The organism is Pedobacter nototheniae (assembly GCF_004335085.1).
GTDB lineage: Bacteria > Bacteroidota > Bacteroidia > Sphingobacteriales > Sphingobacteriaceae > Pedobacter > Pedobacter nototheniae.
In genome coordinates, this window is record NZ_RQRS01000022.1 from 1 (window position 1) to 57,671 (window position 57,671).

The window sequence follows — 57,671 nt, forward strand, 5'->3', positions numbered from 1 at the left end:
GCATTGCGGTCGTCGGTACGATCGAAAGAATCAGACACTAAAATACTAAATCCATTGCTTCTTTTTTCTTGATTCATTTTAAGGTTTTTTTAAACCAAAATGTGTCAAGTTTTTTTAGGAGAGGACATTTTAGATAATTGTTTCTTTAAGTTTTTTACTCCTTGTAAACTGTTGTTTCAAATCGTTATATACATTTTCGGTACCGGGAATGTTAGATCTGTTTGCTCCTTTAACCGAATTATAAAATACAAGTGCAGCTTCATAAGCTTCGCCACCAGCAACCATCATACTGTCTTCAACGGATCTTAAAAGATGGCTTATTTGTTGATAAACGGTATATAAATCAGCTGCGAGTTTATAATCTTTCTCTGCCTCAACCACATTTAAATAGGAGGGTACAAGACTAGGGTTTTGCTGCGAATAACCAATTGCTTTACCAACAAAGGCGAGGTTTCTATCGCCCATTTTTAACATAGCCGTTCGTTCATCAGCCGTAAGGTTAAAAATTAATACATTAGTTAGTGTTGCCTCTATTGCTTGCAACTGGGTTTGGATTGTCGCCATTTGTTCGGCTGTAATTTCTGCCGAGATTCTACTGTTTGCACTCATGATTGATAATTTATTTAGATGAAAAAATACTCAAACTAAGCGCTTTGGTTTTATCTTGATTACTCACCAGGCAAATGAAAATTATCATAGCACTAGGTTAGTAAAGAAGATTAAACACTATAAATAACAAACGGGATGATTGTAATTATTGCTCCAAAAAGGAATTTACTGAAGGGTAATGCTTTTGGATAGGATATTTATAATTGCTAATGTGCAATTGATTAAAGTGAAGGTAATGAAATTAGTAAGGATAATAGATGAATTACAAAATATAATCTGCTTTGCTGCTTAAACTCGAATATATAGACAGTAACGTAAATGGATTCGAAGCTATTTTGGTTACTGTAAAATTAAAAACTTCATGAAATCTTCATCTTTGAGTACCATTTTTGATCACCCTTTCTCTATAAAATAACGTGCATTAATTGCGGTGTTAAGAGCGTATTTTCTTATTGTTTAAAATTCATTTTCTTATTGTTAATATATAGTTAAACTTAATTTACTGTTAATGTTTAATTAACATTAGGGCTGTTTTTTTGTGACAAATTAAAATCACAAAAGATGAAATTACGTTTACTATCCCTACTGGGTGTTTTTATGTTGTTTGTAACCATGGTGCAAGCGCAGGTTACTACATCAGGTATCAACGGGAAAATAAAGGATGATAAAGGAATTATTCCTGGTGCTACAATTGCAATTGTACACATCCCAACAGGTACAGTTTCAAAAGGATCTTCTAATGAGGCAGGAATTTACCGCATTGGAAATTTAAATCCTGGCGGGCCTTATAAAATTACGGTAACCTATGTAGGTTACAATCCAATTGTTAAAGAAAATGTATACTTAGCACTTGGAGCAGATCAAAAAATCGATATTGATTTAAAAGAACAAGGCAATCAACTTGCTGAAGTTAGTGTTAGGGGGCAAAAAGGGCCAACTAAATCTGGTGCAGGCACAAGCATTAATGAAACGCAGATTAAAAACTTGCCAACTATGAACCGTAGCTTACAGGATGTTACTCGTGTAACGCCACAAGGAAGCAAGGATAATACCTTTGGTGGTACAAACTTTAGGTACAATAACGTAACTATTGATGGTGCCATTAATAATGATGCAATTGGTTTTAGCCCATCTTTAGGTGGTCAAAGTGGTAGCTCGGGTATGCCGGGAAGTAGCACACGTACCAATCCAGTATCTTTAGATGCCATACAGGATGTTACAGTATTATTAGCACCATATGATGTTAAAATTGGTAACTTTTTAGGTGGTAGTATTAATGCAGTAACACGTGGTGGTACAAATGATGTAACAGGTTCTGTTTATGGTTATGGCCGTAATGCAGCTTTAATAGGTAGAAATAAAATTGGAGATAACTCAAAAGAACCTTCTGCTTTCCACGATTATCAAACAGGTTTCCGCGTAGGTTTCCCTATCATTAAAGATAAATTATTCTTCTTTACTAACGAGGAAATTACTAGAAGACAAGATCCTGTAATTTTAGGTGCAGGCTCTCCAGATGGTATAATCACTTTAGCGCAGGCGCAGGCAATATCCGATCGTATGAAAACTGCCTACGGTTTGGATGCTGGCGCTTATGGAGATTACAACATTTATTCGCAATCAAATAAATTTTTTAACCGTTTAGATTGGAATATTAATGAAAACAATCAGTTAACGATTAGAAACAATACCATTATATCTAAAGCAACAAACTTAGAAAGAGATCAATCTAACTTTAGATTTGGTAGCATAGATTTTAAACAAAATAATAACCAAAGTTCAACCGTTGCCGATTTAAAAACAAGATTTAATAATTCTGCAACCAACAACTTAATCTTAGGATACTCTACCGTTCACGATTTCCGTGATCCTCTTTCTAACCCAGCCATTCCACAAATTGAAATTGGTTCAAATGGTGGTACCATCTTTTTAGGTACAGATAGAGAAGCGAGTATTTTTAATATGAAACAAAATACTTTCGAATTAACAGATAACTATTCTTTTAGCAAGGGCATACACAATTTTACTGTTGGTACGCACAACGAGTTTTACAAAATTAACTATGGTTTTGTAAACGCATGGAACGGAAGGATAGCTTATGATACTGTTGATGACTTTTTAGCTAACAAACCAAAAAGAGTTCGTACAAGTTTTGATTATGCAGATAACAGTCGCGATAACATTTTGGCTAACCCTACAGCAAAATTTAATGTTAACCTATATAGTGTTTACGGCCAAGATGAGATGCGCCTAAGCGATAAGTTTAAACTTACTTTAGGTTTGCGTTTTGATATGGCGGATTTGCCTAATATGCCTACCTTGAGTACAAAAACGACTAACTCTCCGGTTGATCCAAATTATGGTACAACATATACTTATACTCAGCCATCGGCAATTAATAACAAGTTTTTAAATAAAGTTCAAATTTCACCAAGATTAGGTTTCAATTTTGATGCCCTTGGCGATCAAAGCTTAATTGTACGTGGTGGTAGTGGTTTATTTACCAGTCGTGTTCCATTTGCATGGTTAGGCTATGCTTATTACAACAATGGTGTAAACTATGGTTCTTACGATTTAAAACCAGCAACGGGTAATAAAGTAGTAACGCAAGTACCAGGTACCGATCCAATTAAAGATGCTTTAGGTGGAAACGGAGAAGCAGGTTATGCAGCTAAACAAGGTGTAAATATTAACGATGCTAATGGTGCAACACAGGTAGATTTAGTTGATAATAACTTTAAAATGCCTAAAGCATGGAGAAGTAACTTAGCCTTTGATTTTAGAACACAAGACAACTGGAAATTTACTTTAGAAGGTATTTATAGTAAGGTTATTAAAGATGTTGCTTTCCAACAAATTAACTATGTAGATAATCCAACATATATGGTTTATGATACGCAGCACCAACAACCAATTTATTCGGGCTCTAAAATTAATTCGAAATATACAAATGCTTACCTTTTATCAAATACAGATCAAGGTTATAAATATTCATTAACTGGGCAAGTAAGCAAATCATTACCGTTTGGATTAGATTTTATGGTTGCATATACTTACGGTCAATCTAAAGATATTGCTAACGGGATTCGTAACTCTATGGAATCTAACTGGCAGTTAAATCAAGCTTTAAGTCCTAATAACCCAGGTTTAGCTTATTCTAACTTCGATGTTCGTAACCGTATTGTTTCTACTTTAAACTATAAATTAGATTGGGCTAAAAACGGTAGATATGTAAGTAACTTCTCAATCTTCTTCAGTGCACAATCAGGAGCGCCTTACTCATTAGGTTTTGTAAACGGAACAATCAACAACACTGGTCAAACAGTAAGTTTAGTTTATATTCCAGCAGCAGGCGAAACATCTAAATTCTTCTCTGCAGCAAACCAGGCACAAGCCGCGGCATTTGATGCATACGTAGATGCTGATAAATATTTAAGCACCCGTAGAGGACAGTTTACTGAGCGTAATGGTGCACGTACACCATGGAATGTACAGGCAGATTTCCGCTTCTCGCAAGATATTCAAGTAGCAAAAGGTAAACACCCGCATGTTTTAACCTTAACTTATGATATTGTTAACTTAACCAACTTGCTTAATAAAGATTGGGGAATCCAATATTTCTCTCCAAATACATTTAACTCAATGGCTAACGTTGGTTTAAAAGTAGCAACTGCTGGTACACCAACATCTTACCCAGTTTATACTTTTGCGCAGAAAGATGTAACTTCTTATTCTAGAGATTTCTTTGCATCTCGTTACCAAATGCAATTAGGTTTAAGATATAGCTTCTAAATATTAATATTAAAAAGCTTAATAAAAAGCCCCCAGGTCTTAAATGATCTGGGGGCTTCTTTATGATTGGTTTTAAATGTAATTAAGCTTTTAGCTTTGCAGCACGTTTAGTCTTAGTTTCTTTTGCGATAGGTTCTGCAGCTTTAATTTCTTCTTCTGCAATTATTGGCGCTTTTTCAGTAGGTTTTACTTCTGTGGCTTTGGCTTTTTTAGAAAGCTTTTTAGCCAGTTGTTTGGCAAAGTTTTCTATAAGTTTCTTGCTTTTCTTTGCTTCTCCGTATTGGCTCACCACTTCCTCAAAAGCGGTAATTAATTTTGATGATAATTCTTTCTTCAGCTTTTTGTTTACGGAACGATTCTGGGCGTTTGATTTCTTCTTTTTCATTTACCTCAAAGATATATGATCGCAAAATTAAATTTATATTATCTTTTTGTTAAGTAATTAGGAAACGCTTAACACAAAACTGCTTTTTTGTTAATCACCATTTTGAAAAGTTGTTAGTTTACTTTCGCCGTTTTTTTGCCAAGCGCATACAAGCTGGTTCTCAGGTAGGTTAACAAAGATTGGTTACAAACTGAAGGAATATCTTTCGGTAAAATGGGCTTACCGATTTTAATTTTAAGTACGTGCCCTTCTTTATTAAACAATTCTGAAATAAGTTTGGCCGTTTGCAATGATGGATGTATTAATCTAAGCAAGCTGAAAAGAAAACCATTATTACCGAAAAAATAAACAGGTAAAATAGGGACATCAGCCTTGGATATAATTTTGCCAACTACAGGGTGCCATTCTCTATCAGTAATTTGAAGCTTTTTAAACTTATAGGATGAAACTTCTCCGGCGGGGAAAATAGCTACAGGTGTACCTTCCTTTAAAGTTTTAAAAGTTGTTTTTAAACCACTAATACTGGAGGCATCTTGAACGTTTTCGAAAGGGTTTACAGGAATGATGCATTCGCTTAGATTTGGGATTTTCTTTAGTAAAAAATTACCCATAAACATGGTGTCGGGCCGTTTCTTCGTTAAAGTACTTAAAAGAGCTAAAGATTCTATAGCGCCGTAAGGATGATTGGCAATTGAAATAAATGCGCCAGTTTCGGGAATATTAGCCAAGTCTTCATCATCAATTTCTATGATAACGCCTAAAGTATTTAAAAGATAATTTGCAAATGCTGCACCTTCCAAATGATTGGCATCACTCACAATGCGGTTAAGTGCATTAATTTTCATCATTTTCATGAGCATGCTGGCCAACCCAGGAAAAGGTAATTTGCAAATTCCCGTTGCTTTGGAAAAATCTGCTTCAGATATAATTGTCATATGGGGTTTTTACATTCCAGTACCATCTTTTTTAATTTTATACTGAAATAAATAAGCAATATATAAGGAGGGAAAGCTTATTAAAGAATAGCTAAACAAAGCTCATACAGAGTAGCTAAAGATAATATAATAATGTTAACTGCGAAGCATTTTAATAAAGCTAAATGGCGGTATTTAAATAATTAATAAATAACTTATAGGTAACAGATACTTAACATATCGACTATACTTTTGCAGTATAAATATTTGGTTAGTATTTATAAAGTTTAGGTTAGTTGATAATAAAAAACCCGGATGGATGTCCGGGTTTTTTTATTTAAAAATAATTAGAAATTCTTACCAAGTTTCTCCAGCATTTCTGGTGGGATGTTATGCGTATCTACTACTAAGAAGCCATCCAAACAATCCGAAAATTTAGGATCGATATTAAAAGAAATAATTTTTGCGTTTAAATTCATGTATTGTCTAAGCAACACAGGCACTTTAATGTGCGAGTTTTCAATATCACCAATCAAGCTATCTAAATCTTTAAATGAGTCGCTACTATCCACCAAAGTATCGGTAGATATTGGTAGTAAATCAGCTTTAAACTTGTTTTTCGGTTTTACATATTTAGCCATCTCATAATCGAAATGGTTTTTAGTAATATAATCTACAATTAAAGCCTTACTAAATTTAGAAAAATTGTTGCTAATACTTACCGGGCCAAACATGTAACGGTATTGAGGGTTATCAATCAGGTATTTTAAAATTCCTTTCCACAGTAAAAATAACGGAAGTGGTTTGCCCTGATATTCTTTCCTAATCCACGATCTACCTAACTCAATACCTTGTTTTAGCATTGGATAAAACTGATCTTTCATTTTAAACAACTCAGAAAGATAGAAACCACGGCTACCCATGCTCTCCAAAATCTCATCGCCCTTACCAATTCTGTAAGCACCAACAATATTTTCCAAATCCCTATCCCAAATAAATAAGTGATTATAATAAATGTCGTAGTTATCTAAATCTATTTTTTTATTGGTTCCTTCGCCAACCTCCCTAAAGGTAATTTCGCGTAAACGACCAATTTCTCTTAATATATTTGGTATTTTTAGTGTTGGAACAATATAAACTTCGTAGTTCTTTTCTGTCCATACTTTAAAATCCTCTAGTGTATCAACTTCAGTTTTAATTAAGTTTCTGGAAGTTTCTTCGATTATTTCAGCAGGTTTCTTCTTAATCTTAAATAATTTTAACGGATTAAAAAGTTTCTTTTCCGTATCTAAACCAACACCTAAAGCATAAGTACGGGCTCTTAAAAAGTCCATTAACTTATTACTGCTGTTCATGTGCGATATTTCTGAAACGGCAATGGGTTTACCCACTCTTACTTTAATAGTGCGCCCATGTTTATTTAAAAACTCTGATGGTAATTTTGCAGTTCGTAAAGTAGGATGTATAAAGCTTAAAATATTAAAGAAAACGCCGTTATTGCCATGAAAATAAATTGGTACAACAGGTACTTTAGCTTTAGCAATAAGCTTTCCTACCACAGGATGCCACATTCTATCCGTTACCTGTTGGGCATCAAGTTTAAATGTAGAAACCTCGCCAGCCGGAAAAATTCCAATAGGAGTACCATTTCTTAATAAGTCAAAAGTTGTTTTTAAACCACTAATGCTTGATGAGTGCTGTACATTTTCAAAAGGATTAACAGCCACGAAAAATTCATCAAGGTTTGGTATTTTCTTCAAAATAAAATTAACCATTACCTTTGCATCAGGCCTTACAGTACATAAAAGCTTAACTAAAGCCAAGCCTTCAACACCGCCATATGGATGATTTGCAATAGCAATAAAAGGACCCGTTTTAGGAATGCTATTTAAATCATCTTCATCAAAATCAATAGAAACACCAATGGTTTCCAGTATTTTATCTACAAACTCTAAACCTTTAAAATGCTGGTTTTGAGAAAATACATCATTAATATCATTCAGCTTCATGATTTCCATAATCAAGCCAGCCAATCCCGGAACACCCAGTTTATCTATCTTCGTCGCCTTCGCAAATTCTGAGGTAGTAATGATCTTCATATAAAAATTGTTAGGTTGTTGCATTTTGCAAAGCATCTCAGTTTTGCAATCCCAAAAATAAGATTTATATTTAAATATAAATGTCATAACATATAACTATGAGAACTTGGCTCAATAAACACTTCGGTTTTAGTAAGGGCGAGTTCAACGGACTTATTTTGCTGATTGCAATCATTATCACTTTAAAGTTTATACCTTATATATATGATCACTTAAAGCCTATTGAAACTGATAACCCCAATCTTTTATCGGAAATTCAAAAAATAGAAACCACTAATGAGGAGCGTTTCTACTATACCAAGAATAATATAGAAGATGCCGGCGATAAAAAGGCAGGAAAACTTTTTAATTTCGATCCTAATCAAATAGATGTTTCGGGCTGGCAGGAGTTAGGTTTATCGTTAAAGCAGGCGCAATCCATTGTTAACTACAGAAACAAAGGTGGTAAGTTTTATAAGGTAGAAGATTTGAAGAAAATGTATACCATATCTCCTCAAATGTATGAGCGGTTGCTGCCTTTTGTACAATTAGAAAAGCAAGCAGACGCTTATCCTAAAAATAATTTCCAGTTTGAGAAAAAGGAATATATTAAAAAAGCACTAATTATTGTAGATATCAATTCAGCTGATTCTGCCCAATTGGATCAAATAAAGGGTGTTGGACCAGCTTTTGCTTTACGCATTTTAAAATATCGCAATCGTTTGGGCGGTTTTTATAAAAAAGAACAATTAATGGAAGTGTATGGTGTGGATTCTGTTAAGTACACCGAAATAAAAAATCAAGTTTCTATTGGTGATGCCAATCTTAAAACTATAAATATCAATACCGCTGTTTTTAATGATCTAAAAGACAATCCATACCTAAGCTATAAACAAATTAATGCCATTATACAGTATCGTAAACAACATGGCAAGTATCTCGGCCTTGCCGATTTAAATAAAGTTGGCATTTTAACACCTCTAATTATAGAAAAGATTAGCAGATATATAACATTCTAAAACATGATGTTATCAATATTGCGATAATCAAAATGATGTGTGCTTTTCGGCTGTATATTCAGTTTTTGTGAAATAAGAAATATGCAAGGGCGAAATATAATTTCAAAATTCCATTGGTTTTCCGGTTTGCATGGGTCGTGATTGAAAAAATGATAAAAAAATTAGAAAAACTTTTCCTGCTTATTTACAGCCTTTAAAAATCGGGTATAAACTAATTGAACCAAATACCATTTCATTCTACAAAGAGGTGTTTTTTTAACTATAAGTAACTATCAAATAAATGTTTATAATTGCCGAAAAACCAGTATAAAATATAAATATTAATGAGCGTTAGTTTTAACTTTTCAGAAACAGAAACCCAACAAAGCGTTAGGGCTATGGTTCGTGATTTTGCAGAAAAAAATATCCGTCCAAATATCATGGAATGGGATGAATCACAACATTTCCCTGTAGAATTGTTTAAACAATTAGGCGATTTAGGCTTAATGGGTGTTTTAGTGCCTGAAAATTATGGTGGCTCAGGTTTGGGTTACCAGGAATATGTTGATGTTATTGTAGAAATTGCCAGAGTTTGTGGTTCAATTGGTTTATCAGTTGCAGCGCATAACTCACTTTGTACAGGACATATTCTTGCTTTTGGTAATGAAGAACAAAAACAAAGATGGTTGCCTAAACTAGCAACTGCAGAGTGGATTGGTGCTTGGGGCTTAACAGAAGCTAATACAGGTTCTGATGCTTTACGTATGATGACTACTGCTGTTGAAGATGGCGATGATTATATTTTAAATGGTGCAAAAAACTGGATTACCCACGGTAAAACTGGCGATGTTGCCGTTGTAATGGTACGTACCGGAGAAAGTGGTAGCTCTAAAGGTATTTCTGCTATTGTTGTAGAAAGAGGAACACCTGGTTTTTCTGCAGGAAAAAAGGAAAATAAATTAGGTATGCGTGCTTCAGAAACTACAGAAATGATTTTTGACAATTGCCGTGTGCCCAAAGCAAATATTTTAGGTAATGTTGGCGAAGGTTTTAAACAAGCAATGAAGGTTTTGGATGGCGGTCGTATTTCTATTGCAGCTTTATCCTTAGGTATTGCTAAAGGTGCTTTTGATGCTGCGGTTGATTATTCTAAACAACGCCACCAATTTGGGCAACCGATTTCGAGCTTCCAAGCCATTAGTTTTAAATTGGCAGATATGGCTACTGAAATTGAAGCCTCAGAATTATTAATCCGTCAGGCAGCAGATTTGAAGAATAGGCATTTGCCAATGACAAAGGAATCGGCTATGGCTAAATACTTTGCTTCAGAAGTTGCGGTAAGAGTATCAACAGAAGCGGTACAAATTTTTGGTGGCTACGGTTATACCAAAGATTTTCCAGTAGAGAAATTTTATCGCGATAGTAAATTATGCACAATAGGAGAGGGTACATCTGAAATACAAAAAATTGTAATTGCCAGAGAAATCCTTGCCTAAAAATATAAGGCCAATAACAATAGCCTAATAATACTAACAACCAAATATATTATGAGCAATCCGGAAGGCGAAACACCTTTCGGATTTTTTTTGTCGATTTTTTAAACCAAGACCAGTTAGGAGTTGTTTATTGATAACTAATAAATAACGATATGGCAAAATACTCAGAAAAGGCAGGAGAAAAAGTAGAAGAAACCATGCACGAAATGAAAGAAGGTAAGCTTAAAAGTGGTTCTGGTAAAAAAGTAACCTCAAAAAAACAAGCTGTTGCAATCGGTTTATCAGAGGCTAGAAAAGAAGGCGCAAAAGTGCCGAAGAAAAAGTAAAAGTTTAGAGAATTTTGAATAGTAAGTACTTATGAGATATAATTAAGCCATTCAAAATTCTCTAATTTGAAAATGTAATTTATTGCGGAATATCTTTTGACGATACAATGCTATCTACAACATAAACGCTGAAGCCTCTCCAAGGCAATGTGTTTTTATATTCTTTATAGTGCAGTTCATAAAACTTACCGCTATTTGCCATCATTTTATCAGCAATTTCTTTATTGGCAATAGAGAATTCAAATTCATTGTTTTGCAATGTTCCAGTTTGGCGAGATTTAACCCCACTTTGGATTAGTTTACCTTCATAAGTTTTAAACATATAGCCTTTCTTTACTACATAGTTTAATTCGCCCGCTTTTACACCTTCGCCAAAAACGAAGAAATAACGATAATAAGCTAAACCACTTAATATTAGTACGGCAATAACAATAATAATGGTGATTATTTTTTTTCCTGGTGTCATATGTTTTTCTTTTGATAAACTAAGTTATGTTTTTAGAATCAATAACTAACATACATTAACTGATAATGTTTTTTATAAAATTTACTAAAAAATCTTTCTCATTTTCAATAATTTACTTACATTTGCATCCCCGATAAGAAGGGACAATTTAAAAAACACGAGAGGAGGTATTTCAGCGTTATGATCATTATCAACATTAAAGACGGCGAATCATTAGATAAAGCCCTAAAACGTTTCAAGAAAAAGTTTGAAAAAACAGGAGTATTGAGAGAATTACGTAGTCGCCAAGCATACGAGAAAAAATCCGTTGCTCGCCGTACAGAAATTAAACATGCTGTTTACATTCAGAACATGAATCAAGACACAACTGTATAGTTGTTGACTATATAAATTATTAAATGCCTTCAGGATTTTTCCTGAAGGCATTTTTTTTGTCATAAAAATCAGTAGAATTTCATTCTATCAAAACTATTTGTAACTTCATATCAATGCCAATCTAAACAAAATTGAATGTTGCTTAACAGTTTTTTAACCTATTTATTGCACGAGAAACGTTATTCTCAACATACAATTGTTTCTTATCAAACAGATATCGATCAATTTGAAGCCTTTATAAATAAAACCTTTGAGTTAGGCTTCCTCGAAATCAAACATACGCACGTTAGAAGTTTTATGGTCGAGTTAATGGATCAACAAACTTCAGAGTCATCTATAAATAGGAAAATATCTGCATTACGTAGTTTCTATAAGTTTTTATTAAGAGAAGGTAAGGCTACCCAAAATCCTATGCTCTTAATTAAAGGGCCAAAGGTTGCCAAGCGTTTACCCGTTTTTGTTGAGGATCATAAATTGAACCACTTACTCGATTCAGATCTTTATTTTGATGATAGCTTTGGCGGTGTTCGCGATCATTTGGTAATTGAACTGCTTTTTGGAACAGGTATTCGTTTAACCGAACTATTGCAATTAAAGGATACAGATATAGATATATATAATAGTACCATTAAAGTTTTAGGTAAAAGGAATAAGGAAAGAATTATACCAATAAATAAACAGCTTATCAATCAGCTAAATACATATATTGACTTAAAAAAGTTGCAAAACTTTAATAACAAATTGCTTAACTTAATCGTTACCAATACAGGAACAGCGGCTTATCCGAAATTAATATACCGTATTGTTAAAACGTACCTAAACCATATCACTACAAATGATAAAAAAAGTCCTCATGTATTACGCCACAGTTATGCCACCAGCCTGCTTAATGCGGGGGCAGATCTTAATGCGATCAAAGAGCTTTTAGGCCATGCAAGTTTAGCAGCCACCCAGGTTTATACACACAACTCAATTGAAAGATTAAAAACAATTTATAAACAAGCCCATCCAAAGGCATAAAAAAAGGAGGAAAAATGAAAATCGGAGTTCAGTCAATCCATTTCAACGCAGATAGTAAGTTGTTAGATTTTATACAGAAGAAAGCAAATAAACTTGACCAGTTTTTTGATCAGATCATAAGCGGAGAAGTGTATTTAAAATTGGAGAATGTAGATAACGAAGCCAATAAGATTAGCGAAATTAAGTTAATTGTGCCCGGTGGAACACTATTCGCTAAAGAACAATGTAAATCATTTGAAGAAGCCACAGACCTGGCAATTGAATCTTTAAGAAAACAAATAACGAAGCACAAAGATAAAACACGTGCAAAATTAAGTGAACATAAAGCAATATTAAGCGAAAGCGAAGTATCAGATTTCTAAATTATATTTAAATATTAGAGAAAAACCGACCGGTTACCGGTCGGTTTTTTTTATTTCTAAACTTTTTTTCGAATATTTTTGGAAGAAAATAATTAGAAATCGGAGGAAATTTCATCGAATAATTAAAAACTGGAACTTATTTTCACTTATTTTTTTTCACCTTTAATAAAAATAAGTGTGCTTAAAGCTTCTGATTTTAATGTTTTGAAAAAAAACTAAAAAAAATATTAAAAATAATGCTCTCAAAAAATGGTTCAGAAATATCTGATTATTAAGCGAGTATTTTTTGAAATAAAATAATCTGGAGGGGAGTGATAAAATTCCTTTCATTTTTTTTCAAATTTATTTTGAATAGAAATATAAGTGTGTATATTTGCATTCCCTTTCGGAAACGGCGTTAAGCAAAGAAGAAAAGGATAAGTTCTGTGAAAAGATAAAAATTTAAAAAAACACGTTAATGGTATAAAAAAAGAAGTTTTTTCGTATCATTGCAGCAAATTTAAAAGCCTCCTTAGCTCAGCTGGTAGAGCAACTGACTTGTAATCAGTAGGTCATTGGTTCGATTCCGATAGGAGGCTCTTTATTTTAAAGTGTTAACATTTTAAAATAAGTTGGGGAGATACCAGAGCGGCCAAATGGGACAGACTGTAACTCTGTTGTCGTAAGACTTCGAAGGTTCGAATCCTTCTCTCCCCACACTTTAAATGATAGAATGATCAAATGATTTGGTGATTGAATTTATTCTCTCATTTACTCCATTCCTCAATCATTCATTTAGAAAGCGGAAGTAGCTCAGTTGGTAGAGCGATAGCCTTCCAAGCTATAGGTCGCGAGTTCGAACCTCGTCTTCCGCTCTAAAATTAAAGTGGGCAGTTTAAAGTATCAGTTGGAGGTTTTACTGAAAACTGAAAAGCTGGAACTGAAAACTAAAAGCCGAAGTAGCTCAGCGGTAGAGCACTTCCTTGGTAAGGAAGAGGTCGTGGGTTCAAGTCCCATCTTTGGCTCAGGTATAATGAAGCTTTGTTAAATCTGTTTAATATACAGAGTAGACAAGGTTTTTTGTGTTGAATTGTATCAAAACAATAAATAAAAAATAATAAAAAGTTAACCTACTAATTAGTTATAAATAAAATGGCAAAAGAAAAATTTGACCGCAGTAAACCGCACTTAAACATCGGTACAATCGGTCACGTCGATCACGGTAAAACAACTTTAACAGCAGCTATTACAAAAGTTTTGGCTGATGCTGGTTTAACTGAGGCACGTTCATTCGATTCAATTGACTCTGCTCCAGAGGAAAAAGAAAGAGGTATTACAATCAATACAGCTCACGTTGAGTATTCAACAGCTAACCGTCACTATGCACACGTTGACTGTCCAGGTCACGCGGATTACGTGAAAAACATGGTTACTGGTGCTGCTCAGATGGACGGTGCAATTATCGTTGTTGCTGCTACTGATGGTCCAATGCCACAAACTCGTGAGCACATCCTATTAGCTCGTCAGGTAGGTGTTCCTTCATTAGTTGTATTCATGAATAAAGTGGATATGGTTGATGATCCTGAATTATTAGAATTAGTAGAAATGGAAGTTCGTGAATTATTATCTTTCTACGAATTCCCAGGTGATGATATTCCTGTAATCCAAGGTTCTGCATTAGGTGGATTAAACGGTGATGCTAAATGGGTTGGTAAAATCATGGAATTAATGGATGCTGTAGATAGCTACATTCCAATTCCTCCACGTTTAACTGAACTTCCTTTCTTAATGCCTGTTGAAGACGTGTTCTCAATCACTGGTCGTGGTACTGTTGCTACTGGTCGTATTGAGCGTGGTGTAATCAACTCTGGAGATCCAGTTGAGATCTTAGGTATGGGTGCTGAGAACTTAAAATCTACAGTAACTGGTGTTGAGATGTTCCGTAAAATCTTAGATTACGGTGAAGCTGGTGATAACGTAGGTTTATTGTTACGTGGTATTGAGAAAACTGATATCCGTCGTGGTATGGTAATCTGTAAACCAGGTTCAGTAACTCCTCACACTGATTTCAAAGCTGAGATCTATGTATTATCAAAAGCAGAAGGTGGTCGTCACACTCCATTCTTCAACAAATATCGTCCTCAATTCTATTTCCGTACTACAGACGTAACTGGTGAGATTTCACTAGCTGAAGGAACTGAAATGGTAATGCCAGGTGATAACGTTACAATCACAGTTAAATTAATTAACGCGATTGCAATGGAAAAAGGTCTACGTTTCGCTATCCGTGAAGGTGGTAGAACAGTAGGTGCTGGTCAGGTAACTGAAATCTTAGCTTAATTTTAAGCTACAATAATATAAAAAGAGCTAGTTTAGGCTAGCTCTTTTTTATAAACACACGGGAATAGTTCAACGGTAGAATAGAGGTCTCCAAAACCTTTGATCAGGGTTCGAATCCTTGTTCCCGTGCCAAAAATAATGATTGAATTAGTGGATATTAAAATGATAGAATGTATTTTCATTCTATCACTCACTAACTCAATCATTTAATCATTATAATAAATATGGCTAAAGTAGTTCAATTTATAAAAGAATCATACGATGAAATGACTCAGAAGGTTACATGGCCTACTTGGGGAGAGCTTCAAAGTTCAGCAATTCTTGTTTTAGTGGCTTCTTTAATTATTGCATTAGTTATTTTTGCAATGGATAAAGGCTCTACATTTGTGTTAGATACTTTTTATAAATCACTTTCTAATTAATTTTTCCTGATAATGAGCGATCTAAAATGGTATGTGGTAAGGGCTGTTAGCGGTAAAGAAAAGAAAGTTAAACAGTATATTGATGCTGAGATTAGCCGTTTAGGTTTTTCTCATTTGGTACCACAGGTTTTAATACCGATGGAAAAATATTACCAGATGAGAGATGGAAAAAAAATTGCAAAAGAACGCAACTATTATCCAGGATATGTTTTAATTGAAGCTACACTTGATGGTGAATTAGAGCATATTATTAAAGGAATAAATAGTGTTATTGGGTTTTTAGGTGATAAAGCCGGAAATCCAATCCCGATGCGCCAAGCAGAAGTTAACCGTATCTTAGGTAAGGTTGATGAAATGAGCGAACAGGGTGAAACTATGAATGTTCCTTATTATGTTGGTGAGAACATCAAAGTTATGGATGGACCTTTCAACGGTTTCTCAGGTATTATTGAAGAGGTAAACGAAGAGAAGAAAAAATTAAAAGTTATGGTTAAAATCTTTGGTCGTAAAACACCACTTGAGCTTAACTATATGCAAGTAGAAAAAGAGTAAAAATAATTTTACTAAATATATTGGAGGACTGCAAGATTATTCATATCTTTGCAGTCCTTTTGGTTTTGTATAAAGCCATCTAGGAAATAAAATGTTACATGCTTCCAATATTTAACATTGAGTTTTAAATAAATAAAAACACAAAATGGCAAAAGAAGTCAGTGCAATGATCAAATTACAGATCAAAGGCGGAGCGGCAAATCCATCGCCACCAGTAGGACCTGCGTTAGGTGCTAAAGGTGTTAACATCATGGAGTTTTGCAAACAGTACAACGCTCGTACCCAAGATAAAGCAGGTAAAGTATTGCCAGTTGTAATTACTGTTTATGCTGATAAGTCATTCGATTTCATCATCAAAACCCCTCCAGTGGCTATCCAATTAAAAGATGCTACTAAATTACAGAGTGGTTCTGCTGAGCCTAACCGTAAGAAAGTTGGATCGGTGACCTGGGACCAGATTAAAGTTATTGCTGAAGATAAAATGCCTGATTTAAATGCATTTACAATCGAATCTGCAATGAGTATGGTTGCCGGTACAGCACGCAGTATGGGAATCACCGTTTCTGGTGACGCACCCTGGAACAATTAATTAAAAAACAGTTTACAACAGTGGCGAAATTAACTAAAAATCAAAAAAAGGCACATGCTAAATTAGAAGCTGGCAAAGCTTATACTTTGAAAGATGCTGCTGCTTTGGTAAAAGAAATCACTACAACTAAATTTGATGCGTCAGTAGATATTGATGTTTCATTAGGTGTAGATCCACGTAAAGCCAATCAAATGGTACGTGGTATTGCTACTTTACCACACGGAACAGGTAAAACTGTACGTGTTTTAGCTTTAGTAACTCCTGATAAGGAAGAAGAAGCAAAAGCAGCTGGCGCAGACTTCGTAGGTTTAGACGAATATGTGGCTAAAATTGAAGGTGGTTGGACCGATGTAGACATTATTATCACAACACCAGCTTGTATGGCAAAAGTGGGTAAATTAGGCCGTGTTTTAGGTCCAAGGAACTTAATGCCAAACCCAAAATCTGGAACAGTAACTAACGAAGTTGGTAAAGCTGTAACAGAGGTTAAAGCAGGTAAGATTGATTTTAAAGTAGACAAAAGCGGTATTATACACGCTTCAATAGGGAAAGTATCATTCCCAGCAGAGAAAATTTATGAAAATGCTTTAGAAGTAATTCAAGTAATTTCTAAATTAAAACCATCTGCTGCAAAAGGAACTTATTTTAAAAGCATTCACGTGTCTTCTACAATGAGTCCTGGGATTGCAATTGAAACTAAATCAGTAGCGGGGATTTAATCATGAACAGAGAAGAAAAAAACGAAGTAGTTTTAGAACTACAAGGACAAATGCAAGAGTTTGGCAATTTTTATATTGCTGATACCTCAAGCCTTTCTGTTGAGCAGATTAATAACATCCGTCGCAAATGTTTTGAAGGTGATATCGTAATGAAGGTTGCTAAAAACTCTTTAATTCGCAAAGCGATTGAAGGTTTAGAAGGCGATGCTTCTGAGATATACGAAGCCTTAAAAGGTTCTTCATCATTATTATTCTCAAAAACAGCTAATGCTCCGGCTAAGTTGATTAAAGCTTTGAGAAAAACATCTGAAAAACCATTGCTTAAAGCGGCATACATAGATTCATCAGTTTATGTTGGCGATGACCAATTGAATAACTTAGTAAGCTTAAAATCAAGAGAAGAGCTTATTGGCGATATCATTGGATTATTACAATCACCAGCTAAAAACGTTGTATCTGCCCTTAAATCAAGCGGTGGCAAAATTGCAGGAATTGTTAAAACTCTACAAGAAAGAGAAGGTTAACGAACACCTTAAGTTCGCAATTAAACAAAATTATTTTTACGTAAATTTTTAAAATCTTAATAAAATGGCAGATTTAAAAGCGTTTGCTGAGCAATTAGTAAACTTAACAGTTAAAGAAGTTAATGAATTAGCTCAAATCTTAAAAGATGAGTATGGTATCGAGCCTGCAGCTGCTGCTGTAGTTGCTGGTCCTGCTGCTGGTGGTGATGCACCTGCTGCTGCTGCAGAAAAAACATCTTTTGATGTAATCTTAAAAGAAGCTGGTGGTCAGAAATTAGCAGTTGTAAAACTTGTTAAAGACTTAACTGGTTTAGGTTTGAAAGAAGCTAAAGACTTAGTAGACGGAGCACCAAAAGAATTAAAAGCTGGTGTTGCTAAAGACGAAGCAGAAGCTCTTAAAAAACAATTAGAAGAAGCTGGAGCAGTAGTTGAAATTAAGTAATCACTTAATTTAGCTTCGCTAAAAAAGTATCAGACACCGACTGAAAATGTCGGTGTCTTTACCTGTTTATAAACATCTCATTTTGTTTGGTTGATGAGATGCTATAACCAAAGCCAAACAAATAGTTTATTCTTAAACTAAAATCTTTTAGTCCATTGGCAAAGACAGTCGAACAAAGAGTAAATTTTGCAACGAGTAAGCACATTATAGACTATCCGGATTTTCTGGATGTGCAATTGCAATCATTCAGAGAGTTTTTCCAGATAGATACAACTTCAGACGATCGCTCTAGCGAAGGTTTGTTTAAAGTGTTTGCTGAAAACTTTCCAATCACAGATTCAAGAAATATCTTCGTTTTAGAGTTTCTTGATTATTTTGTGGATCCTCCGCGTTATGATATACATGAGTGTATCGAACGTGGTTTAACGTACAATGTTCCATTAAAAGCAAAGCTTAAGCTTTCTTGTAATGATGTTGAACATGAAGATTTTGAAACCATCATTCAGGATGTGTACTTAGGTACTATTCCTTATATGACACCAAAAGGTACATTTGTAATTAACGGTGCAGAACGTGTTATCGTTTCGCAATTACACCGTTCACCAGGCGTGTTCTTCGGCCAAAGCCGTCACACAAATGGAACAAAATTGTATTCTGCTCGTGTTATTCCTTTCAAAGGTTCATGGATTGAGTTTGCTACAGACGTTAATAACGTGATGTATGCTTACATCGATCGTAAGAAAAAATTCCCGGTAACCACTTTACTACGTGCTATTGGTTATGATTCTGATAAGGATATCTTAGAGTTATTTGATCTTGCTGACGAAGTAAAAGTTAGTAAATCAGGCTTGAAGAAATATATCGGTCGTAAACTTGCTGCAAGAGTATTAAAGAAATGGGTTGAAGATTTCGTAGATGAAGATACTGGTGAGGTAGTTTCTATCGATCGTAATGAAGTGATTCTTGAAAGAGAAACTGTTCTTGAAGACGACCACATCGATATGGTTATCGAAGCGGGTGTTAAAACCATTATCTTATCTAAAGAAGATGGTGCAAGCCAGGCCGATTATACCATTATATATAATACATTACAGAAAGATACATCAAACTCTGAGAAAGAGGCTGTTGAAAACATCTACCGTGCTTTGCGTAACGCAGAACCACCTGATGAGGAAACTGCACGTGGTATCATTGACCGTTTATTCTTCTCGGATAAACGTTACGATTTAGGAGATGTTGGTCGTTACCGCATCAACCGTAAATTGAAAATGAATACTCCGGATGATGTAAAAGTTTTAACAAAAGCAGATATTATTGCAATTGTTAAGTACCTGATCAAATTGATCAACTCAAAAGAAGAAGTGGATGATATCGATCACTTATCAAACCGTCGTGTACGTACGGTAGGTGAGCAATTGTACGCACAATTTGGCGTTGGTTTAGCTCGTATGGCTAGAACAATCCGTGAGCGTATGAACATTCGCGATAATGAGGTGTTTACACCAACTGATTTGATTAACGCTCGTACGTTATCATCAGTAATCAACTCTTTCTTTGGTACTAATCAGTTATCTCAGTTTATGGATCAAACCAATCCATTAGCAGAGATTACGCACAAACGCCGTTTATCGGCCCTAGGTCCAGGTGGTTTATCACGTGAGCGTGCCGGTTTCGAGGTACGTGACGTTCACTATACTCACTATGGTCGTTTATGTACTATTGAAACTCCAGAGGGACCAAACATTGGTTTGATTTCATCACTTTGTGTGCATGCAAAAATCAATAATTTAGGTTTCATTGAAACACCATACAAACGTGTTGAAGATGGTAAAGTAGTTGTAGATTCAGATGTTATTTATCTTTCTGCTGAAGATGAAGATGGTAAAACCATCGCTCAAGCCAATGCAGAATATGATGATAATGGTGTGTTTTCTACTCCACGTGTTAAAGCACGTTACGAGGGTGACTTCCCAATTATTGAGCCTGAGAAATTAGACTTAATGGACGTTGCACCTAACCAGATTACTTCAATTGCTGCTTCATTAATTCCGTTCTTAGAACATGATGATGCGAACAGGGCCCTAATGGGATCCAACATGCAACGTCAGGCTGTACCATTGTTACGTCCTGAAGCTCCAATTGTTGGTACCGGATTAGAAGGTCGTGTAGCTCGTGACTCTAGAACCTTGATTAATGCTGAAGGTAATGGTGTTGTTGAATATGTAGATGCTAACGAAATTACTATTAAATATGAACGTAACGAAGATGATCGTTTAGTGTCATTTGAAGGTGATAGCAAAACATATCGTTTAATCAAATTCAAAAAAACCAATCAGAATACTTGTATTAACTTAAAACCAATTGTTAAAAAAGGTCAGAAAGTTACTAAAGGACAGGTACTTTGTGAAGGTTATGCAACTGAAAATGGTGAATTAGCATTAGGTAGAAACTTGAAAGTGGCATTCATGCCTTGGCAAGGTTTCAACTTTGAGGATGCGATTGTAATTAACGAGCGTATTGTTCGTGATGACGTTTTCACTTCATTGCATATTGAAGAATTTGAATTAGAGGTACGTGATACTAAACGTGGTGAAGAGGAGTTAACACCAGATATTCCTAACGTTTCAGAAGAGGCTACTAAAGATCTTGATGAGAATGGTATTATCCGCGTTGGTGCTGATGTTAAAGAAGGTGATATTTTAATTGGTAAGATTACTCCAAAAGGAGAGTCTGATCCTTCACCGGAAGAGAAATTACTACGTGCAATCTTTGGTGATAAAGCAGGTGATGTTAAAGATGCGTCTTTAAAAACTCCTCCTTCAATCCAGGGTGTAGTAATTGATACTAAATTATTCAGCCGTGCTAAGAAAACTACAAAAGCTGAAGAAAAATCAGCTATTGAGAAATTAGACAAAGGATATAACAATATCACTGAGAAATTAAAAGCAGAATTAGTTGACAAATTATTCACTATTGTAAATGGAAAAACATCTCAGGGTGTATTTAACATCTACAAAGAATTATTAGTTGCTAAAGGCGCTAAATTTACTCAGAAAATTTTAGCAGAACTTGATTATAATCACATTAGCCCTAACAAATGGACTACTGATGATGATAAGAACGAGATGATTAAAATGTTGCTTCACAACTACGGTATCCGTGTTAACGAAGAACTTGGAGCTTACAAACGCGATAAATTTGCGATTAGTGTAGGTGATGAGCTTCCTTCAGGAATCGTACAGATGGCAAAAGTTTATGTTGCTAAAAAACGTAAATTAAAAGTAGGTGATAAAATGGCGGGTCGCCACGGTAACAAAGGTATTGTTGCACGTATTGTACGTGATGAAGATATGCCTTTCTTAGCTGATGGTACTCCGGTTGATATTGTGTTGAACCCACTGGGTGTACCTTCACGTATGAACCTTGGTCAGATTTATGAAACGATTTTAGCGTGGGCAGGACAAGAATTAGGCGTTAAATTTGCAACTCCTATTTTTGATGGTGCTACTCACCACGAGGTTGAAGAATGGATCGCTAAAGCAGGAGTTCCTGCTTCAGGAAAAACTTACTTATACAATGGTTTAACGGGAGATCGTTTCGATCAAACTACAACTGTAGGTATTATCTATATGTTGAAACTTGGTCACATGGTTGATGATAAGATGCACGCCCGTTCAATCGGACCATACTCATTAATTACACAACAACCATTGGGTGGTAAAGCTCAATTCGGTGGTCAGCGTTTTGGTGAGATGGAGGTTTGGGCATTAGAGGCATTCGGTGCAGCTAATATTCTTCAAGAAATCTTAACCGTTAAATCGGATGATGTAATCGGAAGAGCAAAAACTTACGAAGCCATTGTTAAAGGTGAAAACTTACCAACTCCTGGTGTACCAGAATCATTTAATGTATTGGTACATGAGTTACGCGGTTTAGGTTTAGATATTACGTTAGACTAATTGAATGAAAGAATGAGTGAATGAGTGAATGGTGGGTAACTGTCATTCAATCATTCAATCACTCAATCCTTCGATCATTAAAGAAAGAGATATGTCTTACAAAAAGGATAATAAATTAAAAAGCAATTTCACATCGATAACCATTAGCTTATCGTCTCCAGAGATTATTTTGGAACGTTCAAGCGGTGAGGTGTTGAAACCGGAAACCATTAACTATCGTACTTACAAACCAGAACGTGACGGTTTGTTTTGCGAGCGTATTTTTGGTCCGGTAAAAGATTACGAATGTCATTGCGGTAAATACAAACGTATCCGTTATAAAGGTATTGTTTGCGATCGTTGTGGTGTTGAAGTAACAGAAAAGAAAGTACGTCGTGAGCGTATGGGACACATTGCTTTAGTGGTTCCTGTTGCACACATCTGGTATTTCCGTTCTTTACCTAACAAAATCGGTTATTTATTAGGTTTACCTACTAAAAAATTAGATTTAATTATCTATTACGAACGTTACGTTGTTATTCAATCTGGCTTAATGGCAGAAGAAGGTATCAACTATATGGACTTCTTAACAGAGGAAGAATATTTAGATATTTTAGATAAATTACCTAAAGAAAACCAATACTTAGACGATAAAGATCCTAATAAATTCATCGCCAAAATGGGTGCTGAAGCATTAGAAGATTTATTAAAACGTATTAACTTAGATACTTTATCTTACGATTTACGTCACCAAGCAGCAAACGAAACTTCACAACAACGTAAAAACGAAGCCTTAAAACGCTTACAAGTTGTTGAGGCTTTCCGTGGTGCTAATACACGTATTCAGAATAACCCAGAGTGGATGATTGTTAAAATCGTTCCAGTTATTCCACCAGAATTACGTCCTTTAGTTCCATTAGAAGGTGGTCGTTTTGCAACTTCAGATTTAAATGATTTATACCGTCGTGTAATTATCCGTAACAACCGTTTAAAACGTTTGATCGAGATTAAAGCACCAGAGGTAATTTTACGTAATGAGAAACGTATGTTACAGGAAGCTGTAGATTCGTTATTCGATAACTCACGTAAAGTTAACGCGGTAAAAACTGAAGGTAACCGTGCTTTGAAATCACTTTCAGATATTTTGAAAGGTAAACAAGGTCGTTTCCGTCAAAACTTATTAGGTAAACGTGTGGATTATTCTGCCCGTTCTGTAATTGTTGTAGGGCCAAGCCTTAAATTACACGAATGTGGTTTACCAAAAGATATGGCTGCTGAGCTATATAAACCATTCATCATTCGTAAAATGATCGAAAGAGGTGTGGTTAAAACAGTAAAATCAGCTAAAAAAATTGTAGATAGAAAAGATCCTTTAGTTTGGGATATCTTAGAAAACGTGTTAAAAGGTCACCCGGTATTATTAAACCGTGCACCTACATTACACCGTTTAGGTATTCAGGCTTTCCAACCAAAATTGGTTGAAGGTAAAGCGATCCAGTTACACCCATTAGTTTGTACCGCATTCAACGCCGATTTTGATGGTGACCAGATGGCTGTCCACTTACCGTTAGGTAATGCAGCAATTTTGGAAGCCCAAGTATTGATGTTAGCGGCACACAACATCTTAAACCCTGCAAACGGTACTCCAATTACTGTACCATCTCAGGATATGGTTTTGGGTCTTTATTATATTACTAAAGGCCGTAGAACAGATGAAACTCGTGTTGTAAAAGGACAGGATTCTAGCTTCTATTCTCCAGAAGAGGTTATCATTGCTTATAATGAGAAACAATTAGACTTGCATGCATTTATTAAAGTAAAAGTAAATGTTAAGCAAAATGATGGTTCTATCGTTAATAAGTTAACTGAAACTACTGTTGGTAGAGTATTGTTTAACCAAATGGTTCCGGAAGAAGTTGGTTATATCAACGAATTATTAACTAAGAAATCGTTAAGAGATATTATCGGTGAGGTAGTTAAAATGACTGGTATGGCCCGTGCTTCAAGATTCTTAGATGATATCAAAGAATTAGGATTCCGTATGGCATTCCAAGGTGGTTTATCGTTCAACTTACAAGACGTAAACATTCCGGTAGAGAAACATACATTATTAGAACAAGCGGCTGCAGAAGTTGAAGAGGTAAGAAACAACTATAACATGGGTTTCATTACCAACAACGAACGTTACAACCAGATTATCGATATCTGGACCCGTATCAACAACAGGTTAACTACTTTCGTTATGACTCAGTTATCATCAGATAACCAAGGTTTTAACTCAGTTTACATGATGCTTGATTCAGGTGCACGTGGTTCGAAAGAGCAGATTCGTCAGCTGTGCGGTATGCGTGGTTTGATGGCTAAGCCTCAAAAATCTGGTTCAGGTGGTGATATCATTGAAAACCCGATCTTATCAAACTTTAAAGAAGGTTTATCGGTATTAGAGTACTTTATCTCTACTCACGGTGCTCGTAAAGGTTTGGCGGATACGGCTTTAAAAACGGCGGATGCGGGTTACTTAACTCGTCGTTTACATGATGTTGCACAAGATATGATTGTTAACGATAACGATTGTGGTACTTTAAGAGGTATGTACACAACTGCGTTAAAAGATAACGAAGATATTGTTGAGCCATTATATGACAGAATTTTAGGTCGTACTTCATTACATGATGTTTATAATCCTTTGGATAATACATTATTAGTAGGTGCGGGCGAAGATATTAACGAAGATGTAGCTAAACTAATTGAGGAATCTCCATTAGAAGGTATCGAAATTCGTTCGGTGTTAACTTGCGAATCTAAACGTGGTGTTTGTGCATTATGTTATGGCCGTAACTTAGCATCTGGTAAACGTGTTCAAAGAGGAGAGGCTGTAGGTGTAATTGCTGCACAGTCAATCGGTGAGCCGGGTACACAGTTAACACTTCGTACATTCCACGTGGGTGGTACGGCATCAAACATTGCTGCAGAATCAAATATCGTAGCTAAATTTGATGGTGTTATCGAATTCGAAAATATCCGTACGGTTGATACAGAAACAGAAGATGGTAAAGTACAAGTTGTATTAGGCCGTTCTGGTGAGTTCAAAATTGTTGAACCAGGTTCAGGTCGTGTGATCGTAACCAACAACATCCCTTATGGTGCATTCTTATTTGTTAAAGAAGGTGATCGTTTAACTAAAGGTGATAAAATCTGCTCGTGGGATCCGTACAACGCGGTAATCATTTCAGAATTTGCCGGTAAAGCACAATTTGATGCAATTATTGAAGGTGTAACCTTCCGTGAAGAATCAGATGAGCAAACTGGTCACCGTGAAAAAGTTATTATCGATACTCGTGATAAAACGAAAAACCCTTCAGTTCAAATTGTTGACAAAAAAGGCGAGTTTATTAAAGGCTATAACATTCCAGTAGGTGCTCACGTTTCAGTTGATGAAGGTGAAACTATTCAAACTGGTCAAATTATCGCTAAAATACCTCGTGCTACTGGTAAAACCCGAGATATTACGGGTGGTTTACCACGTGTAACGGAATTATTCGAAGCACGTAATCCATCTAACCCGGCTGTAGTAACCGAAATTGATGGTGTAGTAACCTTAGGTGGCGTTAAACGTGGTAATCGTGAGATTACAATCGAATCTAAAGATGGTGAAGTTAAAAAATACCTTGTTCCATTGTCTAAACACATCCTTGTACAGGATAATGACTTTGTGAAAGCTGGTATGCCTTTATCAGATGGTTCAATTTCTCCTGCAGATATCTTATCAATTAAAGGACCAGCAGCGGTTCAAGAGTACTTAGTAAATGGTATTCAAGAGGTTTACCGTTTGCAAGGTGTGAAAATTAACGATAAGCACTTCGAGGTAATTGTGCACCAGATGATGCAGAAAGTTCACATTGAAGATCCAGGTGATACTATTTTCTTAGAAAACAATGCTGTTGATCGTTGGGATTTTGCTGACGAAAACGATGCAATGTATGACAAGAAAGTTGTTGAAGATGCAGGTGATTCAAATGATTTCAAACCAGGACAGATCGTTTCATTACGTAGATTAAGAGATGAAAATTCTCAATTGAAACGTAAAGATTTAAAACAAATTACTGTTCGTGATGCGAGACCAGCTACTGCAAGTTCAATTTTGCAAGGTATTACAAGAGCATCATTAGGTACTAAATCGTTCATTTCTGCGGCTTCGTTCCAGGAAACTACGAAAGTATTAAATGAGGCAGCTATTGCAGGTAAACGCGATAATATGTTAGGCTTGAAAGAAAACGTGATCGTTGGTCACTTAATCCCTTCAGGTACTGGTGTACGTGGTTACGAGCGTATCATTGTAGGATCTCAAGAAGAGTACGATAAATTATTAGCTTCGAAACAAGAAGAAGTAGAAGCATAATATTTTAAATATTTAAAAATTAAGGGCTGTTTCCAAAAGAAACAGCCCTTTTTGTTTGCGATAAATTTTAAAGCCTGACAGTTATATACTAACTTTAAGGCGCTTATTACAGAGAATTATAATTATTATGGAAGAACAACAAAACGAAAACCAACTAAATATAGAGTTATCAGAAGAAATTGCTGAAGGGATTTTTTCTAATCTGGCAATTATTACACACTCAAATACTGAATTTGTGTTGGATTTTATTCGCGTAATGCCAGGAGTACCTAAGGCAAAAGTAAAATCGCGTATTATTTTAACACCAGAACACGCAAAGCGCTTATTATCAGCTTTAGAAGATAATATTGCCAAATTTGAAGGTGTAAATGGTCGTATTAAAACACAAGAAGAACCTCCATTCCCTATGGGTTTCGGCGGGCCAACTGCGCAGGCATAATTTTTTATTGCCTGTTACATTTTTTATCCCATTTATAAAAGCATCTTTTAAACCATCAAATTGGAATAAAAGATGTTTTTCAAATTAACTTTTCTGCTAAATCTTTCCTTAAATTTAGATTGTATACTTAGTAAGTCTTTGTATATTATGTTGTTGTGGCGTTTATTTTAAATAAATTACTATTTATTAAGTCACTAAAACAAGTATAGGTAGGCAAGTGTTAAGCATTGTAACAATTCACAATTTCACAAATAATTACTTGTTTACTATGTTAGCATAGTATATATTTGTGTATAACCATTTATAAGCATGAAAAAAATTTTATTAAGCGTATTACTTGCGGCTCCTTTATGGGTATTGGGGCAAGGTTTCCAGGTTAACCTGCAAGGACAAAAGCAAATAGGGATGGCCGGAGCCGGGTCAGCACTTGCGTTGGATGAGGCTTCAGTATTTTTCAACCCAGGAGCTGTTACTTTTCTTGAAAAGAATTCCATTTCAGGAGGTGTGAACCCTTTATTATTTAAATCTGCTTTTCAACTTTCGGGCTCTAATATTACGGAGAATGTAAAGAATAAAATTGCTCCTCCCTTTGAATTTTATGCTGTTTGGGGTCCAAAATCAGGCAAATGGAAATTGGGTTTAGGTGTTTATACGCCATTCGGTGGCTTGGTTGATTGGGGCGATAACTGGTCAGGCAAATACTCTTTAACATCATTAAATTTAAAGGCAATATATTTCCAACCAACTTTGAGTGTTAAAATTACAGATGCGATTGGTATAGGTGCAGGTTTTGTATATAATCATGGAGAAGTAGATCTACAAAAAGCAATTCCTTACGATTTTGCAGACGGAAGATCGGCTTCAGCTCAATTAAAAGGTACTGGTAAAGGTTATGGCTGGAATGCTGGTATTTATATTAAAACCTTAAGTGATGTTACTTTTGCGATTACACACAAATCTAAAGTTATTACAAAATTAGATGGTGGAGAAGCAAACTTTGATGTTCCAGAGTCATTAAGAGGTGCTTTCCCAAGAGGAAATACATTTAATGCTGAGTTACCATTACCAGCTACAACATCGTTAGGTATTGGTATTCCATTATCAAAAAGCACAAAACTAGCTTTTGATGCAAGTTGGGTGCAATGGCATGTTTACCAAGAGTTAGCATTTGATTACGCAATTAACCCTCCAGGGGGCTTACCAGATACAAAATCACCGCGCAACTATCGTGATGGATCATCATTTAAATTAGGTATTAATCATCAGGCATCAGAGAAATTAGCTTTGAGAGCAGGTGTGGGTTATGCTTTTTCTCCAGTACAAGATGGATATGTAACGCCTGAGGCACCAGATGCTGATCGTTATATTTTAAGTGCAGGTGCAGGTTATTCTTTTACTTCTAAATTTGAGGTAAATGCATCATTCTTTTTCGAAGATGTAAAATCACGTAAACAGAAAAATATTGAAACTAATTTAGATGGTACATTTAAAACGCTAGTTTATGCGCCAGGTATTTCTTTAACATATAAATGGTAGGAGAGTTAAAAATGAAAAAATATATATTTAATAGCTTAATTGCTGCTACCATATTATTTGCAGCATCATGTAAACCAGAAATAGATTCGCCAGCTGGTACAACCGCAGGACAGGCAAATTTTTCTAAATACATTGCAGTTGGTAACTCTTTAACTTCAGGTTATGCCGATAACGGATTGTATCTGGAAGGACAGAAAGTTGCTTTTCCTAATTTAATAGCTGATAAAATGAAATCTGTTGGTGGTGGAAGTTTCACTTCTCCATTTTTTACAGATGCACAGGCAAGTGGATCGGGTTACTTACAATTAACCGCTTTGGTAAATGGTGTACCTACAATTACGCCCGTACCTGGCGCTGCCTTATCTAATGGTAAATTAACTAAGTATTCTGGCGAAATTCAAAATCTTGGTATTCCAGGAATGCGTTTAGATTTAGCTTTTGATCCTACTTTCACATTTAGTCAAGCTAACATTTATTTCGAGCGCTTATTAACGGATGCTCAGGTAGGAAAAACTAATTATTCACAATTTGTACAAGGAAGAAATCATACTTTTTTCTCTTTATGGTTGGGTAATAATGATGTTTTAGGATATGCAACAAATGGAGGTGTAACAACTGATGCGACAAATAGATTAACAGATAAATCTACTTTTTCGTTTCTTTATACCAACATGTTAAATATTCTCACAGCTGCTGGTCAAAAAGGTGTGGTTGCAACAATTCCTGATGTTACTGCAATTCCTTTCTTCAATACGGTTACTATTCCTGCATTATTAACTGCGTCTAAATTACCATTGACTACACCAATTTACATTCAAACCGCTGCTGGCGCTAGAGTTGCAACTGCTGAAGATTTGTTTACCTTATCTTTCCAAACTGCTGCTCCACTTTTATTGGGTAAACCAAATGCTGTTGGCGCTCCTTATGGTTTTCATCCGGCAAATCCTATTGAAAGTAAATGGGTATTAGATAAGGATGAGGTGGCTCAGGTAAAAGATTATGTTTTGAGTTACAATAGTACTATAAAATCTTTAGCAAATAGTAAAGGTTTAGCAGTAGCTGATGCCTATACATTTCTTAATCAGGTTAAAGCTGGTTTAGTAATTGATGGTGTTCCTGTAGATGCAAGATTTATTCAAGGTGGCGCTTTCTCGTTAGATGGTGTGCACTTAACGCCAAGAGGAAATGCAGCTATGGCTAATTTATTTATTAATGCAATAAATAATAAATATGGTTCTACAATTCCAGTAGTTGATATTTCACAATATAGAGGAACTAAATTCCCGAATTAATAAAGAATCACTTTTAATCAAAAAAGCGCTGCGAATTTAAATTTGTAGCGCTTTTTTATTTTATTAGATTTTCGAATTTATAAATCGAATTACTTCTTCACTGTTATTCGGCTCAAACCATTTGATCTCTTCATCTCTCCTAAACCAGGTAAGTTGGCGTTTTGCAAAACGACGGGTGTTTTGTTTTATTAGTTTGGACGTTAGCTTTATAAGCTCGGGTGTCAATTATAAATGAAGGTGCTAGCTTTACAAACGGAGTTTATAGCTTAACTTTTACGCAATAAGAGGGGCTGTTCAAACTGTGTCATTGATTAAGAAGAAGACTTTGAATTAAGCTCACCCACAACGTATAAGATTTTTACCTGTAGTCGGTGATGACACCGACTACTTTCATACGCCTCATAATCAACTTGATTCTATAACAATGTTTAACCGATAAATATTTTAAGCTATTGAAGATAACACCAACTAGAAGAGTAAACCTTCAACTTGTTATGCACCCCCCCATTAATATGTGACAGATAAAAATAAATTAATTTATTTTTATCTGTTCAATAGTGATAATATTTATATACTTTGTGTTTTTATTTACAAAAATAACTTTAAATAAACTAATGCGCTCGATACAAAAACAAATCTGGGAGATTAAATAGAGTTAGTTCAACTCGAAATCTCACTAAACATCCTTTAAATAGTATCAATATCATTATTGTTTGTAAACTTAAAATAATTTGAAACAGTTGTTATTAATATAAGTATGTCAAAATTTAACCCATTTCGTATTCTGGTCATTTTAAATGTCCTATTTATTATCTCTACTTTTTTTTTAGTAACAAGACTTTTCTTGAAGAGCGATAAGATTGCCTATTTAGATTCTTCAAAAATCCTTTCTGAATTTAAGGGAGCTGAAGAGGCAAAAAAAGCCTTTGGTACGAAAGCAAAGACATGGCAATCCAATATAGATTCTCTAGCTACAGAGGTGCAGAATTCGATTAGGAAATATGAAAAAGATTTAGCTACTATGTCTTCAAAGGAGCAAAACCTTTCAAAACAATTGCTTGGAAATAAACAAAAACAATTGGGTGATTATCAAAATGCAATAAGAGAAAATGCAAAACAGGAAGATGCTAAGTTAACTCAAGATGTTGTTGCAAAAATAAATGCTTATTTAACAAAATATGGTGAGCAAGAAAATTATAAAATAATATTTATTGCTAATCAATCGGGTACAATTGCATATGCTGAAAAGGGATTGGACATTACTAAAGATGTAATTGACGGATTAAATAAAGAGTATGCAAACTCTAAAAAATGATAAATAATTCTAAAATTTTGCCGCTCTTGTTTTTTTTTTATGTAGCTGTTCAGTTTGCTTGTAATAAACCAATCAAGAGTAAAAAGGAATTGCTTGCTTATGTGTATAAGCCTGATAACGGATTAACAAGTATCACTCAAGCCGGAGAAATTGAGACTCGTTTATCTTATATCCCCTGGCAGGCACAAGCTTATGATAACCAATCAAAGAAGATAAAATTAAACCCCAAAAGTTTGATTAGCATAAAAAACAATTATGCTTTTGTTCTAGGCTTTTCAAAAGATAAAAAAGAAGTTCTCAGACAATTAGATTTTAATACCTATAGTGAAATCTTACAGGTTTTAGCTTTTAGAATGCAGAACTACATTGTTGCGAAGATAGATGGAGGTAAACCCGTCACTCCTTTAAGTTGCACATTCCAGCAAACGTATGGGATGTCTACCACCAATAATTTACTTTTGATTTTTGATAAAAAAGCGATTGCCACCACTGGCTTTATAACTGTTTTCGTTAAGGAATTTGGACTCAAGACTGGAGATTTTCAGTTTAGAATCAATACATCAGATATTACAAAACTTCAAAAAAATATACAATTCTAAATATGATACGCTCTAGGAAATACATTGCTGCATTCTTATTACTGGTAATTTTGAGCCAGGTCTCTGCACCGACTGTTGCTTTTGCTTTAACCTCGGGGCCAACTGCTCCTGAGGCAACAAGTTTTGAGCCTGTTGATACAACCGATATGGTAAACCCATTGACTGGAGATTTTACTTATAATACGCCATTGATGGAAGTTCCCGGGCCAGAAGGGGGTTATCCGCTATCTTTATCTTATCATGCAGGGATTCAGCCTAATGAAGAAGCCTCCTGGGTTGGTTTAGGTTGGACATTAAATCCAGGGGCAATAGCCAGAAATGTAAATGGCTATCCTGATGATTTTAAAGACGTAAATAATACCATCCGTTCTTATTGGAGTGGTGGTACAACAAAAACAGTTGGTGTTGATGTTGGAATTGGTCTGGGGCCAGTTTCAGTGAATTTTGGATTAGAATTTTCTCAAGATACCTATAAAGGCTTTGGTATTGGAGCATCAATTGGCGGAGGATTTGGCTGGTACCTCAATAGTAATGTTGGTATTGGTGTTGGAGCAACAGTAGGTACATCTGCCTTTGGCGAAAACTATGCTGGTATAACTGGAGGGTTATCTATAGGTAAAGCCGGCACAGAAGGAATAAAATTAGGTATTGGGGTAAGTGTAAATACAAATTTTAAAGATGTAAATGTTGGTGCAAATGCCGGAATTAGTTATAGCGATGGCAATAAATTTAGCGCTTCCTTATTAGGAGCTTCTATAAGTTCAAGTGGTGGTGGTGTTTCAATTTCAGCAGGAGGAGGTACATCTTCAGTTAATAGTGCTAATTCTGGTAAAATTCAAACTGAATCTTCAGGTTGGTCTTTTACAATACCATTACCCATTGTGAGTATTGGAATAAGTTCTAATTATATGAGATATTGGTCTGACGAAACAGATAATGTACTTACAAATGGTTCGTTATATGCACCGGTAATTCCTGGCGATTTGAATAATACTGCTTATGATACCTACAGATTACTTAATCCCAATCGCGCCAATATTGTAGATAATCCAGATCCTGACAGATTAATTGGAGGTTCATATCCTGATTTTGATAATTATAGTGTAACTGCCCAGGGTTTAAGTGGTAATATGAGGCCGTATGCTTATCAGGCTGTAGTTTATAAACAAAATACAATTAATAATGATCATAATAACGACATAACAGCTAGAGTTATTTCTTCAAACAAGCAAAACCCAACCTCGTATGGTTTTAGATTTGAAAACGATTTTTCTAATAGTTACAGGCAAAATGCAAATGCAATAACAGCTAGTAATTTCGATTTTGCGAATCCAAAATATGGAAATAATGATGGAGATTATGGTTATGACAATACACAAAATAAATTAGCAGGATCAAAAAGCATTCAATATTTTACGAATGAACAGATTAATTCGTCCTATGCTAAAGAACATGGTTTTTGTAATTATGTTAGGGGTGGATATATGAGAAACGCTGATCCATTACTTGATAAACAGATTGGTGGGTTTATGATTACCAATGCGAGTGGTGTTACTTATCATTATGCATTACCAGCGTATTCGGGTGGTGAGCAGGTTTACACCGAAAAAATTAGTCGGAGTGAAGGACATACATTTAATAATCTAAAAAAACCAACCAAATATGCATATACCTGGTTTTTGACAGCCATTACTGGACCTGATTATGTCGATAGAAATAATGATGGCATCGTAAATAAAGATGATTGGGGATACTGGGTTAAATTTGATTATGGCAAGTGGTCTTCTTATTACAGCTGGAGAAATCCATCTGAAGGGTTTCATAAAGATATTGATTCGGAATTCCAAAGTGTTTCATCAGGAATAAAAGACGTTTATTACCTAAATACAATAAGAACCCGCTCACATGTAGCCGTATTTGAAAAATCAAATAGGGCTGATGCTAAAAGCATCTCTGAAGATGGATTATGGAATAACCAAGGAGATATTCCTATGGATAATGTTTCTACTGTATCATCCCTAAAACTTAGTAGAGTTTATTTATTGAAATCAGATGATTTCGACGCTCTTAATAAAAGCGTTTTTTATTTAAATAACCTTGATCTAACGCTGGATGGAGTTGCATCTAAAAATTATGTAGATAATATGTATTTAGGAGTATCTAACCTTTTGCAAAGTAAAAATAATGTAATTGATGACAAGGACATCCTGAAAGTGTACGACACTTTTAAAGATAAATGCATACGATCAATTCGATTCAATTATGACTACTCATTATGCAATGGTGTCCCGAATAGTTACGATCCGAATGGAGATAGATACGCAAGTCAACAAATTAATACATTAAATTATCCAAGAATAGGAAAGTTAACTTTATTATCAATTGAAAACCTAGGCAGAAATGAGACATCTATTGAACCACCAACAGAATTTGAATACGATTTAGATCCTACACTTCCCGAGAATTCAGATAATATTCAAATTATAAATAATGGCTCATTAAAACAAATTCTGTGCAGTTCACCAGATAAATTTGAAAAAGGTGATATCATAAAATTTAACTTTAATGGCAGAGATTATTATTGTGTATTTCTATCTCGATCTTCTAACCTTTACACGGTTCAATATTTAAATGCTACTCCTGATGTTACGGCCAGTGGCTCTATTACTGCTATAAAAACTAAAAACCCACCTTATAATAAGGATGCAGTAGATATTTGGGGAATGTATAAATCTGATTATAATGGAAGTACAGGGAATGAAAATTTAGATAGAATGACCACTCCGGTTTCGAATGCTGCAGCTGATGTGTGGTGTTTAAGAAAAATTAAAAGTCAACTTGGAGCAGATATTAATATTACTTACGAAGGCGATGATTACACCAAATCTACTTTAAATAAAAGTAAAGCACTAATCATTACTGATTTTGATAATGAATCTCAAAGAGCGCAGCGCAGTATTGTGTGTACTGTAGTTTATCCAAATACAGATATAAAAGATTATTTAAAAGAAGGGGATAAAGTAAGTTTAGTTTTGCTGAAAAAAGAATTAGAGATTCAAAACGGAAGGCTTAATACAAAGTATTCTATTATAAACAGTAATAATTATGGAGATCAAATTGTAACATCCGTTAATGGAACGAGACTTACCATAAAATATACTGATGCTTTATATAATGAGATTATTAGAAAAACAAGTAGATGGGTATATGCCGATGATAACGGTAATACAATGGGGCTTGGAAGAATTAAAGCTGGTAACATTGGAGTAAGTAATAGAATTGATAAATACTATGGTGGTGGTATTAGAGTGAGGCAGATTGAAATAGATGCTTTAGATGGAAATATAAAGCGAACAAAATATACTTACACTTTACCCCAGGTAAATAGTCAGAGTGCAAGTTTGTCATCAGGAGCTACGGCATATGAACCCAATTTGTTTGATATTGATAATGTTAGGAGTTGGTTAGTTAATCATCCCCCGTTTCCGGATAATCCTAACTTATACGTACCCGATAGTAGAGAACAGATCAATGAAACTGTAAAATCATTCAGAAGGGAGTTGTATCAAGGTATGAATTATCTACTAGGAATTGCCAGAGAACTTCCATCTCCCGGAATAATGTACGAGTATGTAACTATTAATGATGAGAATGTAACTCCTGATGGTGCTGTAACTAGTGTTGCAGGTAAAACCACTTATCAGTATGAGGTATTTAAGGACAATATGATCGGAAAAAAAGAGTACAGTTATGAGGAGAGCTCTAATACCCGGGTGATTAATATGTCGTTAAAAAACTATACCAGTAGAATTGGTAATTTAAAGCGTACAATTTCCTATGATAATAATGGAAATAAACTTACAGAAATAATTAATCACTATTTGCATGATCCAATTGGAGATGATTCTTTTGAAACACAAGCAAGTAATTATGATTTGTCTCTATTGCGCTTTAATTATCAGGGTGTTATTCAGGAACGTTATGGGGATGCAAGAACCATAATGGAAAATGGAACGCCAATCTACAAAACCATTATGTCTGGACGTGATTTTTACCCGGCTATTCAAACAGGCACTACACAGATTGATTATAAAAATGGGACAAAAATAAAACAGGAGAATTTAGCTTTTGACTTTTATAACGGATTAATTTCAAAAACTTTAACAACGGATAGTTATGGGAATAGATTTGTGAATGAAATAACACCAGCTTATCGAATCTATGCTGGTATGGGTTTAAAAATAAGTGAACCTATAAATGGTGTACGGAAAAATATGTTGGTGCAGCAGGCATCTTCTAAAACAACCAAGATAGGCTCCGACAATCAATTACTAGGAATTGTTTCTGCAAGCGCTCAAACATGGAGCAACGATATACAGGTTTTAGACCCAATAGGGCTTACAACAACTTATGGGCAGAAAAATATTTGGAGAAAAAAGGCTAGTTACAATTGGTTACCCGAAGGTACTTCTGTTGATAATCTGACTAATCCAGGTTCTTTTCAGGATTATTTTTCTGGTGGTGCAAACAATCCGAACTGGAAAAAAACTGCTGATATTAAACTGTATAATGTATACTCTGGTGCTTTAGAAGCAACTGATATTAATAATAAATATGCAGCAACAAAAATGGGTTATTCTAACAGCAAGGTAACTTTAAGTGGTGCTCCTGCTAGATATAATGAAATTGCTTTTTCGGGTGCAGAAGATATGTATATAAAAACACAAGATCAATATATACAAACTGGAGATGGCGAATTTGAAGGTGGAGTTAGGGTAGGAAATGCATTGGTAACCTCTGCAACTGCGCATACTGGAACTCAAAGCCTTTCGTTAACCCAGTTAGGTAAAGGATTTATATATTCTGTTTTGATAGATAAGCTAGATCCTGACAGACGAAATTATATAATCTCAGCTTGGGTAAAACCATCTAACGGAGATATATCTGAAGCCCGGCTTTTTTATCAAATAGATAATGGTTTGGAAGTATTAAACAGACCAAATTTCCAAAAACAAGCCGCAGGATGGTATCTGCTTGAAATGACTATTCCGGCAGCATCTATTACATCAGGTATACTCACTGTTGGAGTTATGAATGCAGGTAGAAACATGTTTTATGCCGATGATTTCAGATTTCAACCATTAGATGCAGTAACTACTGCCTATGTTTATGATAATAAAAACGGCCAACTTACCCACATTTTAAACAATAATAATTTATTCATAAAGTATGAATATGATAATGTTGGCCGACTTATTAGAACTTATAAAGAAGTGCTGGGCAAACCAAACGTCCCTCTAATTAAAGAATATAATTATAATTATGCTAAACCCATTAAAAATAATGTGCTTACTTATTACAATAAGGAACAAAGTAAGGGGTTTCGTAAAAATAATTGTTATGAAAATACAAGTTACGAGCCTGAAGAAGTTATTTATACTGTGCCTGCCAACAAGTATGTGTCATCAATAAGTCAGGCCGATGCCGATCAAAAAGCTTATAATGATTTAGCTACTAACGGCCAGGCTCATGCAAATGAACTTGGAGGCTGTGGATCTATTTATTGGAATAAAGCACAGTTGTCTCTCTTTCAAAAGAACGATTGTACAGCATCTGACCAAGTAATCCCTACATGGATTACTTTAAGCGTGCCTGCAGATAAGTATTGGGCCACTAGCCAAAAAAAAGCAGACGACCGGGCACGTGTTGATATGTCTCAGGATGAAGCTAATAGTTTAACAACTTGCCTCGATAAAAACACTATGTTACAAGGTGAGGTTTATATCAATAATAGCCTATCAACAAGTTATAATGATATTATAATAGACGGTATCCCTTGTCAATATGCAACCGGAAAAACGCAAAAAGCCATAACACTTGAACCAGGAAAACATCTTTTTAAATTTAATCTCTTTGCAGGTATTAGATCTCTACCTATAAAATACAAAATTAATGGAGTAGAGGTTAAAAGTGATCCTAAAGACAACTTTATAGAAATGGGCATAAAAGTCGATGAGCCTTTGTTTATACTTATTTATACCGAGAAAACAACTTATTAAAGTAATATGAAAAGATACATTTTATTGCTGCTATTTATTGTTTTGCTTAGTTTGCAAAAAGAAACATATGCACAAAACATAATCAAAAAAGATGCTATTATTTTACCACAGGCACCCGCAACCTCTTACCAGGTTTCCCCTGGGAAAACGGTTAAAATAATGAGTTCACAATCTGTTACTTTAGCAGCTGGCACATATTTACAGGAAGGTTCAAATGTAACAATTACTATAGGTGGCTCAATTGTAGACTCTGCACCATCAAACCCTTCTGCAAATAATAATCTGAACTGGGTTAGCACTAAAAGTTACGATGAAGATGGTAATGTGATTGGAGAAGATAAAAGTTTTTTTGATAAAACGGGTAAGCTTTTACAGAGTCAAGTTAAAAGTTTGTCAGTTGGACATGTATTGGCTAGCCAGCCAGTTTACGACGCTCAGGCAAGAGCGGCTATTTCAACCCTTTCGGCGCCAACGAATAATTCAGAGTTTAATTACAAAGCAGATTTTGTAATAAATAATGCCGGAGGGATATACAACCAGCAAAATTTTGATAAAAGTAAAACCAATTCGCCTGATCCTGTGGGAAATAGTGTTATTGGAACCCTTGGCTGGTACTATAGTAATAACAACACTTTTGAACAATATGTTCCTGCTACAGGGTATCCTTATTCGAGAAACTCGTTTTTCAATGACGGCTCTGCAACTGCAAAAAATATAGCAGGTGTGGGTGATGAGTTAAGAATGGGGAAGGGGCATGAGTTATCATCAGGAGATTTCCCGGTTCTAAATGAATTAGATTTTTATAATAGTGTTCGTAAACGTTTTTTTTCTGAAGCAATTGTGGGAAGCCTTAATAGTTTAACAAAAAATGCTTTACAATCTTATTCAGCAGATCAGAACGGCAGCTCAGAAATAGAAATAACAGATCTATCAGGTAAATCACTAATGGTTGCCAGAGGCGATGCTAATGGAGTTTTAAGCATTAATAATAGTACATTTATTAGTGCCGCTGGTAATAAGTATGTTGATAACATTACTACAGGAGATATGTTTGGATATGGCGGTCCTACCTATTTTTCAATAAATTCAAAATATAATGTTAAGGTTATTTATGACAATGGTAACACGCTTTACGAAGGGATTGGAAATAATTTTGTAGTTCCTCCATACTCTTATAGCACTAAGTATATTGTTAGCTCCGATAACCCCTTTAATATTTCTGTACATTCTCCTGCTAAAGTAGTAGAAAGTGATATCAGTAGTATTCATTATTTTCGTTTATTGCAGGCATCAAATGTTACGATAACCGGAAGCTATGAACTTTATGATATGAATACTGAAACTGAGGTATTGGCAGGTTTTTTACCAGCGGGGTATTATAAAGTACGTGCCTTAAGCGAAAATGTTAATATTAATTATACAAACAAGCTATCAGATATTTCCTTTGTTTTTTACAATCAAAAAGGAGAAGTTTTAGCCAGCATAGCACCAGAAGGGGTTAAGGCATTGCTTACAAATGGTATTGATAATTATTCCAGTTTGGCCAATGTTCCTTTTGTAAATACCTTTGAATATGATTTACAAGGGCGGTTAATTGCCTCAAAAAGCGTGGATGCGGGAAGAACAGAATTTATATATCGCAAGGATGGTAATATTCGCTTTAGCCAAAATGCAGAACAACGCAAAACTGGCCGCTTTTCTTATACCAATTACGATCGTTGGGATAGACCTTTTGAATCTGGTGAATATTTGCCAGGAGATGTTAATTTTGACTCAGCTAAAACCAATGTAGCACTACAGGAAAACAGTTCGGCAAATGGCGGTTTAACAGGAGGAACAAGACAAAGCCAAATTATTAGCCATTATGATTTGCCAGATCAAAGCCATGGTTTAGCTGCGTATGTACAAGATGAGGCTTTTTTAAAAGGAGCTGTTAGCTGGACAGAAAATGGAAATGCTAAAAGCTGGTATAATTATGATGAGCAAGGACGATTAAAATGGTTAATTAAAAGCATTAATGGCTTAGGTATTAAAACCATTAATTATAATTATAATGGAACTGGCCAGGTTGCTACCGTAGATTATCAAAAAGAAAATGCAACAGAACGTTTTGTGCATCATTATGAATACGATGCTGATTTACGCTTAAACACAGTTTATACCAGTTTAGATGGCGTTAATAAACTATTACAGGCACAATATTATTATTATTTGCATGGCCCGTTGAAAAGGGTAGAACTTGCTGATCATTTGCAGGGCATCGATTATACCTACACCGCTCAAGGGTTGCTAAAAGCGATTAACCACCCTGATGGGGCAACAGACCCCGGTAAGGACGGAACACAGAATGGCTTTGCCCCCGATGCTTTTAGCATGACACTGGAATATTTTAACGGCGATTTTAGCAGAGCAGGTACCAATATTAATAGTCTTAATCCTAATACCAATAAACCTTATTACAATGGAAACATTACTGCCCAAAGCTGGAAGAGTTTAAAACCTAATGCAATTATTGCTACATATGGGCAAGGGGTAAATAACCCTGCCATGTACACTTACGAGTATGATGAAAAATACCAGTTTAATAACAATAAATTTGGTAATCCAAACTTTACCAGCAATACTTTTAATGAACAGCAAAGTGCCAACCGCGAGCATGGGTTAACCTACGATGCAAATGGAAATATTCAAAGCCTGAATAGAAACAATGCTTCAGGCTCTCAATTAAGTTTAAACTACCATTATCAAGCAAATACAAATAAACTGCAAAGTGTAGATAATTACGCCAGCTACAGTTATGATGAACTGGGCCAAATGGTTGGGCAGCAACGGGCAAACGGACAGGGTTATTATGTAACGTATAATGTAAGTGGTAAAGTTGATGCCATTTATACCGATGCAGCCAAAACTCAATTAAGGCTAAGCTTTGCTTATGATGAAGCTGGCAACCGTATTGGTAAAACCGATCATACTCAAAATGTAACTACTTATTATGTATATGATATGGCCGGAAAGGTTTTATCAATATATGATAACAATGGAACTGGCCTTACGCAAAAAGAAGTACCCGTATATGCAACTGAACGATTGGGTACTTACACCAGGTTAAACAATAACTATCAGTACGAACTAACTGATAATTTGGGTAATGTTAGGGTAGTACTGAATCGAAATAAAACCAGTAATGGCCAGGCAGATATAGTTTACTATTCTGATTATTATCCATTTGGTTCTGCATTAACATTGGCCAATAACGATTACCGTTATGGCTACCAAGGGCAATATGCCGAGTTAGATAAAGAAACAGGTTGGAACAATTTTGATTTAAGAATGTACGACCCTGCAATTGGGCGCTGGATGAGTACAGACCCTATGGGGCAATATGCTTCACCATATGTTGGAATGGGTAATAATCCTGTAGATCATGTAGATCCAGACGGAGGTGAGGATGGGCCTGGGCCAGAAAAAACTTATAAAGCTACAGGTAAAGCGCTGGAGGTTACCATTACAGGAAAACGGATGGGAGTTTGGGATAGGATGGCCTTTAGATCAGGTGCGGGCTTAGATAAGTACAAATACTCTAATGGAGGGACAGATTACGAGGCGATGAATTTTAGCAATACCTACGCTTCGATGAAAAAACCTAAAGACTTGCAGTGGTATTTGATTGAAGCTGCCATGTGGGCGGATGGTGCAGAAGGTCTTTATTTGGGGGGTAAGTTTCTTTATAAAGGCGGAGGCTATTTGGCCAAAAGGTATTTTGCTCGTAAAATTGGTGTCGAACTTGTCGAAGTTGCCGCTAAGGGGGGGACAACTGTTTTTAGGGCTGTTGATGCTGTAGAAGGAAGTATTATAAAAAGCACAGGTAGGTTTTCGTTACAAGAAGGAGGAGTAGAAGCGAAATATTTTGCAAAATCTCTTGAGGATGCACATTGGTATGGGCAAAGGCTTTATCCTAATGGTTATTCAATCATACAAGGAACAGTAAAATCCCCAGTTAATGCAGCTCAACATTGGTTTCCACACGTAGATATTGGAGCATATGTTTTCCCTAAAGAAACATTGCCTTATATAATCCCTCATTAATATTATTATGCTTACAGAAAACAGAAAATATAATTTTGTTGGCGAATTAACCTTGCATAAAAGCCGAGTTTTGAATGCACCACACCAACCTAAGGACGATAAAGTAAATTGGCTTTTCCTAAACACGGGAGAGCGGCAATTTAGTTTTGTTTATAAAATAGAAAATCCATTAGGAGCGAATTATGAAATGCCTTTTAAAGCTAACTTAGCATTTACCATGATAGAAGCTGTAGAAGATATTATTCAGCTAAACCATAGTTATGAAGTTTTAAGAGGGCAGGAAAGTATCGGTACAGTAAAGTTAATTAGTGCTTTAGGATAATATTGAAAAGAGTGTAAAAGAGGCTGTATCATAAGTCAAAATGAAAACTCAAAGACAGAATTTAATTTTGACAACCTCTATCTATGTACCTGCAACAAACAAAAATCAACAATTTTCCCTATGAAAATTGTTGATTTTTGTTTAAAAGACAGCTACTTTGAAATTTAATTTGGTGACAAATCGCCAAAAATGACTTATGAGACAACCTCTTTTATAAAGCTGCAATATTTTTATTGAAAAAATCTTTGAACTTCTTTTTTGTGAGCATGGTCTCAATCATACCAAAGAAATAGAAAATGGAAATGCTTTTTATGACGTTGAATATAGAGATTCTAAAAGAGTCATTTCTGTGTCTTATGAAAATATTGAAGATTATTTACAAGTGATAGTATTCAAACTGAAAAATGGGCAACTCCCTGATTATGATGATAAAATACACACCCTGCATTTAAGCGAATTAAATAAAACTATTCACCCTCAAATTGATAAAAAGGAAGTGGAAGAAAATAATGTATTATTTGATAAGTTTGGAACTAAGGATAGTTTAGAGAGAAAATTGCTAAAGTTTGCAAGGGAATTAAGATTGAGTAATACAGGAAAAGTATATGGTACTTTAAAACTAACACTTACGAATGCAGGTACGGGAGCTGTTCATCTTGGAGGGCAAACGTATATGGATGAATACGATTATAAAATGGATGGGCGGATTTTCAGGGATTTTGCTGCTTGGGTGGGAAGACCTGGTGGAGAGAATGCTGGGAAAAATTTCTTGATTTATGGATATGGCCAAGCCAAAGTGCCGGTTAAAAAATAGCGGTTATGAAGAAAGTATTATTAGGTGTTTTGTTTATAGTAGTTATAATAGCTTCATATTTGGTTTATGATGAATTGTCATTTAGTCCTTTGAAAGAAAAGGATTTTAAAACATTATTTAAAGGATATATTGGACAACCCAAAAAGATTTGCAGTAAGGATTTTCTCGGTATGAGCTCACACGGAGAATTGTTTGAAATCTATTTATACAGGATGAACAATGCCTTAATCAATAATGATTTTCCAAAGCTTACAGAATGGGAGCATAACAAAATTACTAATGAGACAATTGTTGGTAAATGGAAGAATTGCCCTCTTGATTATCAAACAATAGAACTGTATAAGTTTACATTAATCTCCAACAATCTTGACGATGTGAAATGTTGTAATTCTTTTAACAAAGAAATATTAAACCCGAAAAATTATTATAGTTTTGTTCACTTTAATGGTTTGGAGCAGTATTTTCTAATTTACTGCACTGATAGTCAAGAATTGTACTACATAAGAAGAAAAGGATTTTAGCAAAAAATGGAATTGATCAATCCATGCTGTTCGGCATGTTCCGCAAGGCATGGCGAATTAGCGATAAAAAGGGTTCTCTGAACCCAAAAGCCAATATGCCGAGTTAGATAAAGAAACAGGTTGGAACAATTTTGATTTAAGAATGTACGACCCTGCAATTGGGCGCTGGATGAGTACAGACCCTATGGGGCAATATGCTTCACCATATGTTGGAATGGGTAATAATCCTGTAGATCGTGTAGATCCAGACGGAGGTGAGGATGGGCCTGGAAAGCCAAAACCTATTGTGAATTGGAAAGATTTTGATACTTCTAAAATGTCTGTAGGTTTAAATGAGGTTACAATTTATGGTTTTAGACCTCAAGCTACTATTCGAGCAAAAGAGTTTAATTTATGGGATAAGTGGGCAATGAATGAGAATTTCTTTTCAAAAATGGCCTACAATATGATTGACGCTCCTTATGTAACTTATACACAGATATTCTCTATGGATAAAGGAGCTAGGCACTTGGATCAAACTTCTGTTAGTTATAATGATAGAATAAGCTCGGGAATTAATACATTATTTATGATAGTTCCTGTAGGTAATATGACACAGTTAGTTCCTAAGATTAATGTTACCCAATTTTCCGTACTCACAAAAGGAACATTTGTTGCTAAGCTTGCTCCAGCAACTCGTGGTATACTAACAATAGCAATAAATAAAGCAACAGGATTGGTCACAGGAATTCAATTTGCTAAGGTATCTGCTAATACTACAAAAAAGATTGTTTCAGACAAAAAATAAATAATATATAAAAGAAAAATGAGTGTTCTTTATGAAATAGTTTCAATTGTAATTGGTAGATGGATTTTAGGAAGTATTGGTTTTTTTATGAAAAAAATGTATTATTTTTTAATCGGTTCTAAATACGAAAGAAAAAAGGTAAAATCAAAATCAGACGATATTATTGATATGGAAGAATTTAGTAATCGTATTATTGGTCTTTTAACATTGTTTGCGGCCTTTATAATTGCTGATATCTTTTTCTGATTTTAAATTATTAATGTAAATTAAGGGTTGAAAAATTAATTTTAAATCCCCTGCTGTTCCACTGCGTGTTTTAGTCGGTTCGCTGGTGCGAGTCTGTGGCTCGTACCCAAATAGTAGAAAAAATGGGTAAACATTTTGAAAACACAAACAAGGTAGTAGCTTTACAGTTAAGAATGTTCTTTATGCAGCCAAGGCAAATACGCCGAGCTTGATAAAGAAATCGGTTGGAATAATTTTGATTTACGGATGTATGATCCAGCCATAGGCCGCTGGATGAGCAGGGACCCTGCTGGGCAATATGCTTCACCATATGTTGGAATGGGTAATAATCCTGTAGATCATGTAGATCCAGACGGAGGTGAGGATGGGCCTGGGCCAGAAAAAACTTATAAAGCTACAGGTAAAGCGCTGGAGGTTACCATTACAGGAAAACGGATGAGCGTTTGGGAGAGGATGTCCTTTAGATCAGATAAGGGGTTAGATAAGTACAAATATTCTAATGGAGGGATAGATTATGAGGCCATGAATTTTAGTGATACTTATGCTGCCATGAAAAAGCCCAAAGATTTACAAGTGTATTTGATTGAAGCCGCTATGTGGGCAGATGGTGCAGAAGGTCTTTATTGGGGGGTAAGTTTCTTTATAAAGGCGGTGGCTATTTGGCAAAAAGATATTTTGCCCGTAAAATTGGTATTGAAATTGCAGAGGTTGCTGCTAATGGGGGGAGTCGAGCATTTTTCTCTGGTGCAGGAACAGAAGCGAGAGCTATTGAGCAAGGTTATCAAACGCTTGGACAAACAAGGGCTGGTCGGAACTTACAAAATCTGATAGATAGCAAAAATATTCCTTGGGAAGGACCAGGTGGTGCAGAAGCAATGTGGAACAGATTATCTGCCACTTGGGAAAAAGGTATTCCAAATGGAAGTTCTGTTCCTGTTTTTTTAAATAACCCAAGAGCAGGCTCTGTTTGGCTTCAAACCGAACGTGATATTTTATTAGGAAAAGGTGTTAATCTAATTTATAAATAGTTGTAAAATGAATATAGATAAATTAGTAAACGAAGTTATTCCCCCTGCTGACTATAGTCACAGAAATGGATTCAATAATATTCCTATAATCTCAAAAACAATTAACTACTTAACAAGAACAATCAGTTACTTAGCGAAAACAAACAACAGCCAGGAGTTAATTACACTCCCCAGCTCACTGTATCTCGATAGAAAAAATCGGAATCCCGTTTTAATCCTGTTTAGATACAATTTTGTGCCCTTGATTTGACAATTTTCTTCCTTCCCTTGTTAAATAAACCTAAGGGACCGACAGCGGTATCCCGATTTTTCTATCGGGATTTAGCAAAGGGTGGGACTGCATTAGCCAAAAGCTACTGACAGTGTTTTCCGAAAAAATAATTCGATTCTAACCTTAGTTAAAATAATGGTTGAACCAAAAGCAAGATTTACCCTTACGGTTGGTGTTATCGCCAATCGTATATAATCATATCATAACCATTACTTAAATCACATTTAGGTGATACATATGAGCTATATTTTAGAATCTATAAATCGAATCACTTCCTCAGTATCATCTGGCTCAAACCATTTGATCTCTTCATCTCGCCTAAACCAGGTAAGTTGGCGTTTTGCAAAACGACGAGTGTTTTGTTTTATGGCTGATACTGTTGTTTCTAAATCTACTTTACCATCTACATAATCAAAAAGCTCAGCATAGCCAACAGTATTTAATGCATTGAACGTTCTATAAGGGAGAAGTGATTTTACTTCATCAAGCAGCCCCAATTCCATCATTTTATCAACCCTTAAATTAATACGATTGTAGAGGACAGCTCTATCGGTATTTAATCCAATTTTTACAATGTTAAACGGTCTTTGTTTTTTAGTTGCCGATAACATCGATGATAATTTCTGTCCTGTAGAAAGAAAAACTTCCAACCCACGAATCATTCTTTGAGGGTTCTGCTGATCTACTTTCGCAAAATACTCAGGATCATATTTCGCAAGTTGAGTTTGAATAGCATTTATTCCTTCGGTTTCAAACTGTTTATTCAGCATTTCCCGAATGGAAAGATCTATTTCAGGCATTTCATCAAGTCCGTTTACAACAGCATTAATATACAATCCTGAGCCACCAACCATAATTGCAGTATTATGATTACTTAAAATATTGTCGATTGTTTTTAAACCTTCAACTTCAAAATCACCAGTGCTAAAAAGTTGCGAAACAGAATGTGAATCTATAAAATGATGTTTAGCCGCCGCCAGTTCTTCTGCATCAGGCTTGGCTGTTCCAATAGCCATTTCCTTAAAAAATTGTCTGCTATCAGCCGAGATAATCTCTGTATTGAAATGATTAGCAAGTGTTATTGCTAGGGCCGTTTTGCCTATGGCAGTTGGACCAACAACAACAATTAAAGTTTTATTTAGCGACATGCTCATTAATGTATAAAAAAACTGCCAGTTTGTTAGGCTGGCAGTTGTAAATTTATAGTGCGATTAAATTAATAATCATCTTTGTGGCTGTCTTCTTCATAACTATCGTTATCGGAAAACTCATCGCCAAATTCATCATCTTCTTCACTTTCATCCTCCTCATCACGTTCTTGCTCATTAATTCCCATTTCGCCCATAGCTTCGAGTTCATCAGTATCTTCAGGAACAAAATTCATTTCATTTAAGAAATCAAATTCACTACTAGCTGCTGCTCCACGTGGATCTACAGCCTGAGGGCTATTTTGTTCCATTATTTTTGGTGCTTCACCAGTGCTTTTAGCTAAAAATGGATATTCTATATGAGGATCGGCATCCAAAATAATTTTAATCAACTCAACATGAAAATCGTAAGGACGATCAAAATTATAAATGTAATAGAACTTTTGGTGCGGATCTTCTATAAAACCACTCAATTTAGATTTCTCCATTAAAACTACGCGATCTTTCTTTCTTTCACTTGGTAAATAAGCAATCTCATCGCCTTTTAACCAGTTATCAGTACTCACATAAAATGACGAAGGTTTCTCAGCGTTGTAACCTGTAGACTTATGGATTGCCTTATGCAGATCTTCAAACGTTTGGTTTGATTTAATGTCGATTTCTCTTACAACATCATCAAAATCCTCGAAAGTAATTTTAAATTTATAAATAGCCATTATTGTATTTTGGAACCGTAAAAATAAAGTTAATTTATATTACCGCAAAGCGGAGAATGTCACAAAAAGCTGTTTGTGTTGCTTTACAGCTTATTATCTCCAGTTAAATTATTTATTAACAGGAATTAAACCCATTTGTTTTGCCTGATTTAGCATAAAATTAAATGCTTCAGTATAATCGTTTGTAATTTCTCCCTCTAGTATTGCTTCGCGAATGGCATTTTTAATTAGCCCAACTTCTTTACCTGCATCCAAACCAAAAGTTTCCATAATATCATTACCAGAAATAGGAGGTTGCCAATTGCGAATTTTGTCTCTTTCCTCTACATCTTTGAGTTTTTGCTTAACTAACTCGAAGTTGTTGCGATACTTTGTTTTTTTATACTCGTTTTTAGTGGTTACATCGGCATTGCAAAGCATCATTAAGCTTTCAATTTCCTCGCCTGCATCAAAAAGTAAACGTCTAACGGCTGAGTCTGTTACTACATCTTGAGCCAAAACAATAGGTCTTAAATGTAACTGTACCAGCTTTTGAACATATTTCATTTTTTCATTAAGTGGCAGTTTCAGTTGTGCAAATATTTTAGGAACCATTCTAGCGCCTTTATCTTCATGCCCATGAAAAGTCCAGCCGTGCCCTTCTTCAAATCGTTTAGTAGCTGGCTTTGCAATATCATGCAAAATTGCGGCCCAGCGCAACCATAAATCATCTGTATCCGCACAAATGTTATCTAAAACTTCCAATGTGTGGTAAAAATTATCTTTATGACCTTTGCCTTTAATCACTTCAACCCCATAAAGTTGCGCCATTTGAGGGAAAATAATATGCAATAAACCAGTATCAAATAAATGTTTAAAACCAATAGAAGGTTTAGGAGATAAAATGATCTTATTCATTTCATCAGTAATGCGCTCTTTAGAAACAATGCCAATGCGTTGCTTTTGAAGTTTTATGGCATTAATTGCTGCTGGATCGATGTTAAAGTTAAGTTGAGATGCAAAACGAATTGCCCGCATCATTCTTAATGGATCATCAGAAAAAGTAATTTCAGGATCAAGTGGAGTGCGGATAAGTTTATTTTCTAAGTCCTCAATTCCATTGAAAGGATCTAATAACTGGCCGAAATTTGTAGCATTTAAATTAATGGCCAATGCATTTATGGTAAAATCCCTTCTTAGCTGGTCATCTTCCAAAGTACCATCCTCAACAATAGGTTTGCGAGAATCGGCACGATATGATTCCTTTCGTGCACCAACAAACTCAACCTCCAAATCGTGATATTTTATATTTGCAGTGCCAAAACTTTTAAAAACAGCAACTTTTGTATTAAGCTTTTTCCCTACAGCCTCTGCGTAGTCAATCCCACTGCCTACAACAACAACATCAATATCTTTTGAAGGCCGTTTTAAAAATAAATCGCGTACAAAACCACCAATTACATATGCTTCGGTTTCAGTTTTATCGGCAATGGCAGATAAGGTTTTAAATATTGGGTTTTGTAGGTGTTGCTGCATGAGATTAAAAATACACTGTTAAACCGATGTGACTCGGAAAACAGGAGAAATGCAAAAATAGCAAAATTACTTTCTAATAAATTCAAATTGTCCACCAGGAGATAATTTCATAATGGTAGAGGGTTTTTTATTGGATTTATTTTCTTGTTCAAAATCTACAATATAATCTACTGCATCTTTAATTTGCTCATTAATCTCATCAAAATTTTTAGGAGAAGGATCACCACTTAAATTAGCTGAAGTAGATACAATAGGCTTCCGGAAACGTTGGATAAGTTGTGTACAGAAATCGTGCTTTACTACACGAATGCCAACACTTCCATCGGCATTAATTACATTTTTAGCCAGGTTTTTAGCGCCAGAAAAAATAATAGTTAGTGGGTTTTCTGCATACTCAATTAAATCGTAGGCAACATCCGGAACTTCCGAAACGTAACTTTGAAGTTTATTATCTGTATCCAACAAAACAATAAGGCTTTTTTCTGCTGGTCGATTTTTAATTTTAAGTATTTTATCTACTGCTTCTTCATTGGTTGCATCACAACCTAAACCCCAAATGGTATCGGTAGGATAAAGGATTACGCCACCGGCTTTTAAAACTTCTAAAGCTTTGTTTATTTCTTCTTTAAGCATAATACAAAGGTAATTTTTTAAAGGTAAATGTTAAATTTTCTAAAATGCTCATAATTTAACATTTAGCAATAAAACATTAATTAATTTGCATCGTTGTACGGTAAACAATCTTATTGTAAAAATAGGCTCTAAGTTTATGATTAAACCGTTATTATCGTTATTTTTAATATTATAATTCTGTTATGAAACACACACAAATAAATCATATGAGAACAACACACAAATTATTAATGCTACTAACCGTTGTAGTGGTGGCATTATCAGCATGCAGCACCTTGCGCACTGCTTCAGATTACGATAAAAAAGTAAGTTTTAACAATTACAAAACTTATAATTTTTATGATAAGGGAATAGCCCGATTAAAATTAAACGACCTAGATAAGCGCAGGATGCTTTCTGCTATTGATGCTGAGATGACCACGAAGGGCTTCACAAAAGCTGAAAATCCAGATTTATTGGTGAATTTAGTGGTAGTGGCTAGAGAAAGAGTAGATGCTTATGGATCAGGTTTTTATGGACCAGGTTGGGGCTGGGGTTGGGGCTGGCGATCACCTTTTTGGGGCGGAGGCGTAAATTATGTTGACCAATATATGGAAGGCACAATTATAATAGATTTCCTTGATCCGAAAACCAAAACATTAGTATGGCACGGCCGTGGAAGTGGTTTTAACTTAGATAACTTTAGAAAAAGAGAAGAAAGAATGAATACTGGAGTAAAAGAAATTTTAGGACAGTATCCACCAAATGCATCAACAAATAATTAATTGGAGTTTAGCTGATTGTAGCAATCCATTAATTGTTGAGTAACTAAAGGGCTATTGAATTTTTGAACAAATTCATGGCCCTTTTTTTTCATTTCAAGCTGTTGCTGTTCTGATGAAAGAATTTGGTTAATGGCTTTTGCCAAAGCATCAGCATCTGTTGGCGAAACGTATAAACTATTTGGGCCGCCTGCTTCTTCTAAACAAGAACCCGTTGCGGCAACTACAGGAACATTAGAGTATAAAGCTTCTATAATCGGAATGCCAAAACCTTCATAAAATGATGGATAGACAAAAACTGAAGCCATTTGATAAATGCCAGGCAAATCTGCAAAGGGAATGTTTTTTAGAAAAACAATTCGGTTTTTTAAGCCAAGCTTTTCAATTTCTTTTTCTACTATTTTATAATATTTTGTTGGTTTTCCAATTACAACCAGCTTATAATCTTCATTAACTTGCTTAAGGGCTTGTACAATTAACTTTAGATTTTTACGCTCTTCAATTGTTCCAACATTAAGAATGTATTTTTCTGGTAGTTTATAAGTAGCTTTTATTCTGCTGAGTGTTTCTTTAGTGAAAGCCTTCTTAAAGCTATCATCACAGCTTTGATAAATCACCTGGATTTTATTCGGATCAATATCGTAAAACTCTATAATATCTGATTTTGTTTTTTCACTAATCGCAATAATTTGATTGGCATGCTTACAGGCGTATTTACTTTTCAGCAGATATAATTTTCTATCAATATACTTGAAATATTGAGGGAAACGCAGAAATATTAAATCGTGAATGGTTACCATCGATTTAATTCTGGTATGTTGAATGGCGAAAGGAATTTCGTGACTTAAACCGTGGTATATTTCGACTCCATCTCTACTTAAATCTTTTAAAATATTTAAACTTCTCCAAAGAAATCGACCACTTAATGGCAACTTCAGTTCGATGTTTTCATTTTCAAAAAAAGCGTCAATTTGCTTCGCTGATTTAACCTTTGGTGAATAAACAAGATACTTGTTTTCGGGAAATTGTTTAGCTAAATGTTCAATTAAAGAACGGCTATAGTTTCCAAGTCCAGTTAAATTATTAGCAGCCCGCTTGCCATCGAAACCAATTTTAAGATTTAAGCTTAAAGCCGAAAGACCAAAGCTTGGTTGATCAAGCTCGGTACTTTCGGTTTTTTTTGGTTTTGTTTCGCTTTTAGCTTTCACCTTGATGCTTTAGGCTTATACGGCAACGTTATTTTCTCTCAATGCATCATTAAGAGAAGTTTTTTTGTCGGTACTTTCTTTACGTTTACCAATAATTAAAGCGCAAGGAACTTGATAATCTCCGGCAGGGAATTTTTTTGTATAGCTACCAGGAATTACTACCGAGCGAGCAGGTACAATACCTTTATATTCGATTGGCTCAGGGCCTGTAACATCAATAATTTTAGTTGATGCAGTTAAAACTACATTAGCACCTAAAACGGCTTCTCTTTCTACTTTTACACCTTCTACAACAATTGCTCTTGAACCTAAGAAGCAATCATCTTCTATAATTACAGGAGCAGCTTGTACGGGTTCTAAAACACCACCAATACCAACGCCACCGCTTAAGTGTACGCGTTTTCCAATCTGTGCACAAGAACCTACAGTGGCCCAAGTATCAACCATTGTACCTTCATCAACATAAGCACCAATATTTACATAAGATGGCATCATGATTACACCTTTAGCTAAAAATGCACCATAGCGTGCACTTGCCATAGGCACAACACGAACTCCGGTTGCTTTGTAATCGGTTTTTAATTCCATTTTATCATGGTAAACAAAAGGCCCAACTTTAATTTCTTTCATCTCGCGAATTGGGAAATATAGAATTACAGCTTTTTTAACCCACTCATTAATGCCCCAAGAGTTTAATACAGGCTCTGCTACACGAATTTCGCCTTTATCAAGGCCCATAATAACGGCTTCAATGGCTTCGCAATAGTTGCTATATTTTAAAAGGCTTCTGTCTTCCCAGGCGGCTTCAATTAGTTTCTTTAAATCTGAATACATGATGTTTTTAAATTTTACGCAAAATAAATCAATTTTTATCTATTACAGCGATTTCATGTGATAAATATTGTCTATATAGGGTTAATTGTTTCCATTTAGGTAATAATTGTTTCAATGAGTTAGCCGTAGGAAATGCGCTCTAATTATTAATTAAGCTTGACTTTATAATTTAATTAACCGATTTAACAATTAATCAGTTAACCAAAAATTTGTATTTTTGAATTTTATGACAGAGACAGAGAAACTTAGAATAGATAAATATTTGTGGGCTATAAGGTTGTTTAAAACCAGAAGTTTAGCTACGGATGCCTGTAAGGCCGGTAGGGTGAAATTGAAAGGGCAAAATATCAAACCATCAGCTATTGTAAAAGTAGGGGATGTTTATCAGGTATCTAAAGGGATTGAAAAGAAAATTATTGAAGTGGTTGAACTGTCTTATAATCGTACAGATTCGCCAACGGCTTTAACAAAATATAAGGATTTAACGCCCGTTGAAGAAACACATGCTTTTAAATCAATGTTTCATTCGCCATCTTTAAAACGCGATCGGGGAACGGGAAGGCCCACCAAAAAGGATAGGAGAGAAACAGATGATTTAATAGGTGGTATGTTTGAAGACGAGTAGTTCTTTTCAAGGTTTTAGCATTCGATTTTCAGTTTCTTGAGAATTGATTACCGCATATTGTAAACTGAAATACCTCATTCTGTAACTCATCATTGCCGTTTTGCCAAGTTTATCAATTAATTTGTAGTTTGCAACAGCACCAACTGCGGCACCAATAAAAGGAAGCATTTGGGCTAGTTTGGCTAAATCAATATAATCACGGTATTGCTGTTGAAAAGTTAGCCAATCAAATTCGTCGATATTTGTTGGTAATTTATGTGCCTTCTCATCCCAGTTCTGCATTTTTACAAAAACATTTTTACTCTCTTCTTTACTTGAAAACGCAAGTTGAAAAATATGGAGAATAAACAAGCGTTCTCTATAATCTTTTACATCATAACCATACACGGCTGCTATATCGAAAAGCATTTTCATTTTAATGCCTAGTAATAAAGGAAAATCAGCTAAGCTCATTAAAAATCCACCTGCGCCAGTAATGCCACCTTCTGCAGCTCCGGTTTTTTTATAGTTCTCTATTTTTTGCTTAATTAAAGCTTCACGATGCATTAATGTTAAATCCAAAGTAGGTTTGGATGTGGTAAATGTAGAACCAAAAAGTACGGCTTTAACCATTTGCTTAATTGCCGAAGTTATAGCACTATGTACTTTATCAGGAATGTAGCTGTTAATTTTTTTCTGTACCTTATCGGTAACCTTATTAAAAAGTGAAGGTTTTTGTAAGATTCTAAACTTCCAGAAATCAAGCTCACTACCTATTTTTTGTTCGTACGTCATAAAGAAACAATATTTAGTTAGACGTTAATATTGCTCTTTTTGTTTCAGGCGAAGAATGCTTTTACGTATTTAGTAAAATAAATGCTAATCAATGAAGCTCAAAGCCAATTGGGAAAACTTTTGGAAGCATTTTAGAATGAAATAAAAAACCGTTTAAAGTTGGTGCTTTAAACGGTTTATGTTATAAGTTTAATTTGTTCTAGTTATGCAAATAGATTGTCCACTGGAACATAGAGAGCTGGTTAAACTATCACAGCCAGCATCTGTAACGCAACCAAAGCTATTGCCACCATCGGTACAATAGCAATCTTGTGGTTCAAATTGTGCAAGTTCTTTTTTGCCGCCTAAAATTCCTTTTAGTTCGGCTCTAGTTAATGCTTTAAAGTTTTTCATAATAATTAGAGTTTTGTGTTAATGTATATCTCTAAAATAATAAAAAAATCAGCAAAAAAGAAACAACTATTTATTAAACAGCAAGTTGCGTATTAATACTCTATCCTCATTGGCGAAGTTTCCCAAAGTTTAAAAGCTTCTTGCGCTTCATCTCTTAGTAGCTGAACGACCGGTAAAGATCTTTTTTCCATCGGTTTATCCAGCTCCTCGTAAATAAATTTATCATCAAATCCAATTTTGCCAGCGTCGGCTTTAGTATTTGCATAATAAATGGTTTCAATTCTAGACCAATAAATTGCGCCCAAGCACATTGGGCATGGTTCGCAACTGGTGTAAACTACGCAGCCACTTAAATCAAAAGTATTTAAAGCGGTGCAAGCCAAACGTATTGCAGATACCTCTGCATGTGCCGTAGGATCATTTGTAGAAGTTACTTTATTAGCAGATTGAGCTACTACTTTCCCATCTTTAACAATTACAGCTCCAAATGGGCCACCAATGTGCTCGCTAACATTTTGTACAGATAAGGCAATGGCCATCCGCATAAAAGTTTCGTGTTGTTTGTTATCTTCCATAATAAAAAGTTTAGACACAAAAAATGCCCCAAATTTTGAGGCATTTTTTGTGTTATATGATTAACAGTAAGCTTATTTTTTTGTTTTAGTATAATCTTCGTTTAAGCCTTTAATTACGTCAGTAGTAATGTCTAAGGTTTCATCAGCAAATAAAATAGTGCTACCTTTAGTGTAAGATAAAACCATTTTATAACCTTTATCTTTTGCATAAGTTTTTAAGTAACCAGCAACTTTATCATAAAGTTTTTCAGTTTCTACAGCTTGCTCATTTTGCAAAGCACCACCAGCATTTTGTTGGTAAGTTTGTAATTCTTGTTGTTTACGTGCTAAACGCTCTTCAGTAGTTTTACGTACATCAGCCGCTAAAGTGCTTGCACTTTGTTGGTATTGACTAACTTCTCTTTGGAAAGCCTGACCTTTAGCCTGCATATCAGATTGAGCATCTTTAGTTTTTTTCTCAAACTTACTTTTAAGGTCTTTATAATATTCGTATTTGGTTAATAAAGAGTCTTGGTTAACAAATACAATTTTATCACTAGCAGAAATTGCTGCAGTACTATCTGTTTTTTTTGTTTCAGTTGTTTTAGCTTCTTTGTTTTGGCAAGCAGAAAATGTTGTAATTATAGCTGCAGCTGCAAGTAAACCAAGGTTTTTAAAGGTTCTTCTTTCCATTATTGTTTAATAAATTTTAGCAAACTTATATAAATTAGTTTTTATATGCAATTTAACATCAAGTTTGTGTTTTGTAAGCAGTTTTGAACCAGATAACAATATGTTTTTTAATGAAATGTCGCAATTAATTTGGAAAGCGAAATCCACATTTCATTTTGAAGATTAGTCCTGCCGTTTGTTTTATTCGCTGCGCTTTATGCACACGCCCGTAAGGTTTAATTTGCCATTTACTGCTACTATTTAGAGTTGCATAGTGCGTGTATTGGTAAAAAAGCGATTGGTTTGCGTTTTTAAACCCGATTGAAAAGGAAAGCGCCTAAACCTTTTTTAGGCCTTGTAATAAAAAGCGGGAGTTAGCTTTAAAATAAGTTACGGTAAGGGCTTTTCAAAAACCTATTTTACTAGATCGTAAAGCCTTTTAGCATTAGTCTTTTAGCTTTCTTTCGGGGCTTGCTTTTAATGCTTAAAACTTCTCCACATATTGGGTTAATTGCCGAAAAATGCGTATTTTTGATAATTATTGTTTTTAATTAAAATATGAGCGAAGAACAGGATTTAAAGTCAAATTATTCGGCAGATAATATACAGGTTTTAGAAGGTTTAGAAGCGGTGCGTAAGCGCCCTTCAATGTATATAGGTGATACCGGCGTTAAAGGTTTACACCACTTAGTTTACGAGGTTGTGGATAACTCAATTGATGAAGCTTTGGCTGGTCATGCGGATACAATCGATGTAAGAATTTTAGAAGGCAACTCCATTAGGGTTGAAGATAATGGTCGTGGTATTCCAACCGGGATCAATACAAAAGAGAATAAATCGGCATTAGAAATCGTAATGACGGTTTTACACGCTGGTGGTAAATTTGATAAAGATACATACAAGGTTTCTGGTGGTTTACACGGTGTAGGGGTAAGTTGTGTAAATGCATTATCTACCGATTTAAAGGCAGAAGTACACCGTGAAGGTAAAATATGGATGCAGGAATACAAAATTGGTGTTCCTCAATATGATGTGAAAGAAGTTGGTACTACAGATAAGCGTGGTACGATTGTAACTTTTAGTCCAGATCCAACCATTTTTACCCAAACAACTGAATACAAATACGATACGTTGGCAAGTCGCTTACGCGAATTGGCATTCTTAAACAAAGGTATTAAGCTTACTTTAACTGATGAGCGTGAAACTTTAGAAGATGGTACTTTCCTGTCGGAAGTTTTCCAGTCAGAAGGTGGTTTAAAAGAATTTGTAACCTTTTTAGATGGAACGCGTGCCTCTTTTTTACCAGAGCCAATTTATATTGATGGTATTAAAAATGGTGTTCCAGTTGAACTGGCTTTTCAATATAATGATAGCTACTCGGAAAATGTACACTCATATGTGAACAATATTAATACACATGAGGGTGGAACGCATATTGCAGGTTTCCGTAGAGGTTTAACCCGTACCTTAAAAAGTTACGCTGATAAATCTGGCTTGTTGAAAAACCTGAAAATGGAAATTACTGGTGATGACTTTAGAGAAGGTTTAACGGCAGTAGTTTCTGTAAAAGTGCAAGAGCCACAATTTGAGGGGCAAACCAAAACCAAACTTGGTAATAGTGAGGTTATGGGCGCTGTTGATGTGGCTGTTGGTGAGGCATTAGGTGCTTATTTGGAAGAAAATCCAAAGGAAGCTAAAATGATCATTAATAAGGTTATTTTGGCGGCAACGGCTCGTGCGGCAGCACGTAAAGCTCGCGAAATGGTTCAGCGCAAGAGTGTAATGGGCGGTTCTGGTT

47 protein-coding genes, 5 tRNA genes and 2 pseudogenes (1 of these 54 running past the window's edge) are annotated in these 57,671 nt (G+C 35.1%); 38 read left to right on the top strand and 16 right to left on the bottom strand.

What is annotated here, in order from left to right:
• Positions 1–129: 129 nt before the first annotated feature.
• Positions 130–609, bottom strand: a complete 480-nt coding sequence (locus EHC72_RS17420) for a hypothetical protein (RefSeq protein WP_131538997.1) — start codon at positions 607–609, stop codon at positions 130–132.
• 561 nt (positions 610–1,170) lie between these two features.
• On the opposite strand from EHC72_RS17420, the gene EHC72_RS17425 reads away from it, so the two are divergent.
• Positions 1,171–4,401, top strand: a complete 3,231-nt coding sequence (locus tag EHC72_RS17425) for a TonB-dependent receptor (protein WP_131538998.1) — start codon at positions 1,171–1,173, stop codon at positions 4,399–4,401.
• An 82-nt stretch (positions 4,402–4,483) separates the two neighbouring features.
• On the opposite strand, the gene EHC72_RS17430 is transcribed toward EHC72_RS17425, so the two are convergent.
• From EHC72_RS17430 to EHC72_RS17440, 3 genes are all read right to left on the bottom strand, one after another.
• The gene (locus EHC72_RS17430) at positions 4,484–4,786 is read right to left on the bottom strand and encodes a hypothetical protein (RefSeq protein ID WP_131538999.1); all 303 of its coding nucleotides are present in this window, start codon (positions 4,784–4,786) and stop codon (positions 4,484–4,486) included.
• Positions 4,787–4,899: 113 nt separating this feature from the next.
• The gene (locus EHC72_RS17435; RefSeq protein ID WP_131539000.1) at positions 4,900–5,721 is read right to left on the bottom strand and encodes a lysophospholipid acyltransferase family protein; all 822 of its coding nucleotides are present in this window, start codon (positions 5,719–5,721) and stop codon (positions 4,900–4,902) included.
• A gap of 326 nt (positions 5,722–6,047) precedes the next feature.
• Positions 6,048–7,799, bottom strand: coding sequence for a lysophospholipid acyltransferase family protein (locus EHC72_RS17440; RefSeq protein WP_131539001.1), 1,752 nt, complete (start codon positions 7,797–7,799; stop codon positions 6,048–6,050).
• A 98-nt stretch (positions 7,800–7,897) separates the two neighbouring features.
• Between EHC72_RS17440 and EHC72_RS17445 the strand changes: the two genes are divergently transcribed.
• From EHC72_RS17445 to EHC72_RS22715, 3 genes are all read left to right on the top strand, one after another.
• Complete coding sequence (locus EHC72_RS17445) at positions 7,898–8,797, top strand: ComEA family DNA-binding protein (protein WP_131539002.1); 900 nt, start codon at positions 7,898–7,900, stop codon at positions 8,795–8,797.
• Between the two features lie 323 nt (positions 8,798–9,120).
• Positions 9,121–10,272 carry an acyl-CoA dehydrogenase gene (locus EHC72_RS17450; RefSeq protein WP_131539003.1) on the top strand — a complete coding sequence of 384 codons (1,152 nt, stop codon included), beginning with the start codon at positions 9,121–9,123 and terminating at the stop codon, positions 10,270–10,272.
• Positions 10,273–10,424: 152 nt separating this feature from the next.
• Positions 10,425–10,598: a DUF6496 domain-containing protein gene (locus EHC72_RS22715; protein WP_165585858.1), complete on the top strand. Its 174-nt coding sequence runs from the start codon at positions 10,425–10,427 to the stop codon at positions 10,596–10,598.
• A gap of 79 nt (positions 10,599–10,677) precedes the next feature.
• Here EHC72_RS22715 and EHC72_RS17455 read toward each other — a convergent pair whose 3' ends face one another.
• Entirely contained in the window at positions 10,678–11,064 is a 387-nt protein-coding gene (locus tag EHC72_RS17455) for a hypothetical protein (RefSeq protein WP_131539004.1), read from the bottom strand.
• Between the two features lie 180 nt (positions 11,065–11,244).
• Here EHC72_RS17455 and rpsU point away from each other — a divergent pair, with 180 nt between their 5' ends.
• The 20 genes from rpsU (at position 11,245) to EHC72_RS17555 (ending at position 29,992) form a co-directional block, all read left to right on the top strand.
• The gene (rpsU, locus tag EHC72_RS17460; protein WP_056871296.1) at positions 11,245–11,439 is read left to right on the top strand and encodes a 30S ribosomal protein S21; all 195 of its coding nucleotides are present in this window, start codon (positions 11,245–11,247) and stop codon (positions 11,437–11,439) included.
• Between the two features lie 135 nt (positions 11,440–11,574).
• Positions 11,575–12,459, top strand: coding sequence for a tyrosine-type recombinase/integrase (locus EHC72_RS17465; protein WP_131539005.1), 885 nt, complete (start codon positions 11,575–11,577; stop codon positions 12,457–12,459).
• Between the two features lie 14 nt (positions 12,460–12,473).
• Positions 12,474–12,821 (top strand): ribosome hibernation-promoting factor, HPF/YfiA family, encoded by a 348-nt coding sequence (gene hpf, locus EHC72_RS17470; RefSeq protein WP_131539006.1) that lies wholly within the window; start codon positions 12,474–12,476, stop codon positions 12,819–12,821.
• 505 nt (positions 12,822–13,326) lie between these two features.
• Positions 13,327–13,399, top strand: a tRNA-Thr gene (locus EHC72_RS17475).
• A gap of 35 nt (positions 13,400–13,434) precedes the next feature.
• Positions 13,435–13,517: transfer RNA gene (locus EHC72_RS17480), tRNA-Tyr, on the top strand.
• 85 nt (positions 13,518–13,602) lie between these two features.
• Positions 13,603–13,675, top strand: a tRNA-Gly gene (locus EHC72_RS17485).
• Positions 13,676–13,753: 78 nt separating this feature from the next.
• Positions 13,754–13,825: transfer RNA gene (locus EHC72_RS17490), tRNA-Thr, on the top strand.
• Between the two features lie 127 nt (positions 13,826–13,952).
• The gene (gene tuf / locus EHC72_RS17495) at positions 13,953–15,140 is read left to right on the top strand and encodes an elongation factor Tu (protein ID WP_131539007.1); all 1,188 of its coding nucleotides are present in this window, start codon (positions 13,953–13,955) and stop codon (positions 15,138–15,140) included.
• A gap of 58 nt (positions 15,141–15,198) precedes the next feature.
• Positions 15,199–15,272: transfer RNA gene (locus EHC72_RS17500), tRNA-Trp, on the top strand.
• Between the two features lie 92 nt (positions 15,273–15,364).
• On the top strand, positions 15,365–15,562 hold the full coding sequence (secE, locus tag EHC72_RS17505; RefSeq protein WP_131539008.1) for a preprotein translocase subunit SecE: 198 nt from the start codon (positions 15,365–15,367) through the stop codon (positions 15,560–15,562).
• A 12-nt stretch (positions 15,563–15,574) separates the two neighbouring features.
• Positions 15,575–16,114 carry a transcription termination/antitermination protein NusG gene (gene nusG, locus EHC72_RS17510; RefSeq protein ID WP_131539009.1) on the top strand — a complete coding sequence of 180 codons (540 nt, stop codon included), beginning with the start codon at positions 15,575–15,577 and terminating at the stop codon, positions 16,112–16,114.
• Positions 16,115–16,259: 145 nt separating this feature from the next.
• Positions 16,260–16,703 (top strand): 50S ribosomal protein L11, encoded by a 444-nt coding sequence (rplK, locus tag EHC72_RS17515; RefSeq protein ID WP_010601094.1) that lies wholly within the window; start codon positions 16,260–16,262, stop codon positions 16,701–16,703.
• 20 nt (positions 16,704–16,723) lie between these two features.
• The gene (gene rplA, locus EHC72_RS17520; protein WP_131539010.1) at positions 16,724–17,422 is read left to right on the top strand and encodes a 50S ribosomal protein L1; all 699 of its coding nucleotides are present in this window, start codon (positions 16,724–16,726) and stop codon (positions 17,420–17,422) included.
• Positions 17,423–17,424: 2 nt separating this feature from the next.
• Positions 17,425–17,946 (top strand): 50S ribosomal protein L10, encoded by a 522-nt coding sequence (gene rplJ, locus EHC72_RS17525; RefSeq protein ID WP_131539011.1) that lies wholly within the window; start codon positions 17,425–17,427, stop codon positions 17,944–17,946.
• 64 nt (positions 17,947–18,010) lie between these two features.
• Complete coding sequence (rplL, locus tag EHC72_RS17530) at positions 18,011–18,388, top strand: 50S ribosomal protein L7/L12 (protein WP_010601097.1); 378 nt, start codon at positions 18,011–18,013, stop codon at positions 18,386–18,388.
• Between the two features lie 155 nt (positions 18,389–18,543).
• The gene (gene rpoB / locus EHC72_RS17535; protein ID WP_131539012.1) at positions 18,544–22,347 is read left to right on the top strand and encodes a DNA-directed RNA polymerase subunit beta; all 3,804 of its coding nucleotides are present in this window, start codon (positions 18,544–18,546) and stop codon (positions 22,345–22,347) included.
• Positions 22,348–22,438: 91 nt separating this feature from the next.
• A complete protein-coding gene (gene rpoC / locus EHC72_RS17540; RefSeq protein ID WP_131539013.1) occupies positions 22,439–26,725 on the top strand; it encodes a DNA-directed RNA polymerase subunit beta' in 4,287 nt (1,428 codons plus the stop codon).
• Between the two features lie 127 nt (positions 26,726–26,852).
• A complete protein-coding gene (locus EHC72_RS17545; RefSeq protein ID WP_131539014.1) occupies positions 26,853–27,164 on the top strand; it encodes a DUF3467 domain-containing protein in 312 nt (103 codons plus the stop codon).
• Between the two features lie 309 nt (positions 27,165–27,473).
• The gene (locus EHC72_RS17550; RefSeq protein WP_131539015.1) at positions 27,474–28,700 is read left to right on the top strand and encodes an OmpP1/FadL family transporter; all 1,227 of its coding nucleotides are present in this window, start codon (positions 27,474–27,476) and stop codon (positions 28,698–28,700) included.
• An 11-nt stretch (positions 28,701–28,711) separates the two neighbouring features.
• The gene (locus tag EHC72_RS17555) at positions 28,712–29,992 is read left to right on the top strand and encodes an SGNH/GDSL hydrolase family protein (protein WP_165585859.1); all 1,281 of its coding nucleotides are present in this window, start codon (positions 28,712–28,714) and stop codon (positions 29,990–29,992) included.
• A gap of 63 nt (positions 29,993–30,055) precedes the next feature.
• On the opposite strand, the gene EHC72_RS23315 is transcribed toward EHC72_RS17555, so the two are convergent.
• The gene (locus EHC72_RS23315; protein ID WP_131539017.1) at positions 30,056–30,217 is read right to left on the bottom strand and encodes a hypothetical protein; all 162 of its coding nucleotides are present in this window, start codon (positions 30,215–30,217) and stop codon (positions 30,056–30,058) included.
• 532 nt (positions 30,218–30,749) lie between these two features.
• On the opposite strand from EHC72_RS23315, the gene EHC72_RS17565 reads away from it, so the two are divergent.
• The 11 genes and pseudogenes from EHC72_RS17565 to EHC72_RS22720 all read left to right on the top strand — a co-directional run bounded on the left by EHC72_RS17565 (position 30,750) and on the right by EHC72_RS22720 (position 45,769).
• Positions 30,750–31,307, top strand: a complete 558-nt coding sequence (locus EHC72_RS17565; protein WP_131539018.1) for an OmpH family outer membrane protein — start codon at positions 30,750–30,752, stop codon at positions 31,305–31,307.
• The gene (locus EHC72_RS17570) at positions 31,304–31,906 is read left to right on the top strand and encodes a hypothetical protein (protein WP_131539019.1); all 603 of its coding nucleotides are present in this window, start codon (positions 31,304–31,306) and stop codon (positions 31,904–31,906) included. The genes EHC72_RS17565 and EHC72_RS17570 overlap by 4 nt, the downstream gene beginning before the upstream one ends.
• A 2-nt stretch (positions 31,907–31,908) precedes the next feature.
• Entirely contained in the window at positions 31,909–37,965 is a 6,057-nt protein-coding gene (locus EHC72_RS17575; protein WP_131539020.1) for a DUF5977 domain-containing protein, read from the top strand.
• Positions 37,966–37,971: 6 nt separating this feature from the next.
• On the top strand, positions 37,972–42,051 hold the full coding sequence (locus EHC72_RS17580; RefSeq protein WP_131539021.1) for an RHS repeat domain-containing protein: 4,080 nt from the start codon (positions 37,972–37,974) through the stop codon (positions 42,049–42,051).
• Positions 42,052–42,058: 7 nt separating this feature from the next.
• Complete coding sequence (locus tag EHC72_RS17585; RefSeq protein ID WP_131539022.1) at positions 42,059–42,373, top strand: hypothetical protein; 315 nt, start codon at positions 42,059–42,061, stop codon at positions 42,371–42,373.
• A gap of 349 nt (positions 42,374–42,722) precedes the next feature.
• On the top strand, positions 42,723–43,187 hold the full coding sequence (locus EHC72_RS17590) for a hypothetical protein (protein WP_131539023.1): 465 nt from the start codon (positions 42,723–42,725) through the stop codon (positions 43,185–43,187).
• Positions 43,188–43,192: 5 nt separating this feature from the next.
• A complete protein-coding gene (locus EHC72_RS17595; RefSeq protein ID WP_131539024.1) occupies positions 43,193–43,708 on the top strand; it encodes a hypothetical protein in 516 nt (171 codons plus the stop codon).
• A gap of 112 nt (positions 43,709–43,820) precedes the next feature.
• Positions 43,821–44,495, top strand: a pseudogene (locus EHC72_RS17600) (RHS repeat-associated core domain-containing protein); the annotation flags it as partial.
• Positions 44,496–44,513: 18 nt separating this feature from the next.
• Positions 44,514–44,741, top strand: coding sequence for a hypothetical protein (locus EHC72_RS17605; RefSeq protein WP_131539026.1), 228 nt, complete (start codon positions 44,514–44,516; stop codon positions 44,739–44,741).
• A gap of 216 nt (positions 44,742–44,957) precedes the next feature.
• Positions 44,958–45,569, top strand: a pseudogene (locus tag EHC72_RS17610) (RHS repeat domain-containing protein); the annotation flags it as partial.
• Positions 45,570–45,616: 47 nt separating this feature from the next.
• Positions 45,617–45,769, top strand: a complete 153-nt coding sequence (locus tag EHC72_RS22720) for a hypothetical protein (RefSeq protein ID WP_165585860.1) — start codon at positions 45,617–45,619, stop codon at positions 45,767–45,769.
• Between the two features lie 513 nt (positions 45,770–46,282).
• On the opposite strand, the gene miaA is transcribed toward EHC72_RS22720, so the two are convergent.
• The 4 genes from miaA to EHC72_RS17630 form a co-directional block, all read right to left on the bottom strand.
• The gene (gene miaA / locus EHC72_RS17615) at positions 46,283–47,188 is read right to left on the bottom strand and encodes a tRNA (adenosine(37)-N6)-dimethylallyltransferase MiaA (RefSeq protein WP_131539028.1); all 906 of its coding nucleotides are present in this window, start codon (positions 47,186–47,188) and stop codon (positions 46,283–46,285) included.
• Positions 47,189–47,256: 68 nt separating this feature from the next.
• Positions 47,257–47,904, bottom strand: a complete 648-nt coding sequence (locus tag EHC72_RS17620; protein WP_131539029.1) for an IS1096 element passenger TnpR family protein — start codon at positions 47,902–47,904, stop codon at positions 47,257–47,259.
• A 108-nt stretch (positions 47,905–48,012) separates the two neighbouring features.
• On the bottom strand, positions 48,013–49,419 hold the full coding sequence (locus EHC72_RS17625; protein WP_131539030.1) for a CCA tRNA nucleotidyltransferase: 1,407 nt from the start codon (positions 49,417–49,419) through the stop codon (positions 48,013–48,015).
• Positions 49,420–49,485: 66 nt separating this feature from the next.
• Positions 49,486–50,052, bottom strand: a complete 567-nt coding sequence (locus tag EHC72_RS17630) for an L-threonylcarbamoyladenylate synthase (protein ID WP_131539031.1) — start codon at positions 50,050–50,052, stop codon at positions 49,486–49,488.
• Between the two features lie 206 nt (positions 50,053–50,258).
• Between EHC72_RS17630 and EHC72_RS17635 the strand changes: the two genes are divergently transcribed.
• Positions 50,259–50,816, top strand: a complete 558-nt coding sequence (locus tag EHC72_RS17635; RefSeq protein ID WP_131539032.1) for a DUF4136 domain-containing protein — start codon at positions 50,259–50,261, stop codon at positions 50,814–50,816.
• On the opposite strand, the gene EHC72_RS17640 is transcribed toward EHC72_RS17635, so the two are convergent.
• A complete protein-coding gene (locus tag EHC72_RS17640) occupies positions 50,813–52,021 on the bottom strand; it encodes a glycosyltransferase family 4 protein (RefSeq protein WP_131539033.1) in 1,209 nt (402 codons plus the stop codon). The two genes, EHC72_RS17635 and EHC72_RS17640, sit on opposite strands and share 4 nt — an antisense overlap.
• Positions 52,022–52,036: 15 nt before the next feature.
• Complete coding sequence (locus EHC72_RS17645) at positions 52,037–52,855, bottom strand: 2,3,4,5-tetrahydropyridine-2,6-dicarboxylate N-succinyltransferase (RefSeq protein WP_170311737.1); 819 nt, start codon at positions 52,853–52,855, stop codon at positions 52,037–52,039.
• A 226-nt stretch (positions 52,856–53,081) separates the two neighbouring features.
• Here EHC72_RS17645 and EHC72_RS17650 point away from each other — a divergent pair, with 226 nt between their 5' ends.
• A complete protein-coding gene (locus tag EHC72_RS17650; RefSeq protein WP_131539035.1) occupies positions 53,082–53,480 on the top strand; it encodes an RNA-binding S4 domain-containing protein in 399 nt (132 codons plus the stop codon).
• Between the two features lie 6 nt (positions 53,481–53,486).
• Here the strand turns inward: EHC72_RS17650 and EHC72_RS17655 are convergent, their stop codons facing one another.
• The 4 genes from EHC72_RS17655 to EHC72_RS17670 all read right to left on the bottom strand — a co-directional run bounded on the left by EHC72_RS17655 (position 53,487) and on the right by EHC72_RS17670 (position 55,894).
• The gene (locus EHC72_RS17655; protein WP_131539036.1) at positions 53,487–54,254 is read right to left on the bottom strand and encodes an EcsC family protein; all 768 of its coding nucleotides are present in this window, start codon (positions 54,252–54,254) and stop codon (positions 53,487–53,489) included.
• A 189-nt stretch (positions 54,255–54,443) separates the two neighbouring features.
• Positions 54,444–54,647 (bottom strand): hypothetical protein, encoded by a 204-nt coding sequence (locus tag EHC72_RS17660; protein WP_131539037.1) that lies wholly within the window; start codon positions 54,645–54,647, stop codon positions 54,444–54,446.
• A 92-nt stretch (positions 54,648–54,739) separates the two neighbouring features.
• Positions 54,740–55,222 (bottom strand): nucleoside deaminase, encoded by a 483-nt coding sequence (locus EHC72_RS17665; protein ID WP_131539038.1) that lies wholly within the window; start codon positions 55,220–55,222, stop codon positions 54,740–54,742.
• Positions 55,223–55,294: 72 nt separating this feature from the next.
• The gene (locus EHC72_RS17670; protein WP_131539039.1) at positions 55,295–55,894 is read right to left on the bottom strand and encodes an OmpH family outer membrane protein; all 600 of its coding nucleotides are present in this window, start codon (positions 55,892–55,894) and stop codon (positions 55,295–55,297) included.
• Between the two features lie 537 nt (positions 55,895–56,431).
• Between EHC72_RS17670 and gyrB the strand changes: the two genes are divergently transcribed.
• Positions 56,432–57,671 carry the 5' portion of a DNA topoisomerase (ATP-hydrolyzing) subunit B gene (gene gyrB, locus EHC72_RS17675; RefSeq protein ID WP_131539040.1) on the top strand. The gene runs 719 nt beyond the window's last position, so the window shows 1,240 of its 1,959 coding nt (coding positions 1–1,240); the start codon lies at positions 56,432–56,434; the stop codon falls past the right edge of the window.

Coding starts and splice junctions, on each gene's coding strand:
- EHC72_RS17420 (WP_131538997.1), bottom strand. CDS start 609: ATGAGTGCAAACAGTAGAATCTCGGCAGAAATTACAGCCGAACAAATG.
- EHC72_RS17425 (WP_131538998.1), top strand. CDS start 1,171: ATGAAATTACGTTTACTATCCCTACTGGGTGTTTTTATGTTGTTTGTA.
- EHC72_RS17430 (WP_131538999.1), bottom strand. CDS start 4,786: ATGAAAAAGAAGAAATCAAACGCCCAGAATCGTTCCGTAAACAAAAAG.
- EHC72_RS17435 (WP_131539000.1), bottom strand. CDS start 5,721: ATGACAATTATATCTGAAGCAGATTTTTCCAAAGCAACGGGAATTTGC.
- EHC72_RS17440 (WP_131539001.1), bottom strand. CDS start 7,799: ATGAAGATCATTACTACCTCAGAATTTGCGAAGGCGACGAAGATAGAT.
- EHC72_RS17445 (WP_131539002.1), top strand. CDS start 7,898: ATGAGAACTTGGCTCAATAAACACTTCGGTTTTAGTAAGGGCGAGTTC.
- EHC72_RS17450 (WP_131539003.1), top strand. CDS start 9,121: ATGAGCGTTAGTTTTAACTTTTCAGAAACAGAAACCCAACAAAGCGTT.
- EHC72_RS22715 (WP_165585858.1), top strand. CDS start 10,425: ATGGCAAAATACTCAGAAAAGGCAGGAGAAAAAGTAGAAGAAACCATG.
- EHC72_RS17455 (WP_131539004.1), bottom strand. CDS start 11,064: ATGACACCAGGAAAAAAAATAATCACCATTATTATTGTTATTGCCGTA.
- rpsU (WP_056871296.1), top strand. CDS start 11,245: ATGATCATTATCAACATTAAAGACGGCGAATCATTAGATAAAGCCCTA.
- EHC72_RS17465 (WP_131539005.1), top strand. CDS start 11,575: ATGTTGCTTAACAGTTTTTTAACCTATTTATTGCACGAGAAACGTTAT.
- hpf (WP_131539006.1), top strand. CDS start 12,474: ATGAAAATCGGAGTTCAGTCAATCCATTTCAACGCAGATAGTAAGTTG.
- tuf (WP_131539007.1), top strand. CDS start 13,953: ATGGCAAAAGAAAAATTTGACCGCAGTAAACCGCACTTAAACATCGGT.
- secE (WP_131539008.1), top strand. CDS start 15,365: ATGGCTAAAGTAGTTCAATTTATAAAAGAATCATACGATGAAATGACT.
- nusG (WP_131539009.1), top strand. CDS start 15,575: ATGAGCGATCTAAAATGGTATGTGGTAAGGGCTGTTAGCGGTAAAGAA.
- rplK (WP_010601094.1), top strand. CDS start 16,260: ATGGCAAAAGAAGTCAGTGCAATGATCAAATTACAGATCAAAGGCGGA.
- rplJ (WP_131539011.1), top strand. CDS start 17,425: ATGAACAGAGAAGAAAAAAACGAAGTAGTTTTAGAACTACAAGGACAA.
- rplL (WP_010601097.1), top strand. CDS start 18,011: ATGGCAGATTTAAAAGCGTTTGCTGAGCAATTAGTAAACTTAACAGTT.
- rpoC (WP_131539013.1), top strand. CDS start 22,439: ATGTCTTACAAAAAGGATAATAAATTAAAAAGCAATTTCACATCGATA.
- EHC72_RS17545 (WP_131539014.1), top strand. CDS start 26,853: ATGGAAGAACAACAAAACGAAAACCAACTAAATATAGAGTTATCAGAA.
- EHC72_RS17550 (WP_131539015.1), top strand. CDS start 27,474: ATGAAAAAAATTTTATTAAGCGTATTACTTGCGGCTCCTTTATGGGTA.
- EHC72_RS17555 (WP_165585859.1), top strand. CDS start 28,712: ATGAAAAAATATATATTTAATAGCTTAATTGCTGCTACCATATTATTT.
- EHC72_RS17565 (WP_131539018.1), top strand. CDS start 30,750: ATGTCAAAATTTAACCCATTTCGTATTCTGGTCATTTTAAATGTCCTA.
- EHC72_RS17570 (WP_131539019.1), top strand. CDS start 31,304: ATGATAAATAATTCTAAAATTTTGCCGCTCTTGTTTTTTTTTTATGTA.
- EHC72_RS17575 (WP_131539020.1), top strand. CDS start 31,909: ATGATACGCTCTAGGAAATACATTGCTGCATTCTTATTACTGGTAATT.
- EHC72_RS17580 (WP_131539021.1), top strand. CDS start 37,972: ATGAAAAGATACATTTTATTGCTGCTATTTATTGTTTTGCTTAGTTTG.
- EHC72_RS17585 (WP_131539022.1), top strand. CDS start 42,059: ATGCTTACAGAAAACAGAAAATATAATTTTGTTGGCGAATTAACCTTG.
- EHC72_RS17595 (WP_131539024.1), top strand. CDS start 43,193: ATGAAGAAAGTATTATTAGGTGTTTTGTTTATAGTAGTTATAATAGCT.
- EHC72_RS17605 (WP_131539026.1), top strand. CDS start 44,514: ATGAGTGTTCTTTATGAAATAGTTTCAATTGTAATTGGTAGATGGATT.
- EHC72_RS22720 (WP_165585860.1), top strand. CDS start 45,617: ATGTGGAACAGATTATCTGCCACTTGGGAAAAAGGTATTCCAAATGGA.
- miaA (WP_131539028.1), bottom strand. CDS start 47,188: ATGTCGCTAAATAAAACTTTAATTGTTGTTGTTGGTCCAACTGCCATA.
- EHC72_RS17620 (WP_131539029.1), bottom strand. CDS start 47,904: ATGGCTATTTATAAATTTAAAATTACTTTCGAGGATTTTGATGATGTT.
- EHC72_RS17625 (WP_131539030.1), bottom strand. CDS start 49,419: ATGCAGCAACACCTACAAAACCCAATATTTAAAACCTTATCTGCCATT.
- EHC72_RS17630 (WP_131539031.1), bottom strand. CDS start 50,052: ATGCTTAAAGAAGAAATAAACAAAGCTTTAGAAGTTTTAAAAGCCGGT.
- EHC72_RS17635 (WP_131539032.1), top strand. CDS start 50,259: ATGAGAACAACACACAAATTATTAATGCTACTAACCGTTGTAGTGGTG.
- EHC72_RS17645 (WP_170311737.1), bottom strand. CDS start 52,855: ATGTATTCAGATTTAAAGAAACTAATTGAAGCCGCCTGGGAAGACAGA.
- EHC72_RS17650 (WP_131539035.1), top strand. CDS start 53,082: ATGACAGAGACAGAGAAACTTAGAATAGATAAATATTTGTGGGCTATA.
- EHC72_RS17655 (WP_131539036.1), bottom strand. CDS start 54,254: ATGACGTACGAACAAAAAATAGGTAGTGAGCTTGATTTCTGGAAGTTT.
- EHC72_RS17660 (WP_131539037.1), bottom strand. CDS start 54,647: ATGAAAAACTTTAAAGCATTAACTAGAGCCGAACTAAAAGGAATTTTA.
- EHC72_RS17665 (WP_131539038.1), bottom strand. CDS start 55,222: ATGGAAGATAACAAACAACACGAAACTTTTATGCGGATGGCCATTGCC.
- EHC72_RS17670 (WP_131539039.1), bottom strand. CDS start 55,894: ATGGAAAGAAGAACCTTTAAAAACCTTGGTTTACTTGCAGCTGCAGCT.